General features: G+C 73.4%; 56 protein-coding genes and 2 pseudogenes (1 of these 58 running past the window's edge). 23 read left to right on the top strand and 35 right to left on the bottom strand.

Annotated elements, in window-relative coordinates:
* The 3 genes in view from pcaB to ACFWP2_RS14875 are tightly spaced (at most 39 nt apart) and all read left to right on the top strand, a layout consistent with a single transcriptional unit that may run on beyond the window.
* Positions 1-448 carry the end of a 3-carboxy-cis,cis-muconate cycloisomerase gene (gene pcaB / locus ACFWP2_RS14885; protein ID WP_380450965.1) on the top strand. The gene continues 923 nt to the left of window position 1, outside the view, so the window shows 448 of its 1,371 coding nt (coding positions 924-1,371); the start codon falls outside the window, past its left edge; its stop codon occupies positions 446-448.
* A complete protein-coding gene (pcaD, locus tag ACFWP2_RS14880; RefSeq protein ID WP_380450963.1) occupies positions 445-1,632 on the top strand; it encodes a 3-oxoadipate enol-lactonase in 1,188 nt (395 codons plus the stop codon). The genes pcaB and pcaD overlap by 4 nt, the downstream gene beginning before the upstream one ends.
* Positions 1,633-1,671: 39 nt before the next feature.
* Positions 1,672-2,847 (top strand): 4-hydroxybenzoate 3-monooxygenase, encoded by a 1,176-nt coding sequence (locus tag ACFWP2_RS14875; RefSeq protein ID WP_380450961.1) that lies wholly within the window; start codon positions 1,672-1,674, stop codon positions 2,845-2,847.
* 63 nt (positions 2,848-2,910) lie between these two features.
* Here the strand turns inward: ACFWP2_RS14875 and ACFWP2_RS14870 are convergent, their stop codons facing one another.
* The 4 genes from ACFWP2_RS14870 to ACFWP2_RS14855 are packed head-to-tail and all read right to left on the bottom strand — an operon-like array spanning position 2,911 to position 6,727.
* Positions 2,911-3,369: a MaoC family dehydratase gene (locus tag ACFWP2_RS14870; protein WP_380450959.1), complete on the bottom strand. Its 459-nt coding sequence runs from the start codon at positions 3,367-3,369 to the stop codon at positions 2,911-2,913.
* A 35-nt stretch (positions 3,370-3,404) separates the two neighbouring features.
* Entirely contained in the window at positions 3,405-4,913 is a 1,509-nt protein-coding gene (locus tag ACFWP2_RS14865; protein ID WP_380450957.1) for a long-chain fatty acid--CoA ligase, read from the bottom strand.
* Positions 4,914-4,922: 9 nt separating this feature from the next.
* Entirely contained in the window at positions 4,923-5,804 is an 882-nt protein-coding gene (locus ACFWP2_RS14860) for an amidohydrolase family protein (RefSeq protein ID WP_380451176.1), read from the bottom strand.
* Positions 5,805-5,815: 11 nt separating this feature from the next.
* Complete coding sequence (locus tag ACFWP2_RS14855; protein WP_380450955.1) at positions 5,816-6,727, bottom strand: SDR family NAD(P)-dependent oxidoreductase; 912 nt, start codon at positions 6,725-6,727, stop codon at positions 5,816-5,818.
* Positions 6,728-7,030: 303 nt separating this feature from the next.
* Here ACFWP2_RS14855 and ACFWP2_RS14850 point away from each other — a divergent pair, with 303 nt between their 5' ends.
* The 4 genes from ACFWP2_RS14850 to ACFWP2_RS14835 all read left to right on the top strand — a co-directional run bounded on the left by ACFWP2_RS14850 (position 7,031) and on the right by ACFWP2_RS14835 (position 10,675).
* Entirely contained in the window at positions 7,031-7,834 is an 804-nt protein-coding gene (locus ACFWP2_RS14850; RefSeq protein ID WP_380451174.1) for a PaaX family transcriptional regulator C-terminal domain-containing protein, read from the top strand.
* A 109-nt stretch (positions 7,835-7,943) separates the two neighbouring features.
* Positions 7,944-9,341, top strand: coding sequence for an NAD(P)/FAD-dependent oxidoreductase (locus ACFWP2_RS14845; RefSeq protein ID WP_380450953.1), 1,398 nt, complete (start codon positions 7,944-7,946; stop codon positions 9,339-9,341).
* Positions 9,342-9,414: 73 nt separating this feature from the next.
* Positions 9,415-10,011: a universal stress protein gene (locus ACFWP2_RS14840; protein ID WP_380450951.1), complete on the top strand. Its 597-nt coding sequence runs from the start codon at positions 9,415-9,417 to the stop codon at positions 10,009-10,011.
* 31 nt (positions 10,012-10,042) lie between these two features.
* Positions 10,043-10,675 carry a class I SAM-dependent methyltransferase gene (locus tag ACFWP2_RS14835; RefSeq protein ID WP_380450949.1) on the top strand — a complete coding sequence of 211 codons (633 nt, stop codon included), beginning with the start codon at positions 10,043-10,045 and terminating at the stop codon, positions 10,673-10,675.
* A 29-nt stretch (positions 10,676-10,704) separates the two neighbouring features.
* On the opposite strand, the gene ACFWP2_RS14830 is transcribed toward ACFWP2_RS14835, so the two are convergent.
* Both ACFWP2_RS14830 and ACFWP2_RS14825 read right to left on the bottom strand, forming a co-directional pair.
* The gene (locus tag ACFWP2_RS14830) at positions 10,705-11,358 is read right to left on the bottom strand and encodes a pyridoxamine 5'-phosphate oxidase family protein (RefSeq protein WP_380450947.1); all 654 of its coding nucleotides are present in this window, start codon (positions 11,356-11,358) and stop codon (positions 10,705-10,707) included.
* A 26-nt stretch (positions 11,359-11,384) separates the two neighbouring features.
* Positions 11,385-11,657, bottom strand: a pseudogene (locus ACFWP2_RS14825) (alcohol dehydrogenase); the annotation flags it as partial.
* Between the two features lie 232 nt (positions 11,658-11,889).
* Between ACFWP2_RS14825 and ACFWP2_RS14820 the strand changes: the two are divergent.
* A complete protein-coding gene (locus ACFWP2_RS14820) occupies positions 11,890-13,614 on the top strand; it encodes a GAF domain-containing protein (protein WP_380450945.1) in 1,725 nt (574 codons plus the stop codon).
* Positions 13,615-13,617: 3 nt separating this feature from the next.
* On the opposite strand, the gene ACFWP2_RS14815 is transcribed toward ACFWP2_RS14820, so the two are convergent.
* The 3 genes from ACFWP2_RS14815 to ACFWP2_RS14805 all read right to left on the bottom strand — a co-directional run bounded on the left by ACFWP2_RS14815 (position 13,618) and on the right by ACFWP2_RS14805 (position 15,730).
* A complete protein-coding gene (locus ACFWP2_RS14815) occupies positions 13,618-14,598 on the bottom strand; it encodes an Acg family FMN-binding oxidoreductase (RefSeq protein ID WP_380450943.1) in 981 nt (326 codons plus the stop codon).
* Positions 14,599-14,619: 21 nt separating this feature from the next.
* On the bottom strand, positions 14,620-14,919 hold the full coding sequence (locus tag ACFWP2_RS14810; RefSeq protein WP_380450941.1) for an SHOCT domain-containing protein: 300 nt from the start codon (positions 14,917-14,919) through the stop codon (positions 14,620-14,622).
* A 127-nt stretch (positions 14,920-15,046) separates the two neighbouring features.
* Positions 15,047-15,730 carry a response regulator gene (locus tag ACFWP2_RS14805; RefSeq protein WP_380450939.1) on the bottom strand — a complete coding sequence of 228 codons (684 nt, stop codon included), beginning with the start codon at positions 15,728-15,730 and terminating at the stop codon, positions 15,047-15,049.
* Positions 15,731-15,967: 237 nt separating this feature from the next.
* On the opposite strand from ACFWP2_RS14805, the gene ACFWP2_RS14800 reads away from it, so the two are divergent.
* The 8 genes from ACFWP2_RS14800 (at position 15,968) to ACFWP2_RS14765 (ending at position 26,646) form a co-directional block, all read left to right on the top strand.
* Positions 15,968-18,364, top strand: coding sequence for a glycoside hydrolase family 65 protein (locus tag ACFWP2_RS14800; protein ID WP_380450937.1), 2,397 nt, complete (start codon positions 15,968-15,970; stop codon positions 18,362-18,364).
* Positions 18,365-18,492: 128 nt separating this feature from the next.
* Complete coding sequence (locus tag ACFWP2_RS14795; RefSeq protein WP_380450935.1) at positions 18,493-18,735, top strand: DUF1918 domain-containing protein; 243 nt, start codon at positions 18,493-18,495, stop codon at positions 18,733-18,735.
* Between the two features lie 154 nt (positions 18,736-18,889).
* Complete coding sequence (locus tag ACFWP2_RS14790; RefSeq protein WP_380450933.1) at positions 18,890-19,768, top strand: universal stress protein; 879 nt, start codon at positions 18,890-18,892, stop codon at positions 19,766-19,768.
* 122 nt (positions 19,769-19,890) lie between these two features.
* Positions 19,891-20,424: a flavodoxin family protein gene (locus ACFWP2_RS14785; RefSeq protein WP_380450931.1), complete on the top strand. Its 534-nt coding sequence runs from the start codon at positions 19,891-19,893 to the stop codon at positions 20,422-20,424.
* A 146-nt stretch (positions 20,425-20,570) separates the two neighbouring features.
* Positions 20,571-21,185 carry a hypothetical protein gene (locus ACFWP2_RS14780; protein WP_380450929.1) on the top strand — a complete coding sequence of 205 codons (615 nt, stop codon included), beginning with the start codon at positions 20,571-20,573 and terminating at the stop codon, positions 21,183-21,185.
* A gap of 181 nt (positions 21,186-21,366) precedes the next feature.
* Positions 21,367-24,930 carry a hydantoinase B/oxoprolinase family protein gene (locus tag ACFWP2_RS14775; protein ID WP_380450927.1) on the top strand — a complete coding sequence of 1,188 codons (3,564 nt, stop codon included), beginning with the start codon at positions 21,367-21,369 and terminating at the stop codon, positions 24,928-24,930.
* Between the two features lie 87 nt (positions 24,931-25,017).
* Positions 25,018-25,491, top strand: coding sequence for a nucleoside deaminase (locus tag ACFWP2_RS14770; protein ID WP_380450924.1), 474 nt, complete (start codon positions 25,018-25,020; stop codon positions 25,489-25,491).
* Positions 25,492-25,605: 114 nt separating this feature from the next.
* On the top strand, positions 25,606-26,646 hold the full coding sequence (locus ACFWP2_RS14765; protein WP_380450922.1) for a zinc-binding alcohol dehydrogenase family protein: 1,041 nt from the start codon (positions 25,606-25,608) through the stop codon (positions 26,644-26,646).
* A 72-nt stretch (positions 26,647-26,718) separates the two neighbouring features.
* Here ACFWP2_RS14765 and ACFWP2_RS14760 read toward each other — a convergent pair whose 3' ends face one another.
* Positions 26,719-28,509 carry a S8 family serine peptidase gene (locus tag ACFWP2_RS14760; RefSeq protein ID WP_380451172.1) on the bottom strand — a complete coding sequence of 597 codons (1,791 nt, stop codon included), beginning with the start codon at positions 28,507-28,509 and terminating at the stop codon, positions 26,719-26,721.
* Between the two features lie 470 nt (positions 28,510-28,979).
* Here ACFWP2_RS14760 and ACFWP2_RS14755 point away from each other — a divergent pair, with 470 nt between their 5' ends.
* Positions 28,980-29,456, top strand: coding sequence for a DUF6623 family protein (locus ACFWP2_RS14755; RefSeq protein WP_380450920.1), 477 nt, complete (start codon positions 28,980-28,982; stop codon positions 29,454-29,456).
* 70 nt (positions 29,457-29,526) lie between these two features.
* Here the strand turns inward: ACFWP2_RS14755 and ACFWP2_RS14750 are convergent, their stop codons facing one another.
* The 10 genes and pseudogenes from ACFWP2_RS14750 to ACFWP2_RS14705 all read right to left on the bottom strand — a co-directional run bounded on the left by ACFWP2_RS14750 (position 29,527) and on the right by ACFWP2_RS14705 (position 37,318).
* Entirely contained in the window at positions 29,527-30,462 is a 936-nt protein-coding gene (locus tag ACFWP2_RS14750) for a S8 family serine peptidase (protein WP_380450918.1), read from the bottom strand.
* A gap of 630 nt (positions 30,463-31,092) precedes the next feature.
* Positions 31,093-32,130 carry a hypothetical protein gene (locus ACFWP2_RS14745; RefSeq protein ID WP_380450916.1) on the bottom strand — a complete coding sequence of 346 codons (1,038 nt, stop codon included), beginning with the start codon at positions 32,128-32,130 and terminating at the stop codon, positions 31,093-31,095.
* Between the two features lie 18 nt (positions 32,131-32,148).
* Positions 32,149-32,379: a hypothetical protein gene (locus ACFWP2_RS14740; protein WP_380450914.1), complete on the bottom strand. Its 231-nt coding sequence runs from the start codon at positions 32,377-32,379 to the stop codon at positions 32,149-32,151.
* A gap of 234 nt (positions 32,380-32,613) precedes the next feature.
* Entirely contained in the window at positions 32,614-33,609 is a 996-nt protein-coding gene (locus tag ACFWP2_RS14735; protein WP_380450912.1) for an iron-containing redox enzyme family protein, read from the bottom strand.
* Positions 33,606-33,911, bottom strand: coding sequence for a hypothetical protein (locus ACFWP2_RS14730; RefSeq protein ID WP_380450910.1), 306 nt, complete (start codon positions 33,909-33,911; stop codon positions 33,606-33,608). The genes ACFWP2_RS14735 and ACFWP2_RS14730 overlap by 4 nt, the downstream gene beginning before the upstream one ends.
* A gap of 224 nt (positions 33,912-34,135) precedes the next feature.
* Entirely contained in the window at positions 34,136-34,696 is a 561-nt protein-coding gene (locus ACFWP2_RS14725) for a hemerythrin domain-containing protein (protein ID WP_380450908.1), read from the bottom strand.
* A gap of 139 nt (positions 34,697-34,835) precedes the next feature.
* Positions 34,836-35,408: a type 1 glutamine amidotransferase domain-containing protein gene (locus ACFWP2_RS14720; RefSeq protein ID WP_380450906.1), complete on the bottom strand. Its 573-nt coding sequence runs from the start codon at positions 35,406-35,408 to the stop codon at positions 34,836-34,838.
* A gap of 179 nt (positions 35,409-35,587) precedes the next feature.
* Positions 35,588-36,046 (bottom strand): SRPBCC family protein, encoded by a 459-nt coding sequence (locus ACFWP2_RS14715; protein WP_380450904.1) that lies wholly within the window; start codon positions 36,044-36,046, stop codon positions 35,588-35,590.
* A 132-nt stretch (positions 36,047-36,178) separates the two neighbouring features.
* Positions 36,179-36,367 (bottom strand): annotated as a pseudogene (locus ACFWP2_RS14710) (hypothetical protein); the annotation flags it as partial.
* Positions 36,368-36,409: 42 nt separating this feature from the next.
* Entirely contained in the window at positions 36,410-37,318 is a 909-nt protein-coding gene (locus tag ACFWP2_RS14705; RefSeq protein WP_380450902.1) for a SigB/SigF/SigG family RNA polymerase sigma factor, read from the bottom strand.
* Between the two features lie 709 nt (positions 37,319-38,027).
* Here ACFWP2_RS14705 and ACFWP2_RS14700 point away from each other — a divergent pair.
* Positions 38,028-38,324: an SDR family NAD(P)-dependent oxidoreductase gene (locus ACFWP2_RS14700; protein WP_380450900.1), complete on the top strand. Its 297-nt coding sequence runs from the start codon at positions 38,028-38,030 to the stop codon at positions 38,322-38,324.
* Between the two features lie 34 nt (positions 38,325-38,358).
* Entirely contained in the window at positions 38,359-38,532 is a 174-nt protein-coding gene (locus tag ACFWP2_RS14695) for a hypothetical protein (RefSeq protein ID WP_380450898.1), read from the top strand.
* Positions 38,533-38,553: 21 nt separating this feature from the next.
* On the opposite strand, the gene ACFWP2_RS14690 is transcribed toward ACFWP2_RS14695, so the two are convergent.
* Both ACFWP2_RS14690 and ACFWP2_RS14685 read right to left on the bottom strand, forming a co-directional pair.
* Positions 38,554-38,769, bottom strand: a complete 216-nt coding sequence (locus tag ACFWP2_RS14690) for a CDGSH iron-sulfur domain-containing protein (RefSeq protein WP_380451170.1) — start codon at positions 38,767-38,769, stop codon at positions 38,554-38,556.
* 25 nt (positions 38,770-38,794) lie between these two features.
* Positions 38,795-39,451, bottom strand: a complete 657-nt coding sequence (locus tag ACFWP2_RS14685; protein ID WP_380450896.1) for a HemK2/MTQ2 family protein methyltransferase — start codon at positions 39,449-39,451, stop codon at positions 38,795-38,797.
* A gap of 137 nt (positions 39,452-39,588) precedes the next feature.
* Between ACFWP2_RS14685 and ACFWP2_RS14680 the strand changes: the two genes are divergently transcribed.
* Entirely contained in the window at positions 39,589-41,730 is a 2,142-nt protein-coding gene (locus tag ACFWP2_RS14680; RefSeq protein ID WP_380450894.1) for a YbdK family carboxylate-amine ligase, read from the top strand.
* A 203-nt stretch (positions 41,731-41,933) separates the two neighbouring features.
* Here ACFWP2_RS14680 and ACFWP2_RS14675 read toward each other — a convergent pair whose 3' ends face one another.
* Positions 41,934-42,167, bottom strand: coding sequence for a DUF6296 family protein (locus tag ACFWP2_RS14675; RefSeq protein ID WP_380450892.1), 234 nt, complete (start codon positions 42,165-42,167; stop codon positions 41,934-41,936).
* 469 nt (positions 42,168-42,636) lie between these two features.
* On the opposite strand from ACFWP2_RS14675, the gene ACFWP2_RS14670 reads away from it, so the two are divergent.
* On the top strand, positions 42,637-43,008 hold the full coding sequence (locus ACFWP2_RS14670; protein WP_380450890.1) for a low affinity iron permease family protein: 372 nt from the start codon (positions 42,637-42,639) through the stop codon (positions 43,006-43,008).
* Positions 43,009-43,022: 14 nt separating this feature from the next.
* Here ACFWP2_RS14670 and ACFWP2_RS14665 read toward each other — a convergent pair whose 3' ends face one another.
* The 9 genes from ACFWP2_RS14665 to ACFWP2_RS14625 form a co-directional block, all read right to left on the bottom strand.
* A complete protein-coding gene (locus ACFWP2_RS14665; protein ID WP_380450888.1) occupies positions 43,023-44,831 on the bottom strand; it encodes a complex I subunit 5 family protein in 1,809 nt (602 codons plus the stop codon).
* A gap of 2 nt (positions 44,832-44,833) precedes the next feature.
* A complete protein-coding gene (locus ACFWP2_RS14660; protein ID WP_380450885.1) occupies positions 44,834-45,181 on the bottom strand; it encodes a sodium:proton antiporter in 348 nt (115 codons plus the stop codon).
* Positions 45,181-45,933 (bottom strand): MnhB domain-containing protein, encoded by a 753-nt coding sequence (locus tag ACFWP2_RS14655; protein ID WP_380450883.1) that lies wholly within the window; start codon positions 45,931-45,933, stop codon positions 45,181-45,183. Before ACFWP2_RS14655 ends, ACFWP2_RS14660 begins: the two co-directional genes overlap by 1 nt.
* Entirely contained in the window at positions 45,930-46,220 is a 291-nt protein-coding gene (locus tag ACFWP2_RS14650; protein WP_380450881.1) for a Na(+)/H(+) antiporter subunit B, read from the bottom strand. Before ACFWP2_RS14650 ends, ACFWP2_RS14655 begins: the two co-directional genes overlap by 4 nt.
* Positions 46,217-46,498, bottom strand: coding sequence for a monovalent cation/H(+) antiporter subunit G (locus ACFWP2_RS14645; RefSeq protein ID WP_380450879.1), 282 nt, complete (start codon positions 46,496-46,498; stop codon positions 46,217-46,219). The genes ACFWP2_RS14650 and ACFWP2_RS14645 overlap by 4 nt, the downstream gene beginning before the upstream one ends.
* Before the next feature lie 70 nt (positions 46,499-46,568).
* Complete coding sequence (locus ACFWP2_RS14640; protein ID WP_380450877.1) at positions 46,569-46,859, bottom strand: monovalent cation/H+ antiporter complex subunit F; 291 nt, start codon at positions 46,857-46,859, stop codon at positions 46,569-46,571.
* A complete protein-coding gene (locus ACFWP2_RS14635) occupies positions 46,856-47,311 on the bottom strand; it encodes a hypothetical protein (protein ID WP_380450875.1) in 456 nt (151 codons plus the stop codon). The genes ACFWP2_RS14640 and ACFWP2_RS14635 overlap by 4 nt, the downstream gene beginning before the upstream one ends.
* Positions 47,312-47,676: 365 nt before the next feature.
* Positions 47,677-48,000: a plasmid stabilization protein gene (locus ACFWP2_RS14630; protein WP_380450873.1), complete on the bottom strand. Its 324-nt coding sequence runs from the start codon at positions 47,998-48,000 to the stop codon at positions 47,677-47,679.
* Positions 48,001-48,002: 2 nt separating this feature from the next.
* Positions 48,003-49,070, bottom strand: coding sequence for an SDR family oxidoreductase (locus ACFWP2_RS14625; RefSeq protein WP_380450871.1), 1,068 nt, complete (start codon positions 49,068-49,070; stop codon positions 48,003-48,005).
* Between the two features lie 120 nt (positions 49,071-49,190).
* Between ACFWP2_RS14625 and ACFWP2_RS14620 the strand changes: the two genes are divergently transcribed.
* Both ACFWP2_RS14620 and ACFWP2_RS14615 read left to right on the top strand, forming a co-directional pair.
* Positions 49,191-49,877 carry an HAD family hydrolase gene (locus ACFWP2_RS14620; RefSeq protein WP_380450869.1) on the top strand — a complete coding sequence of 229 codons (687 nt, stop codon included), beginning with the start codon at positions 49,191-49,193 and terminating at the stop codon, positions 49,875-49,877.
* Positions 49,878-49,887: 10 nt separating this feature from the next.
* Positions 49,888-50,622: a class I SAM-dependent methyltransferase gene (locus ACFWP2_RS14615; protein ID WP_380450867.1), complete on the top strand. Its 735-nt coding sequence runs from the start codon at positions 49,888-49,890 to the stop codon at positions 50,620-50,622.
* Between the two features lie 111 nt (positions 50,623-50,733).
* Here the strand turns inward: ACFWP2_RS14615 and ACFWP2_RS14610 are convergent, their stop codons facing one another.
* The 3 genes from ACFWP2_RS14610 to ACFWP2_RS14600 all read right to left on the bottom strand — a co-directional run bounded on the left by ACFWP2_RS14610 (position 50,734) and on the right by ACFWP2_RS14600 (position 55,125).
* Positions 50,734-51,459 (bottom strand): ribonuclease BN, encoded by a 726-nt coding sequence (locus ACFWP2_RS14610; protein WP_380450865.1) that lies wholly within the window; start codon positions 51,457-51,459, stop codon positions 50,734-50,736.
* A gap of 250 nt (positions 51,460-51,709) precedes the next feature.
* Positions 51,710-52,666, bottom strand: a complete 957-nt coding sequence (locus ACFWP2_RS14605; RefSeq protein ID WP_380450862.1) for a TIGR03557 family F420-dependent LLM class oxidoreductase — start codon at positions 52,664-52,666, stop codon at positions 51,710-51,712.
* Between the two features lie 293 nt (positions 52,667-52,959).
* Positions 52,960-55,125: a catalase gene (locus ACFWP2_RS14600; RefSeq protein WP_380450860.1), complete on the bottom strand. Its 2,166-nt coding sequence runs from the start codon at positions 55,123-55,125 to the stop codon at positions 52,960-52,962.
* Positions 55,126-55,307 lie beyond the last annotated feature (182 nt).

Genomic DNA, 55,307 nt, shown 5'->3' with positions numbered 1-55,307 from the left:
CGCGCTCGCCGCCGAGGACGAGCGCCCGGCCGGCGCCTGGCACGCCGAGTGGCAGCCGCTGCGCGAACTGCTCCGGCTGGCCGGCGCGGCCGCCGCCCACGCCGTCCGGCTCGGCGAGGGCCTGCGGGTCTTCCCCGACCGGATGACCGACAACCTGCGCCTCACCCGCGGGCTGGTGGCCAGCGAGCGGGTGGTCGGCGAACTCGCCGCGCTGATCGGCCGGGGCCCGGCCCGGCGGCTGGTGGAACGCGCCGCCGGCCGGGCCTCCGAGAAGGAGTCCGGCCTCGCCGAGGTGCTCGCGAACGAACCCGCCCTGCACGGGCTGATCGACGCGCGGCGCCTGCACGACCTCACCGACCCCGCCCGGTACCTCGGCGCCGCCGGATCGCTCGTCGACCGGGCCCTGCTGCGCCGGCCCGCTCCCCCCGTCCAGGAGAACCCCTCGTGACCGTACGTCTGCACCACCGCACCGAGGGGCCCACGGGCGCACCGGTGCTGTTCCTCGGCCCCTCGCTCGGTACCTCCCTCGCCGTCTGGGACGCCCAGGTGCCCGCCCTCGCCCGCCACCACCGGGTGGTCCGCTTCGACCTTCCCGGCCACGGCGGCACCCCGGCGGACGTGCTGCCCGCCGACGGCACCGCCACCGTCGCGGACCTCGCCGGCCTCGTCCTCGACCTCGCCGACCGGCTCGGCATCCGGCGCTTCGGCTACGCGGGCGTCTCGCTCGGCGGAGCGGTCGGCGCCCATCTGGCCGCGCACCACCCCGACCGGGTCACCGCGCTCGCCCTGGTCTGCTCGTCGGCCCGCTTCGGTCCGGCCGCCGGCTGGCGCGAACGCGCCGCACTCGTCCGGGCCGAGGGCACCGAGGCCCTCGCCGCGACCGCACCGGCCCGGTGGTTCACCCCCGCCCTCGCCGATTCCCCGGCCGCCGCCGCACTGGTGGCGGACCTGCGCCGCACCTCCCGCGACGGCTACGCCGCCTGCTGCGACGCCCTCGCCGGGTACGACCTGCGGGCCGAGCTGCCCCGGATCAGCGCGCCGACCCTGGTGGTCGCCGGCCGCCGGGACCCGGCCACACCGCCGGCGCACGCCAGGGAACTCGCCGACGGCATCCCCGACGCCGGCCTGCTGGAGCTCCCCGACGCCGCCCACCTCGCCCCCGTCGAACAGCCGCAGGCCGTCCTCACCGCCCTGCTGGGCCACTTCAGCGCCGCCGACGACGACCGCTCCCGCCACCGCGCGGGCACCGCCGTACGCCGCCAGGTGCTGGGCGACGACCACGTGGACCGGGCCGTCGCCCGGACCACCGACTTCACCGCCGGGTTCCAGGACTTCATCACCCGCTACGCCTGGGGCGAGATCTGGACCCGCCCCGGCCTCGACCGGCGCACCCGCAGCTGCGTCACCCTCACCGCCCTCACCGCCCGCGGCCACCTGGAGGAGCTGGCGCTGCACGTGCGCGCCGCCGTCCGCAACGGCCTCACCCCCGAGGAGATCGGCGAGGTGCTGCTGCAGACCGCCGTCTACTGCGGGGTACCGGCCGCCAACGCGGCCTTCGCCACCGCCCAGCGCGTCCTCGCGGACCCGGCCGGACCCGGCCCGGACGCCGAGCCACCGTCCGCTCACCGCTGAGAACCCACCACTCGCCCCTGACCACCGGAAGGCACCCCCATGCGCACCAGCGTCGGCATCATCGGCGCCGGCCCGGCCGGACTCCTGCTCTCCCACCTGCTCCACACCCAGGGCGTCGACACCGTCGTCCTGGAACTGCGCGACCGCGGCTACGTCGAGCGCCGCCAGCGCGCCGGCATCCTCGAACAGGCCACCGTCGACGTGCTGCGCGCCTCCGGCGCCGGTGAGCGGATGGACCGCCAGGGCCTGCCGCACCACGGCGTCGAGCTGCGCTTCGACCGCCGCTCGCACCGGATCGACTTCCCCTCGCTGACGGACGGCCGGTCCGTGACGGTCTACGCCCAGACGGAGGTGGTCAAGGACCTCATCGCGCTGCGCGAGGCGGCCGGCGGCACCGTGCTGTTCGAGGCCGAGGCGCTGTCGGTGGACGGCGTCGACACCGCCGCCCCGAGCATCCGCTACCGGCACGACGGCGCCGAGCACACCCTGGACTGCGACCTGGTGGTCGCCTGCGACGGCTTCCACGGCATCGGCCGCCGGGCGGTACCCGAGGGCGTGCTGACCGTCAGCGAGCGGACCTACCCGTTCTCCTGGCTGGGCGTCCTGGCCGACGTCCCGCCCTCCTGCGAGGAGCTGATCTACGCCCACCACGAGCGCGGCTTCGCCCTGCACAGCATGCGCTCCCCGCAGGTCAGCCGGCTCTACCTCCAGGTCGACCCGGACGACACGGTGGAGAACTGGCCCGACGAGCGGATCTGGGACGAGCTGGACACCCGCTTCGCGGTGGACGCCGACTGGCGCCTCGCCCGCGGGCCGATCACCGAGAAGTCCATCACCCCGATGCGCAGCTTCGTCGCCGAACCCATGCGCCACGGACGGCTGTTCCTGGCCGGGGACGCCGCCCACATCGTGCCGCCCACCGGTGCCAAGGGCCTCAACCTGGCGGTCGCCGACGTCACGCTGCTCGCCCGGGCGATCGGCCGTTGGGCCGCCGACCGGGACGAGTCGCTGCTGGACGCCTACTCGGAGACGGCGCTGCGCCGGGTCTGGCGGGCCGAGCACTTCTCGTACACCATGACCACCCTGCTCCACCCGGCGCCGGGCGAGGGCGAGTTCGACCGCCGGCTGCGACTCTCCCACCTGCGCTACCTGGCTTCCTCCCCGGCCGGCTCCGCCACGCTGGCGGAGAACTACGTCGGGCTGCCGGTGGTCTGACCCGCACACCCCGAAGGGGGCGGCCGCTTCGGGAAGCGGCCGCCCCCTTCGGGGTTCCGGGGCTCAGGCGTAGAAGCGGTAGACCGCCTGGGCGACGCAGGCGGGCTTGGCGGAGCCGTCGAGCTCCACCGTGAGGTCGACCACGACCTCCACGCCGCCGCCCCTGACGTCCTCGACCGAGAGGATCGCGCCATGGGCGCGGATCTTGGCCCCGACCGGCACCGGGGCGGGGAAACGGACCTTGTTGAGGCCGTAGTTGACGGCCATCGACACGCCCTCCACCACCAGCAGTTCGCTCCAGAGCGGGATGAGCAGCGAGAGGGTGAGGTAGCCGTGCGCGATGGTGCCGCCGTACGGGCCCGCCTTGGCGCGCTCGACGTCGGTGTGGATCCACTGGTGGTCGTCGGTGGCGTCGGCGAAGAGGTCGACGCGGGGCTGGGCGATCTCCCGCCAGGCGGTGTGGCCGAGGTCGGCTCCGGCCTGGGCCCTGATCTCGTCGAGGCCGTTGACGGTGGTGGACATGGTGGTGCTCCTTGTCGGAGGTGGGGGAACGAGGATCAGTCGGAGAACCGCGCCCGGATCGGGCCCTTGAGCAGCTTTCCGGTCGCGTTGCGCGGAAGGTCGGGCACGAGGACGACGGACTTGGGGATCTTGTAGCGGGCCAGCCGCCCGTCCAGGTGGGCGAGCAGGTCGGCGGGCTCGGCGGCGGCGCCCTCGCGCAGGACCACCACCGCCCGACCCACCTCGCCCCAGACCGGGTGGGCGACCCCGATGACGGCGCACTCGGCGACGGCCGGGTGCTCCAGCAGGGCGTCCTCGACCTCGGCCGGGTAGATGTTCTCCCCGCCCGAGATGATCATGTCCTTGACGCGGTCGACCAGGCGGACGTACCCCTGCTCGTCGGCCACCGCGATGTCGCCGGAGCGGAACCAGCCGCCCTCCCGGAAGGCCTCCGCGGTGGCCTCGGGCAGGTTCCAGTACCCGGGGGTGACATTGGGCCCGGCGACCAGCACCTCGCCCTCCGCGCCCGGGCCGGCCTCCTCGCCCAGCGGGTCCACCACCCGGACGTCGGTGAAGAAGTGCGGCACCCCTGCCGAACCGGCGCGGTCGTGGGCATCGGCGCGGTGGAGGATCAGCACACCGGGCGAGGCCTCCGTCATGCCGTAGCCCTGCACGAAGGCGAGGCCCCGGTCGAGGTAGGCGCGTGCCGTGCGGGCGGGCACCGGCGCGCCGCCGCACAGCAGGTTCCGCAGGCTGGACAGGTCGGCCCGGGCCCAGCCCGGAGCCGCGGCCACCGCGTCGTACATGGTCGGAACGCCGAACATGCAGGTGACGCGGTGGTGTCGGATCAGCTCCAGGGTCCGGGCGGCGTCGAAGGAGGACTCCAGGACGACCGTGCCGCCCTTGAGCAGAACCGGAAGACAGCTCATGTTCAGCGCGCCGGTGTGGAACAGCGGTGCGCTGACCAGGGCCACCTCCTCGCTGGTGAGGTCGGTGTCCACCAGCACGTTGAGGCTGTTCCACAGGACGTTGCCGTGGGTGAGGACGGCGCCCTTGGCCCGCCCGGTGGTGCCCGAGGTGTACATGATCAGGCAGGGGTCGTCCGGGCCGACCTCCTCGTCGATCGGCTCGCAGGGCGCGGCGGCCAGCAGTTCCTCGTACGCCTCCCCTTCCGCCCGCCAGCACTCCACGACGTGGGCCGGCAGCCGTGCGGCGCCGCCGTCCGGGCCGGCCGTCAGCAGCAGCGAACTGCCCGAGTCGGCCAGCTGGTAGCGGAGTTCGGGCACGGCGAGGCGGGTGTTGAGCGGGACGAACACGGCGCCCAGCAGGCCGGCCGCGAACAGGGTCTCCAGGTAGGCGGGGTGGTTCGGGCCGAGGAACGCCACCCGGTCTCCGCGCCGGACACCCGCCCGGCGCAGCGCGTGCGCCAGCCGGGTGCAGCGCTCGGACAGCCGGGCGTAGTCCACGGCCGTCCCCTCGTGGACCAGCGCGGTGCGCCGGGGGGTGCGGCGGGCCCGGCGGGCGGGCCAGGAGCCGATGCCCTGGTTCCGTACGGGTGTGCGCATGGGCTCGCCTCACCTCCCGTCGTCGGCCGGCGACAGGCCGAGCAGCCGGGCCGCGTTCTCCTTGAGGATCTTCGGGCGGACCTCGTCCTTGATCGGCAGCCCGGCGAAGTCGGCGAGCCAGCGGTCCGGGGAGATCAGCGGGTAGTCCGAGCCGAACAGCACCTTGTCCTGGAGCAGGCTGTTGGCGTACCGGACGAGCTGCGGCGGGAAGTACCTGGGCGACCAGCCGGAGAGGTCGATGTACACCTGCGGCTTGTGGGTGGCCACCGCCAGAGCCTCGTCCTGCCAGGGGAAGGAGGGGTGGGCGAGAACGATCCGCATCCCGGGGAAGTCGGCGGCGACGTCGTCCACGTCCATCGGGTTGGAGTACTTCAGCCGGATGCCGCCGCCCCCGGGGGCACCCGCGCCGATCCCGGTCTGCCCGGTGTGGAAGACGGCGATCGCGCCGGCCTCCTCGATCGCCTCGTACAGCGGGTAGGCGAGCCGGTCGTTGGGGTGGAAGGCCTGGATGTTCGGGTGGAACTTGAAGCCCTTGACGCCGAACTCCCCGACCAGGCGGCGGATCTGGCGCACCGCGGCCCTCCCCTTGTACGGGTCCACCCCGGCGAAGGGGATGATCACGTCGGGGTGCTCCAGCGCCGCCTCGGCGATCTCCTCGTTCGGGACCGGCGGGGTGCCGGTGGCGGACTCGGCGTCGACGGTGAAGACGACGCAGGCCATCCTCCGCTCGCGGTAGTGGGCGGCGATCTGCGCCAGGGTGGGCTGGCGGTGCCCGGCCTTGAAGTACGCGCCGGCGGCGGCGTCCAGTTCGGCCGAGAGCGAGGCCCCGCCCTTGGCGGAGACCTCGGCGTGGGTGTGCACGTCGATCGCGAGGAGTTCGTCCGGGTTCATCGTCGGCGCGCTCACAGCCGCGGCGCCGGGATGCCGTAGGTCTGCGGCACGCGCCCGACCGAGACCGGCCAGGCGGCGGCGATCGCCTCCGCGCTCCAGCCGCCGTCGGCGTAGGCGACCGCGACCTCCTCCGGGTGCGACCACAGGGCGAGTTTGTCGCCACCGAGGCCGATGCACTGACCGGTGATCCCGGCGGAGGACTCGGAAGCGAGGAAGGCGACCAGCCCGGCCACGTCCTCGGCGGTGCCGAAGCCCTCCCCCTTGCGCAGCGCGTCCGGGAACGGGGTGCCGTGCTGCTCCAGCGCCTCGATGTGCGGGGCGAAGACGGGGACGGTCTTGGTCATGGCGGTCGCGGCGACCGGGATGACGGCGTTGGCCGTGATGCCGGCCCGGGCCAGCTCCATCGCCCAGGTCCGCACCATGGCGGCGATCCCGGCCTTGGCGGCGGCGTAGTTGGTCTGACCGAAGTTGCCGCGCTGCCCGGCGGGGGACCCGGCCACGATGATCCGGCCGCCCTCGCCCTGCTCGCGCATCCGCTCGACGGCGGCGCGGACGCAGGTGAAGGTGCCGCGCAGGTGCACCCGGACGACGGTGTCGAAGTCCTCGTCGGTCATCTTCCAGAGCACCTTGTCGCGCAGCACCCCGGCGTTGGTGACCATCGCGTCCAGCCGCCCGAAGTGCTCCACCGCGCAGGCGACCAGTGCCTCGGCGGCCTCGGCGGTGCCGACCGGGACGGCCAGCGAAGCGGCCCGGCCGCCGTCGTCGGCGATCAGCTCGACGGCGTCGGCGGCGGCCTGCGGGTCCACGTCGTTGACGACCACCGAGGCGCCGGCGGCGGCCAGCGTCCTGGCGTAGGCGAGACCGAGGCCGCGTCCGCTGCCGGTGACGACGGCCACCTTGCCGGAGAGATCGATGCGATCCATGGGGGGAGTCCTTTCGCCCGGCCGGGGCGGAGGCGCGTGTTCGCGACCAGGCATCGCCACCGGCGGCTGCTGAAGAAACTAGGCAGAATTCTGTCGACGGTCAACAGAGTGCCGAATATTGATCCTGGCTACGCTGTTGCCCCGACCCGCCCCGCACCACCCCCGACCCGCCCGCACCACCGCGGCCGGCCCGCACCACCGCGAACGACCGGGGCCGCCCGCGCCACCGGGCCCCGCCCGCACACCAGGAGGAAGACCGTGCCCGCCGACCAGGACACCGCCGCGCCGCGACCGCAGTCCCTGATGCTGAGCTTCTTCGGCATCCACGTGCTCGGCCGGGACGTCGCCCTGTCCTCCGGAGGCGTGATCGACGCCTTCGCCCGGGTCGGGGTCAGCGAGGAGGCCGTCCGCTCGACCCTCACCCGCATGGTGGGCCGGGGGCTCCTGGAACGTCACCGCAGGGGACGGAAAACGTACTTCGGACTCACCGAGCGCGCCAGGACCGTGCTCGCCGACGGCCAGGACCGGATCTGGCGCACCGGAGCCGTCAACCGGAAGTGGGACGGCAGCTGGACGATCGTCGGCTTCTCCCTGCCCGACGCCTGGCGCCGGGAGCGCCACGACCTGCGCTCCCGCCTGACCTGGGGCGGATTCGCCCCGCTGCAGAGCGGCCTGTGGACGGCGCCCGGCCGGGTCGACGTGGCCGCACTCGTCGACGGGCTCGCACTGGAGGGCCACCTGCGGGTCTTCCACGGCCGGGCCGCCGCCCCCACCGACGCCGGCGACCTGCTCACCGCCTTCGACGTCCCGGCGATCGCCCGGGGGTACCGAGGGTTCCTGGACCGCTGGAGCGGCGCCGCCAGCAGCGAGACCGGCGACCCCTCCACCACCCACGGCCCGGACGACCTCGCCCGCCAACTGCTGCTGCACACCGACTGGTTGGACCTGGTCCGCAGCGATCCGCACCTGCCGGCCGAGCACCTGCCCGCCGACTGGCCCGCCGAGACGGCCGAGCGGCTGTTCCACACCCTGGCGCACCGCTACCAGCCGGGCGCCGAGGCGATCGCCGCCGAGGTCCTGGACCGGATCGAGCTCCCGACCCCCTGAGGCTTATGTCAACACCATTGACGTTGAACCCGGCACGACGGTCTGATGGCGGCACACGGAGGCCCCGACCCTCCCCGCACCGAAGCCATGCACCGAAGGAGCCACCGCCATGGCCGACCCCGTCCACGCCCTCCGGGACGCCCAGCCCGTACCGTTCTGGCTCGACGACCCCACCCGGCCCGCGCCCGCCTCCGCCCTGGTGAGCGACGTCCGCTGCGACCTGCTCGTGGTCGGCGGCGGCTACAGCGGGCTGTGGACCGCGCTCATCGCCAAGGAGCGCGACCCCTCGCTCGACGTCGTCCTCATCGAAGCCCAGGAGGTCGGCTGGGCCGCCTCCGGCCGCAACGGCGGCTTCTGCGAGGCCAGCCTCACCCACGGCCTCGCCAACGGCCACCAGCGCTGGCCCCACCAGCTCGGCACCCTGGAACGGCTCGGCGCCGCCAACCTCCAGGCCATGCAGGACAGCATCGAGCGCCACGGCATCGACTGCGACTGGGAGCGCACCGGCTCCCTCGTCGTCGCCACCGAGCCCCACCAGGTCGACGAGCTGCGCGAGTTCGCCGAACTCGCCGCCCGCTACGGCAGCCGGCTCGACGTCCTCGACCGCGAGGCCGTCCGCGCCGAGATCGACTCCCCCACCTTCCTCGGCGCCCTCTGGGACCGCGAGGGCGTCGCCATGCTCAACCCCGCCCGGCTCGCCTGGGGCCTCAAGCGGGCCTGCCTCGACCAGGGCGTGCGGATCTTCGAGCACACCCGCGCGACCGGCCTGGCCTCCTCCGCGAGCGGCATCACCGTCCGCACCCCGTACGGCCGCGTCGGCGCCCACCGCGTCGCGCTCGCCACCAACGCCTTCCCCTCGCTGCTGCGCCGCCACCGCCCGTACACCGTGCCGGTCTACGACTACGCGCTGATGACCGAGCCGCTGAGCGCGGAGCAGCTCGCCTCGGTCGGCTGGCGGGGCCGCCAGGGCTTCTCCGACAGCGCCAACCACTTCCACTACGTGCGGCTCTCCGCCGACAACCGCATTCTGTTCGGCGGCTACGACGTGGTCCACCAGTACCGCAGCCGGATACGGGCCGAGCGCGACCAGCGGCCGGAGACCTTCGCCACCCTCGCCCGGCACTTCTTCCGGACCTTCCCCCAGCTGGAGGGCCTGCGGTTCAGCCACGCCTGGGGCGGCGCCATCGACACCTGCACCCGGTTCAGCGCCTTCTTCGACCTCTCCCACGACGGCCGGGTCGCCTACGCCGCCGGATACACCGGCCTGGGCGTCGGCGCGACCCGCTTCGGCGCCGAGGTGATGCTCGACCTCCTGGCCGGCGCCCGCACCGAGCGCACCGCCCTGGACCTGGTCCGCCGCAAGCCCCTGCCCTTCCCGCCCGAGCCGGCCCGCTCGGTCGGCATCGGCATCACCCAGTGGGCCCTCACCCGCGCCGACGCCAACGCCGGCCACCGCAACCTCTGGCTGCGCACCCTGGACCGGTTCGGCCTCGGTTTCGACAGCTGACCGCCGGGCGCGGCGGGGCGTCCGGGCAGGTCGCACGAGGACGGACGTGCCGCCGCGCCTCTCCCGGAGGATCATGAAAGGCAGTGGGCCGACCCGCAGCACTCCTCCCCCGAACCCGCCGAACCCGGCGGGCCGCGGTCGGGTCGCAGCCGGGCCGCCCGTCCTGGAGGTTCCCGTGAACACCACTCCCGCAACAGGTCCCACCGGTCCGATCGTCGTCGGCACGGACGGTTCGGAGCCCGCCCGTAGGGCTGTGGCCTTCGCTCTTCACGAGGCGCAGCTGCGCGGGGTCGGCGTGCGGGCCGTCTGTGCCTACGGTGGCCGCCACGCCGAACCACCGGACCGGGCCATGACGGGCTGGGGCGCGGGCGGCGGACCGTCGCCGCACCTGCACGACGCCGTCGAACGCGAGGTGGCGGACTCGGTCGAGGAACTCCGGCAGCAGGTCGGCGAGCCGTACGTGGAGGTCGAGGTGCGCTGCGAGCACGGCCGCCCCGCCCAGGTCCTGCTGGAGGAGAGCCAGGACGCCAGCCTGCTGGTGGTGGGCACCCGCGGCGCCGGCCTCTGGGGCCGGCTCGCGCTCGGCTCGACCAGCACCGAGATCGTCCACCACGCCCACGTCCCCGTGGTCGTGGTGCCGCCCGGCCCCAAGGGCACGACCGCCCGCTGACCGGCGGCGCCCCCGCCGTAGGATGCGGGACATGGACAGGATCACGCTGCCGCACGGAGAACTCGCACCGATGACGACGCGGCGGACCCGCTGGCGGGAGGCCGGACAGAGCGGCAACTACGGAAGGCGGTTCGCCGACCTCATCTCCGCCGGCGAGGACGTCGACGGCGAGGCCCGGCTCGCCGACACGCTCCTGCCGCGCGGAGCCCGGGTGCTCGACGCCGGTGCGGGCATGGGCCGGGTGGCCGCGGCGCTCCTGCGGCGAGGGCACGACGTGGTGGCGATCGAGCCCGACGAGGCCCTCGTCCGGCAGGCCCGGCAGACCTACCCCGGGCTGCCGATCGAGGAACGCGACATCCTCGACCTGGGCCCCGGCGACGGCCCGTTCGACCTGGTCGTCTGCGTGGGCAACGTCCTCGTCTACCTGGCCGACGGCACCGAGCGCGGGGCGCTGGGCGCGCTGCGCGACGTGCTCGGCGAGAACGGCCGGATCCTGGTCGGCTTCCACCTGCGGGACGCGCCGCCGCACGCCCGGGCCTACCCGGCGGCGGAGTTCGAGGCGGACCTGGCCGCCGTCGGGCTGCGCGTCGACCTGCGGGCGGGCAGCTACGAGTTGCACCCCGCGAACGACGCCTACGGCGTCTGGGTCCTGAGCCGCGCCTAGGGCTCCGGCGGACCGCCCCGCGGTGGCCGTCACCCCTCGTCGATGCGACGCCCGGTGACGGCCACCGGACGGACGCGCACCCAGAGTGGCCGGGAGCCGCGTGCCCAGGGGGTGGAGCCGGGGAGTGCCGCGAGGTGCCGTTCCTCGTCCTCGGTGTCGACCAGGTGGACCTGGCCGAGGACCAGGACGCTCCAGCCCACACTCCGGTGCTCGTCGATCCGGTCCACCTCGAACGAGACCGGGGAGCCGTCCGCCGGGGCGGCGGCGCCCCGGGGGGCCGTGCGGTAGGCGATCGTCCTGGCGTCCACCACGTAGTTGACCGGGAGCACGACGGGCGCCGAGGAGCCGGGCAGGCCGACCCGGCCGATGCCGCGGGTGCCGAGCAGTTCCCAGCACCGCGGTTCGGTGAGCCGCAGCAGCTGCCCGCGCCGGCTGGTGTCGGTCTGCCCCGGCGGGGCGTCCGGGCGGCGTCCGGACAGCAGCTCCGGCCAGGTCATCCCGAGCACAGCGGTGATCCGGACGAACCCCGGCGGGTCGAACTCCGGTCCCGAACAGAGGAGTTGCCGCAGGTAGGCGGGCGACATGGCGGCCCGGTGGGCCAGCATCCCTTCGCTCAGGCCGAGCTGGTCGCGCCGCTGGAGGATCCGGCGGGCGATGTCGTCGCAGTCGGGTTGGACGCTCATGATGGTGGCTCCTGCGTACACGGCGGTCACGTCCGGAACAGCGCGACCTTGAGGGCGCCGGTGCCGGCCGCGTCGGCGAAGACGTCGTAGGCCTCCTGCATCTCGTCGAGACCGAAACGGTGGGTGACCAGTCCGCCGGTGTCGAGTCGCCCGACGGCCAGCATGTCGAGCAGCATCGGGGTACTGGCGGTGTCGACCAGGCCGGTGGTGAGGGTGACGTTCCGAATCCAGAGGTCCTCCAGGTGCAGCACCGCCGGTCTGCCGTGCACGCCGACGTTGGCGACCCGGCCGCCGGGGCGTGCGGCGGCCGGGTCCGTGGTAGGTGAGCGCCTTCATGCCGCGATCACTCCTCTCGGAGGGCGGAGCCGGGGCGGTTCCGCCCGCTCTTCCACCGTTCTCCCCGACCGCTCCCGCCGCCAGGGGCCGCGGGGGTGCTCCCGGTGGGCCGATGGACCCCCTTGCACCAGCCGGGGCGGCGCGGGCGCGCCTACGCTGGTCAGGGGGCACAGGGGGCGAACCACGGAGGATTCCTTGGGCGACGCTTCGGAGACCAGCGCATCGGAGACGGGCGCCCCCGTACCGAAGCTGCGGCTGGACGAACTCCTGGAGGAGCTCCAGTCCCGCCTGGACGCCGCCCGCGGCACCCGGGACCGGGTGCACAGCCTGCTGGAGGCCGTGCTGGCGGTCGGACGCGACCTGGAGCTGCCCCAGGCACTCCGGCACATCGTGGAGGCCGCGGTCACCCTGGTGGACGCCGAGTACGGCGCGCTCGGCGTGATCGGCGAGGACCAGCGGCTGTCCCGGTTCATCCCGGTCGGGGTCACGGACGAGCAGGTCAAGCTGATCGGCGAGCTGCCCTCCGGGCACGGGATCCTCGGCGAGCTGATCCGCCACCCGGTGCCGCTGCGACTCACCCGGCTCTCCGATCACCCGGCCTCCTACGGCTTCCCCGCCCACCACCCGCCGATGCGCAGCTTCCTGGGGGTGCCGATCCGGATCCGGGACAAGGTGTTCGGCAACCTCTACCTGACCGAGAAGCGGGGCGGGGGCGACTTCGACGCCGAGGACGAGTCGGTGCTCGCGACCCTCGCCGTCGCCGCCGGGGTGGCCATCGACAACGCCCGGCTGTACGCCCGGGCCCGCCAGCGGCAGCGCTGGATGGAGGCCAGTGCGGAGGTGACCAGCAGTCTGCTGTCGGGGGCCGCGGAAGGCGAAGTGCTGGACCTGCTGCTCGCCCGGGCGACCGAGATCGCCGGCGCGGACCTCGCCGCCGTCGCCGTCCCGCTGCCGGAGACCGGCGAGCTGGAGGTGCGGATCGCCATCGGACTCGGCGCGCAGCAGCACCGGGGTCTGGTGCTGCCGGTCGAGGGCTCGTTCATGGGAGCGGCCGTCCGCACCGGGGGGCTCGTGGTGAGTCCCGACGTCCGGAAGGATCCCCGGATCACGGCCGGCCCCCCGCGCTGGCAGGGGCTGGGACCGGCGGTCGCGGTACCCGTCGGCACCGCGGAACGCGGCATCCGGGGTGTGCTGCTGCTGGCCCGGGCCGCGGGTTCGCCGCTGTTCGAGGAGGGCGAGTCCGGTCCTCTGCTGGGTTTCGCCGGGCAGGCGGCGGTGGCGATGGAGCTGGCCGAGCGCCGCCGGGACTCCGAGCAGGTGGCACTGCTGCGGGAGCGCGACCGGATCGCCCGCGACCTGCACGACCTGGCCATCCAGCGGCTCTTCGCCACCGGCATGACCCTCCAGGGCGCCACCCGCTTCATCGAGCACCCCGAGGCGACCGATCGCGTCCTGCGGGCGATCGACGACCTCGACGAGACCGCCAGGACCATCCGCGCCACCATCTTCGGCCTGCGCCTGCGCGAGAGCGGTCCGGCGGCGGGCGGCCTGCGCGCCCGCGTCGTCGAGGTGGTCGACCGGGCCGCCCGCTCGCTCGGCTTCGCCCCGGCCCTGCGGATGGCCGGCCTGCTGGACGTCACAGTGCCCGCCGGGGTCGCGGACGCGGCGGTCGCCGTCCTGGAGGAGGCCCTGTCCAACGCCGCCCGCCATGCCGGGGCCGACGCGGTCACGGTGACGGTCACCGCCGACTCGGAGCTGACGCTCACCGTCACGGACGACGGGGTCGGTCTCCCCGAGGGCGGCAGGCGCGGCGGCCTGGCCAACCTCGCCGACCGCGCCGCCGCCCTGGGCGGCACCTTCACCGCCCGCGCCCGCCCCGAGGGCGGCACCGAGCTGGTCTGGCGGGTGCCGCTGCGGTAGGCGTCAGCCCTGCTCCAGCACCTCGCCGGGCGAGAGGCGGGGCGTCGGGGCGCCCTCGGGGCCGTAGCCGAGGCGGATCAGCATCTGGACGTGGCCGGGGCGGTCGTGCGGGTCGCGGGCCTCCCACCGCAGGTAGGGCCACTCCACGGCCTGGTGCAGCAGGGAGGCGCGGACACCGTGGACGGTCGCGGCGAGCAGGACGTGCTCCAGCGCGAGGCCGGCGCGCAGCCAGTCCTCGGGGTTGTCGCGACGGGTGGTGAGGACGGCGATGCGGGGCTCGTGCTCGAAGCGGGCGGGCGCCCGGTGCTCGGTGGCGCGGATGGCGGAGAAGTCGCGCATCGGCAGGCGGCCGGCCGCGTCCTGGGGGCCGAGCGCATCGGCCGGGATGCCGTAGGGCGGCACGTCGCCGGTGCGGATCCAGCTGCGGCTCTCGGTGCGCTGGGCCTCGTCGGTGGTGTTGCGGCGCTCGGCCTCGGCGGTGAGGTGGAGCAGCCGGGCGGTCTCCGCGTGGTCGGGCAGGTGGAGTTCGGCGTCCTCGGAGCGGGCCGCGTCGGTCAGCTCGTCGAGCACGGCTTTCGGGACCGGTAGGTCGGTGAACGGCGTGCGGATGGAGTGCCGGTGCCAGATCGCCTCGTAGAGCTTCTCCGTGCCGGGCGCCGGTGCGGCGGCCGGGGTGTCGAGTCGTACGGCGGCGAGCAGGTCGGGCTCGGCCGGGTCGGGCAGCAGACGGACTTCGGGCGCCCAGCCGAGGTATCGGGCGGCGACCCGCAGGTTGAGCACGGCCGCGCCGACGGAGATGTGCAGGGCCTGGCCCCGGGGGTCGGCGGCCGGAACGGCCCGGCTGCGGTCGGCCCCGACCTCCACGGTCGAGGTGTCCGGCTGGAGCCGGAAGCGCCAGGGCTGGCTGTTGTGGATCGAGGGCGCCGCGACCGCCGCGGAGACGAGCTTCTCCAGCGCGGCGGCGTCGAGGGCGAGGGTGGACATGACCGCCTCCAGGGTGCGTCGTCAGCCGGAGCGGGGTGGGTCGCCCGTGCCGCCGCGCAGGGTGGACAGTCGGGCCCGGTACTCGTCGGCGTCGATCTCGCCGCGGGCGAGGCGCTCGGCGAGCAGCTCTTCCGGGGTGGGCCGGGCCGGCGGCGCGGCCGGGGGCGGCACCGGGGCGGACGGGCCGTGCGGGGCCGGTCGGCCGAGGTACCGGACCAGGGCGATCACCCCGAGGGCCACCAGTGCCCAGAAGAGCAGCATGCTCACGGTCATCAGGCCGACGCCCCAGCCGTTCATGCCGCCGTCGTTCCAGTACATCATCGCCGTCTCCTCGGGCCGTGACGGGAGGTGGACCACCTCCAGCGTGCGGCCGGGGCGCGGCGTGCCGCTTGGGCCGTTCGGCTCCTCCTCCGGGCCCGCCCGGCCCCCGCCCGGCCCCTGCCGGGACTCAGTGGGGGCGCTGGTGGTGCTGCTCGGGCTCGGCGTGGGCGGCGATGACGGCGGCCTGGAGGCGTCGTTCGACACCCAGCTTGGCGAGCAGGCGCGAGACGTGGTTCTTCACGGTCTTCTCCGCGAGGAAGAGCTCCTGGCCGATCTGGCGGTTCGTCCTGCCCTCCCCCACCAGGGCGAGGATCTCCCGCTCGCGCGGAGTGAGCGCGGCGAGCGCGGCCTCGGGCCCGCTCTCCTCGTGGTGGCGCAGGCTCTCCATCAGCTTGCGGGTGGTGGCCGGGTCGAGCATCGACTGACCGGAGGCCACCGTCCGCACCGCGCCGACCAGTTCGGCGCCCTTGACCTGCTTGAGGACGTAGCCGGCCGCACCCGCCATGATCGCGTCGAGCAGCGCGTCGTCGTCGTCGAAGGAGGTCAGCATCAGGCAGGCCAGCCCGGGCATCCGGTCGCGCAGGTCCCGGCAGACGGACACCCCGTCGCCGTCCGGGAGCCGTACGTCGAGGACGGCGACGTCCGGGCGCAGCGCGGGCACCCGGGCCAGTGCCTGGGCGCAGGTGCCCGCCTCGCCGACGACCTCCATGTCGGGTTCGGCCTCCAGGAGGTCGCGCACACCCCGGCGTACCACCTCGTGGTCGTCCAGCAGGAACACCCGTACGGGCTGCTCTGGCCGGGGGTCGCCCATGGTCTGCTCCCTGGGGGTCCGTGGGGCTTTCACACTCGATTCTCCGCGCGCGCCCCTGCCCGCGCAGCGCGCCGGCCGCTCGGGACGACGTCGACGGGGCACGGCGGAGCATCGCCCGGGCAGCCTCGTTGAGCGGGCTGCCGGCGTGCACGGTGACGGCCGGCACGCGGCGGTGAGGCGGCCCGGCGCCACCGTGCGCAGACTGGAAGGCGGGCCCGACGGCACGGAGGTCAGGTCGTGGCAGCAGACCCGCCCGCGGGGTATCCCGACATGCCGGACGCGTGGACCCTCCGCTACCGGGGCTTCGACCCGGCCGAGGAGGGCCTGCGGGAGGTGCTGTGCGCGGTCGGCAACGGCTACCTGGTCAGCCGGGGCGCCGCGCCGGAGGCGGTCGCCGACGGGGTGCACTACCCGGGGACGTACCTGGCCGGCTGCTACGACCGCGCGGAGTCGATCGTCACCGGTCGCGTGGTCGGCAACGAGGACCTGGTCAACTGCCCGAACTGGCTGCCGCTGACCTTCCGCCCGGCCGGCGGATCGTGGTTCTCCGGCCCGCCCGCCGAGCAGACGCTGGAACTCGACCTGCGCCGGGGGCTGCTGACCCGCACCGCGCTGGTGGTCGACGCTCGGGGCCGGCGGACCCGGCTGCGGCAGCGCCGCCTGGCCAGCCAGGCCCGGCCGCACCTGCTGGCGCTGGAGAGCACCTTCACCCCGGAGAACTGGTCGGGCCCGCTGGAGGTCCGTTCCGGGCTGGACGGCCGCGTCGCCAACACGGGGGTCGCCCGCTACCGGGGCCTGGCCGAGCGCCACCTCGTCCCGGCCGGGCAGGGCGTGGACGGGTCCGGGCTGCTCCGGCTCGAAGCCGATGCGGCCACGTCACCGCTGCGGATCGCCCTCTGCGCCCGGACCGAGGCCGACCGGGAGCACACCGCGACGACCGAGTGCCGCCAGGGGTGGGTGGCCCACCTCCTCGCCCTGGAGGCCTCGCCCGACCGGCCCGTCACCGTGACCAAGACGGTCGCCGTGCACACCTCCCGCGACCCGGCGATCGAGACCCCGCTGCTCGCGTCCCGGCGGCTCGCCGTCGAGGCCGCGGACTTCGACCGACTGCTCGCCGAACACGCCCTGCGCTGGGCGGAGTTGTGGCGGCGATGCCGGATCGAGGCGGACTTCGACGGGGCCGGCCCGCTGCACCTGAACCTGTTCCACCTGCTCCAGACCTACTCGGAGCACTCCGTCGACCTGGATGTCGGCGTCCCTGCCCGGGGGCTGCACGGGGAGGCATACCGGGGCCACGTCTTCTGGGACGAGCTGTTCGTGCTCCGGCTGCTCAACCTCCGGTTCCCGGAGCTGGCCCGGGCCGTGCTGCGCTACCGCCACCGGCGCCTGGACGCCGCCCGCCGCGAGGCCCGGGCGCTCGGACTGCGCGGCGCGGTCTACCCGTGGCAGAGCGCCCGCGACGGCCGCGAGGAGTCCCAGCAACTGCACCTCAACCCGCTGTCCGGCCGCTGGCTGCCCGACCACAGCCACCTCCAGCGGCACGTCGGCTCGGCCGTCGCCTACAACATCTGGCAGTACTACCAGTCCACCGGGGACCGGGACTTCCTCGCCACCGCCGGCGCCGAGACGCTGCTGGAGATCGCGCGGTTCTGGTCCTCCGCCGCCGTCCACGACCCGGCCCTGGGCCGCTGGTCCGTCCGCGGGGTGCTCGGCCCCGACGAGTACCACGACGCCTACCCCTGGGAGACCAGGCCGGGCCTGGACGACAACGCGTACACCAACGTGCTGGCCTCCTGGGTGCTGGCCCGCGCCCAGGAAGCCCTGGACGTCCTGCCCGGCTACCGCCGCGACGAGCTGCGCGAGCGCCTGGCGCTCGACGCCGCGGAACTCGACCGCTGGCAGGAGGTCGGCCGGCGCCTGCACGTCCCCTTCCACGAGGGCGTCCTCAGCCAGTTCGCCGGCTACGAACGCCTCGCCGAACTCGACTGGCCGCGGTACCGGCGCCGCTACCCGGACCTACGGCGGCTCGACCGGATCCTGGAGGCCGAGGGGGACACCGTCAACCGCTACAAGGCCTCCAAACAGGCCGACGCGCTGATGCTCTGGTACCTGTTCTCCGCCCGCGAGGTCCGCGACCTGCTGCGCCGCCTCGGCCACCCGGCCGGCCACGAACTGCTGCGCCGCACCACCGACTACTACCTGCGACGCACCGTCCACGGCTCGACGCTCAGCTCGGTCGTGCACGCCTGGGTGCTCACCCGCTGCGACCGGCGCGCGTCCTGGCACCACTTCCGCGACGCCCTGGTGGCCGACCTGCGGGACAGCCAGCACGGCACCACGGCCGAGGGCGTCCACCTGGGCGCCATGGCGGGTGCGGTGGACTTGCTGCAACGCTGCTACACCGGACTGGAGGTCCGCGAGGACGCCCTCTGGCTGGACCCGCACCTGCCCTCCGCGCTCGGCCGGCTGGAGCTGGACCTGCGCTACCGGGGCCACTGGGGCCTCACGGTCGCCGTCGACCGCCGCACCGTCACGGTGAGCCTCCAACACGACCGGCAGGAGCCGGTCCGCATCCGCGTGCGCGGCGCCACGGCGACGGTCCGGCCCGGCGAGACGCGGCTGTTCCACCTCTGACGCACCGGGCCGGCCGGCCCGGGACCGGGGACCGTCCGGCCCCTGCCGCGGCCCGCGTTCGGTGGTGCCATGGAAGGGGAGGACGGCCTGGCCACGGCCAGGCCCCGCACCGATCCGAGGAGGCCGACGTGAAAGCCGCCGTGGGAGACCGCATCATCGTCCAGGGCACCCGGCCGGGCGCGGCCCGCCGGGACGGCGAGATCGTCGGGCTGCACCATCCGGACGGCAGCCCGCCGTACGACGTCCGCTGGTCCGACGACGACCGGGTGACCGAGTACTTCCCCGGCCCGGACGCCCGGATCCACCACTTCGGCCGGGAGCCCGCGGCCTCGGAGTCCCTCCCGCCGCACCCGCATCTGTTCGCCGGCTGACGGGCCGCCGCCGTGACCGTCTCCGCCGACCCGCGCGCCCATGGGAGGCCGGTCGGCCCTCGCGGCGACAGTGGGGGCTGCCTAGCGTGGGAGCAGGGTCCAGCTCATCGACATCACCGAAGTCATCGGGATCACCGGACCGAGGAGGACCACCATGACGTCCGCAAGCTCCGAGGGCCCCGGCCGTCCCGTCGTCCTCGGCGTCGACGCCCTCGACACCGGCTCGATGCCCACCGCCTGGGCCGCCGACGAAGCCGCCCGCAGGCGCCTGCCGCTGCGGCTGGTGCACGCCGTCCCGTCGCTGTACCACGAGTTCCGGCACTTCGAGGCGGGCCGCTACCAGGACGCCCTGCGGGAGCAGGGCGAAAGGGAGCTCGGCCGGGCCGCCACCATGGCCCGGGAGCGCCACCCCGGGCTGGAGGTGACCACCCTGGTCGCGAAGGCCGCTCCGGCGCCCGCACTGTGCCGGGCGTCCCGCGACGCCGCACTCGTCGTCCTCGGCTCCCGTCGGCTGGGCCGGGTGGAGGAGGCGCTGAGCGCCTACTCGGTGGCCGTGCCGGTCAGCGCCCAGGCGCACTGCCCGGTGGTCGTCGTCCGCGAGCCCGAGCACACCACCCAGGACCCGCCGTACGTGGTGCTCGGTGTGGACGGCAGCCCGTCCTCGGGACCCGCCGTCGACTTCGCCTTCCAGTACGCGGACGAGCGCCGGGCCGCGCTGCGGGTCCTGTGGGTCCGGCAGCGCCCGCAGGTCGGCGACCCGGACGATCCCGCCACCGGGCAGCTGCTGCGCCGGATGCTCTCCGAGTCCACCGCGGGCCGACCCGAACACCACCCGGACGTGACCGTGACCCACGAACTCGTGCACGGCCACCCGGTCGAGGAGCTGGCCCGGGCCGCCGAGCACGCCCTCGCCGTGGTCGTCGGCCGGCGCGGCAACGGCGGCTTCACCGGCATGCGCCTCGGCTCCGTGCCCCACGGCCTGCTGCGCCGCTCCCACTGCCCCGTGGTGACGGTGCCCGCTCCCCCGCGGTGACCCGGACCGCCAGCGGCCGGCGCACCGGCCGACGTGCCCGTATGGCGCCCCGATCGGGCCGAACGGCCCACCTCCGCGACGGAGTTCCCGAGCGAGCCTGGAGATGACGAAAGGTGGAGACCATGCACACCGTGATCGTGTACGAGAGCATGTACGGCAACACCCGGCAGGTCGCCGAGGCGATCGCCGAGGGTGTTCGCCAGAGCGACCCCGGAGCGGCCGTCGACTGCCTCCCGGTGTCCGAGGCGAACGCGGACACCACCCGGTCCGCGGACCTGCTGGTGGTCGGCGGCCCGACCCACATGCACGGCATGTCCTCCGGCCTCAGCCGCCGGATGGCCGCCACTGCCGAGAAGCACAAGGAGGGCCACGAGGAGGCCGCCGCCGAGGCTCGGAAGACCGCCGAGGGTCCGGGTCTGAGGGCCTGGTTCCACGGCCTTCCGACGACCGACTCCGGCACCCACGCCGCCGCGTTCGACACCCGGGGCGACATGCCGCGGGCCGGCGGCGCGGCCGACGGCATCGCCCACCGGCTCGCCCGCCACCACTACGACGTGGTCGCCGAACCCGAGGGCTTCATCGTCGAGGGCAGCGACGGGCCGCTGCGCGACGGCGAACTCGACCGGGCCCGCGCGTGGGGCGCGCGCCTGGTCTGATCCCCGCCCGGACAACCTCGGGCCACCACGCGTCGGGCCGCGTGCGACCCGCGGTGCCCGAGCGCCGTGGGTCGCACGCTGCCCGAGGCGTCCCCGTCGGATCGGGGCGAGACTGGTCGGGGGGCCGGAGGACGGGAGTGAACGGGATGCCTGACGGAGCAGACGGCGGGTACCGCGCCCTGGTCGGCGAGCTGGCCGCTCTGGTGCGGCTCGCGCACACCGCGCTGTCCGGCGTGACGGCGGTACTGACGGACCCGGCCGACGACGGGGACGGGATCCCGGCCGCGGAGAAGGCCCTGGCGGAGCTGCTCGTCCGGATCGAGGAGGACGCCGCCGCGACGCCCGGCGGACCGGCCGGGGTCGTGGTGGGTGTCCACGTGGGGTGCGAGGTGGAGGCGCTCGAACAGCTGGCGCGACGGCTGCTGGAGGCGGCCTGGGCTCGCCAGGAGCGGGAGCCGCTCGACGACCGGCTGCGGGCCCCGCTGCACGGGATCGCGAACGCCGCCCTGGACCTGGTCGCCCGCTCCGCCGACGCCCTGGAGTCGGGGGCGGCCGAGGGTGTCGCGGACGTGCTGGCGGAGCTGCCAGAGATCGGGCGGCGGCAGCGGCTGCTGTACGAGCTGTTGCTCCGCGAGCCGGGGACGGATCCGGTCGACGGCACCGATCTCGTGCTGCTGTCCTGCTGCTACCAGCAGTGCGCCGACCGGGCCGGGGCGATCGCCCGGCACGCCGTGCTCTTCTCGCACACCGGCCTGCCGTAGGGATTCCTGAACCCCCACGCCCGGTTCGTTCCGTTTGCCCCGCCCGTTCGCCCGGTCGGATACTCGTGCGCGGGGCCGCTCACGCACGGACACGCACGAACGCACGGAACGCCTGCGAGGAACCCGCGCGGAGAAACACGCGGGCCGGGAACGCCACGCGGCACGGCGGAGGGAGCCGGTCATGGCAGCCAGGGGCTGGCAGTTCTGGGTCGACCGTGGCGGGACCTTCACCGACGTGGTCGCGCTGGCCCCGGACGGCCGACTGCTCACCCACAAGCTGCTCTCGCACGACCCGGCCCGCTACCGGGACCCGGCCGTGGCCGGCATCCGGGCCCTGCTGCCGCCCGACGCGGACCTCGAAGCGGACGTCGACTCGGTCCGGATGGGCACCACGGTGGCCACCAACGCCCTGCTGGAACGGACCGGCGAGCCGACCGCCCTGGTCATCACGCGCGGCTTCGCGGACGCGCTGCGGATCGGCTACCAGAACCGGCCACGGATCTTCGCCCGCGCGATCGTGCTGCCCGAGCCGCTGTACACCCGGGTCGTCGAGGTGGACGAGCGGATCACCGCCGACGGCGAGGTGCTGCGACCGCCCGACCTCGACCGGCTCGCCGAGGACCTGCGCGCCTGTCTGCGCGACGGCGTCCGCTCCGTCGCGGTGGTCTGCCTGCACAGCTACCTGCACCCCGAGCACGAGCGGGAGATCGGGCGCCTCGCCGAGCGGCTGGGCTTCGACCAGGTCTCGCTGTCCAGCGAGGCCAGCCCGCTGATGAAGCTGGTGCCGCGCGGGGACACCGCCGTGGTGGACGCCTACCTCGACCCCGGTCTGCGCCGCTACGTCCGGCGGGTGTCGGACGAACTCGCGGGTGTCCGGCTGATGTTCATGCAGTCCAACGGCGGCCTCGCGGCGGCCGGGCACTTCCGGGGCAAGGACGCGATCCTCTCCGGCCCGGCCGGCGGGATCGTCGGCATGGTGCGGATGTCCGCGCTGGCCGGCCACGAGCGGGTGATCGGCTTCGACATGGGCGGCACCTCCACGGACGTCTCGCACTTCGCGGGCGAGTACGAGCGGGTGGTCACCACCCAGGTCGCGGGGGTACGGCTGCGGGCACCGATGCTGGCCATCCACACCGTCGCGGCCGGCGGCGGCTCGGTGCTGCGCTTCGACGGCGAACGCCTGCGCGTCGGACCTGACTCGGCCGGCGCCGACCCGGGCCCGGCCTGCTACCGGGGCGGCGGACCGCTGACCGTCACCGACGCCAACCTGCTGCTCGGCCGCATCCAGGCCGAGCACTTCCCGCACGTCTTCGGGCCGGACGGCGACCAGCCGCTCGACACCGGGCTGACCCGACGCCGGTTCGCCGAACTCGCCGACGGGATCGGCGGACTCTCGGTCGAGGAGGCGGCCGAGGGCTTCCTGCGGATCGCCGTGGGCAACATCGCCAACGCGGTCAAGCGGATCTCCGTCCAGCAGGGCCACGACGTCACCCGCTACGCCCTGACCACCTTCGGCGGCGCGGGCGGCCAGGTCGCCTGCCCGGTGGCGGAGGCGCTGGGCATCCGCACCGTCCTCGTCCCGCCGATGGCCGGGGTGCTGTCCGCCCTCGGCATCGGGCTGGCCGACACGACCGTCCTGCGCGAGCACGCCGTCGAACGCCCGCTGGCCGAGGAGGAGATGGGCGCCGTACGGGCGCTCGCCGACGACCTGGCGCGGGCGGTCACGGGAGAGCTGCTGGACCAGGGCGTCCCGCGGGAGCGGATCCGGCTGGCCCACCGGGCCCGGCTGGGCTACCGGGGAACCGACACCACGATCGCCGTCCCGCTCGGCGAACCGGCCGGGATGCGGGCCGAGTTCGAGGAACGGCACCGGTCCACCTACTCCTTCCTGATGGACCGCCCGCTGGTGATCGAGGCCCTCACGGTCGAGGGCACCGGCCTCACCGAACAGCCGGAACTCGGCGGCGCCCTCGCCCCCGCGACCACACCGGCCGAGCCGGTGACCGTCCGGATGTACACCGGCGGGGAGTGGCGGCGGGTCCCGCTGCTGGAACGCGAGTCGCTGCGCGCGGACGACACCGTCCCGGGCCCGGCCGTGATCGCCGAGGCCAACGCCACCACGGTGGTGGACACCGGCTGGCGGGCCACCGTCACCGCCGCCGGGCACCTGCGGGTCGAACGGGTCCGGGACACCGCCCAGGAAGCCGTCCCGACCGCCGCCGACCCGGTGCTGCTGGAGGTCTTCAACAACCTCTTCATGGCGATCGCCCAGCAGATGGGCGCCCGGCTGGAGTCCACCGCCCAGTCCGTCAACATCAAGGAGCGGCTCGACTTCTCCTGCGCACTCTTCGACCCGGACGGCAACCTGGTCGCCAACGCCCCGCACATCCCCGTCCACCTCGGCTCGATGGGCACCACCGTCAAGGAGGTGCTGCGCCGGCAGGGTCCACGGCTCCGCCCCGGGGACGCCTACGCCGTCAACGACCCGTACCACGGCGGCACCCACCTGCCCGACGTCACCGTGGTGACCCCGGTCTTCGCCCCGGACGGCGACCAGGTCCTGTTCTTCGTCGCCTCGCGCGGCCACCACGCCGAGATCGGCGGCACCTCCCCCGGCTCGATGCCCGCCGACAGCCGGGAGATCCACCAGGAGGGTGTGCTCTTCGACAACTGGCCGCTGGTGGCGGACGGACGGCTGCGCGAGGAGGAGACCGTGCGGCTGCTCACCGGGGCGCCGCACCCCTCCCGCGACCCGGACACCAACCTCGCCGACCTGCGCGCCCAGATCGCCGCCAACCGCAAGGGCGTCGACGAGGTCAACGCGATGATCGAGCACTTCGGCCTCGACGTCGTCCACGCCTACATGCGGCACGTCCAGGACAACGCCGAGCAGGCGGTGCGCCGGGCCGTCGACGGGCTGTCCGACGGCTCGTACCGCTACGAGACCGACTCCGGCGCCGTGATCGCCGTCTCCGTGCGCGTCGACCGCCGGGACCGCAGCGCCACCATCGACTTCACCGGCACCTCGCCCCAGCTCGACAGCAACCTCAACGCCCCCTCCGCCGTCGTCACCGCCGCCGTCCTGTACGTCTTCCGCACCCTCGTCGCCGACGACATCCCGCTCAACGACGGCTGCCTGCGCCCGCTGCGGATCGTCGTGCCGCCCGGCTCGATGCTCGCGCCGCGGTACCCGGCCGCCGTCGCCGCCGGGAACGTCGAGACCTCGCAGGCCATCGTCGGCGCGCTCTACGCGGCGCTCGGCGTGCAGGCGGAGGGGTCCGGCACGATGAACAACCTCAGCTTCGGCAACGCGGAACACCAGTACTACGAGACCATCGCCTCCGGCTCCGGCGCCGGCCCGGGCTTCGACGGGGCGGACGCCGTCCAGACCCACATGACCAACTCCCACCTCACCGACCCGGAGGTGTTGGAGTGGCGCCTGCCGGTCCTGGTCGAGGAGTTCGCCGTCCGCCCGGACAGCGGCGGCGACGGGCGCCACCACGGCGGCAACGGCGTCCTGCGCCGGCTGCGCTTCCGCGAACCCATGACCGTCAGCCTGCTCACCGGCCACCGCCGCGTCCCGCCGTACGGCCTCGCCGGCGGCTCCCCGGGCGCGCTCGGCGCCAACCGTCTCCTGCGCGCCGACGGCACCGTCGAGGAGCTGCCCGGGTACGGCAGCGCCGAGGTCGCGGCCGGTGACGCGTTGGAGATCCGCACACCGGGCGGCGGCGGCTACGGTGGCTGACACCACCCACCGTCCGCGCCGACGTCCCCTGTCCTCCCGTCCGACGTCCCTGTCCTCCCGTCCGGTCCACCCCCGAGGAGCACGCCGATGACCGACCTCACCCGCCCCCACCTGCTCGCGGCCATCGAGCTCGCCGCCTCCGCCCGCGCCCACGGCAACCACCCCTTCGGCGCGCTGCTGACCGACGCGTCCGGAAGCGTCCTGCTCACGGCCGAGAACACCGTGCTGACCGACCACGACGTCACGGCGCACGCGGAGACCAACCTGGTCCGACAGGCCTCCCGCGCCCTGTCCCCGCACCAGCTCACCGCGGCCGTCCTGTACAGCAGCACCGAGCCGTGCGCGATGTGCGCCGGCGCGATCCACTGGAGCGGCATCCGGCGGGTCGTCTACGCGCTCGCCGCCACCGAGCTGAACACCATCGCCGGAGTGGACCCGGACGAACCGGTGCTCGACCTGCCCTGCCGCCAGGTCTTCGCGGCCGGCGGCGGCGCCGTGGAGGTCTCCGGCCCGCACCTCTTCGAGGAGGCCACCGCCGTGCACACGGGGTACTGGGGCTGACCCGCTCTCCGTCACCCTGGAGCGACGCGGCACCGTCGAGCAGCAGACTTGAACCCGGACCCACCGACCCACCGACCCGGCGACCCGGCCGGCCGAGCGGCAGAGGAGACGGCGATGAACGCGACGGAACCCCCACCCGCCGAGACCTGGGCCTGGGCGGTGGAGCGTCCCGGACCGGTCGGCGGGCCGGGGCCGGGCCCGCTGGTGTGGGAGCGGCGCACACTCGACGCGCCCGGGCCGCGGGAGGTCCTGGTCGAGGTGGAGGCCTGCGGGGTCTGCCGCACCGACCTGCACCTCGCGGAGGGCGACCTCGCCCCCAGGCTGGCCCGGTGCACGCCCGGGCACGAGGTGGTCGGGCGGGTGCTGGCGGCGGGGGCCGAGGTCGAGGGGTTCGCCGTCGGGGACCGGGCCGGGGTGGCCTGGCTGGCCCGGACCTGCGGCCGGTGCCGCTACTGCCGCGGTGGCCGCGAGAACCTCTGCCCCGACTCCCGCTACACCGGCTGGGACCGGCACGGCGGCTACGCCGGGCGCGTCACCGCGGACGCCCGCTACGCCTACCGGCTCCCCGAGGGCCCGCCCGCCGAGGAGCTGGCCCCGCTGCTGTGCGCCGGGATCATCGGCTACCGGGCCCTGGAACGCGCCGACCTTCCGGCCGGCGGGCTGCTCGGCGTCTACGGCTTCGGCGCCTCCGCGCACCTGACCGCCCAGATCGCCCTCGCCCGGGGCGCCCGGGTGGCCGTGTTCACCCGGGCCGCGGCCGCCCGGCGGCTGGCGCTGGAGCTCGGCGCCGTCTTCGCCGGCGACTCCTACGACCCGCCCCCGGAACCGCTGGACGCCGCCGTCCTGTTCGCCCCGGTCGGCGCACTCGTGCCCGTCGCCCTCGCCGCGCTGGACCGCGGCGGCACGCTCGCGGTGGCCGGCATCCACCTCACCGACATCCCGGTGCTGAACTACCGGCGGCACCTCTTCCAGGAGCGCACCCTGCGCAGCGTCACCGCCAACACCCGGGCCGACGGCCTGGCCTTCCTCGCGGAGGCGGCCCGTGCCCGCCCGGCGGTCCACGTCACCCGCTATCCCCTGCGCCGGGCGGACGCGGCGCTCGCGGACCTCGCCGCGGACCGGGTGACGGGCGTCGCGGTGCTCGTCCCGGAGTAGCACGGGCGTCCTGCTCGCGGCCCGGCCGCCCGACGCGGTGGGGCGTCGGGCGGCCGGTCGGAACCGCGGGGATCAGAAGGTGAGGTTCCAGGCGTCGATCGTGCCGGTGTCGCCGGAGGCGCCGTCCTTCACCCGGAGCTTCCAGGTGCCGTTCGCCGTGCTCGCGGCGGCGTTGACGGTGTAGGTCTTGGCGACGTTGTCGGTGCTGTCGCTGTTCGGGAAGTCCTCCAGGAGGTAGACCGTGCCGTCGGGCGCGACCAGGGAGAGGACGAGGTCGCCGCGGTAGGTGTGCTTGATGTCCACGCCGACCTTGAGCGTCGCCGGGGCGTTGCCGCTGACGCCGGTGACGGTGATCGGGCTCTCCATCGTGGTGTTGTCGGGGATCGCCACGTCGGCGGTGTTCTCGAAGTACGTGCCGGTGGGCGGGGTGGCGCCGCCGACCGCCTTCAGCGCGTCGACCTGGCCCTCGCCGAAGAAGCCGTTGTTGGCGGTGGTGCCGGTGCAGCGGCTGTCGGAGGCGGGGCAGGCCAGGTCGTTGGCCTGGGTCGCCAGCCGGGCCCGGATGTCGGCGGGGGTGAGCGAGGAGTCGGTGCTCGCGATCAGCGCGGCCACCCCGGTGACGTGCGGGGAGGCCATCGAGGTGCCGCTCTTGGTCCCGTACTTGCCGCCGGGCAGGGTCGAGTAGACGCCGGTGGCGCCGTCGCCGCCGGGCGCCGCGACGTCGATGACGCCCCGGCCGAAGTTGGAGTAGGAGGCCTTGCCGCTGCCGCTGCCCGTGGCCGCGACGGTCACCACGCCGGGGAGTTCGGTGGGGATGTCGATGCAGGCGTTGGTGATGGTCCGGGTGACCTTGGTGGAGTCGTTCGGGCTCTCGGTGTCGGTGGTCTTGTTGGCCAGGTCGTAGTTGGCGTTGCCGGCCGCCGCGACCTGCAGCGAGCCCTTGCCCTCGGCGTACTCCTGGGCGCGCTTGACGCCCTCGATGATGGCCGCCTGGTCGAGGTCGTTCGGGCAGTTGAACTGCCAGGGGTCGGTGTAGTAGCTGTTGTTGGTGACCTTGAAGCCGTGGTCGCCGGCCCAGACGAAGCCGCAGACGGTGTTCTCGGCGTAGAAGAGGGTGCTGGTGGGCTCGGCGATCCGGACCGAGGCGATCTTCACGCCCGGTGCGACGCCGATGACGCCCTTGCCGTTCTTCGCGGCCGCGATGGTGCCGGCGACGTGGGTGCCGTGGGTGTCCACGTCCCGCCAGGCGCCGCTGCGGGTGTCGGGCTTGCCGTAGGCGCAGGAGACCGAGTCGGCGGCGTCGAAGTTCGGCGCGAGGTCCTGGTGCTGGTCGTCCACGCCGGTGTCGAGCACGCCGACCTTGACGGACGGCGAGCCGGTGGTGACGCCCCAGGCCTGGTCGGCCTTGATCTGGGTCATGTCCCAGCGGCTGGACTCGGTCAGCGTGGTGGCCGCCTGGGCGGGGTTGGCGGGCAGGGCCGGACTGTAGGCGTCGGCCGGCACGTCGGAGGTGCGGGTCGCGCCGACCTGCTGGATGCCGGTGACGGTCCGCAGCGCGGCGGCGAAGCCGGCGCTGGTGGAGTGGGCGACGAGGACGCCGATCTGGTCGTAACTCGCGAAGACCGTACCGCCCTTGGCCGCGACGGCGGTCTTGGCGGCGGCGATGTCGGCGGGGGCGCTGATCACCAGGTAGGCACGGGTTCCGGCGGCCCAGCCGGCCGCGGTGCCCGCGACGGCGGGGGCCTGCGCGGCGGGGGCCTGCGCGGCGGGCGCGGAGACGGCGCCGGGGACGGTGGGGGTGGTGGTCGAGGATGCGGCGGTCGCGAACGCGGTGGGGGTGGCGAGCGCCATGGCCGAGAGCACGGCGAGGGCTGCGGCCGGGCGGCCGAGCCGCCGGGATATCAGGGGTGACACGTGTCCTCCGATTCGGCCCGTGCGTGAGGGGGAGGGGGATCGCACGGGAATTGAAGGAAACATGCCAGATTGGACAGGAGTTGGGGAAGACTTTACGCCTGACGACTTCTCGCGGAGACGTTACGTTTTGATGTCGCGGGGTCCACGGCACCCCGGGCGGACCGGCCGACCCGCCCCGGACGGCCGGTCACCAGCCGGCCCTGGTCCAACGGGCACCAACCGGGACTGACCGGCCATCACCGGGCCGCGGTCGGCCCGGAACCAGACCTCGCACCGGTTGCCGACCAGCACGAACCGTTCACCATGACTGTACGAATCGGTAATGGCGCCGTGATAGCGGAAAGTATGCGGGGCTCGACCCTTGAAAGCCGCGACTTCGGAGTGTGAGACTACAAGAAAAGGAATAACCTGCCTAGGAGGTGGGTCTTGTGGCCTTGCAAGCGAGTTGGGTCCACGGAAACGCCATGGTGGTGGAGAACCCCGAGAATCTCAGCCGCAACGGGCACTTCGGGTGGGGCTCCGATGTGGACATCACCCCGGGGAAGTCCAGCTGGTTCCACATCGCCGTACCGACGCCGGTGATCGTCAACGACGTCCGGACGAACCTGGTCAGGGTCTTCGTCCTGTTCAAGACCGACGTCGGGTTCGGCCGGCTCTCCCGGGTCCACGTCTGGGACGCCTCCGGCGGGCCGATCCAGCAATTCGAGAACCTCGCCGCCGAGGGCGAACACCGCACCGGGCTGGACGGTCAGAACACGTTCAATCTCGACCAGCCGCATTCGGTGGCCTTCGGCATCGGAATCTCCTTCTTCGTCGTCGCCGCGATCGGATTCGACACGCCGATCGCCCCCTCGCGACTGATCCTCGGAACGGCGGGCGGTGATTTCACGACCTGACCGGAGGCCGGAATCCCGGCCGCCGAATTCCCCATGGCGCCGGGCGACGACGTCGTCGGTCGAACGACCGTCAGAGGTCAGCCCGCAGGCGCTCGTACGCGGCCCACGCATCCAACAGCGGTGGCACCACCGAGCGCCGCGCGGATGCGCGGGCGGTGCCGCGGAGCACGGCCGCGCGGACCTCGGCCGGGGCGGCCCCCGGGAAGCAGGACAGCAGCAGGGCGAGGGTTCCGGTGACGAAGGGGACGGCCACGCTGGTGCCCGAGAGCACGAGCGGGCGCTCGCCGGGGTCCAGCTGCACCACGGCCTGTCCCGGTGCGCCGACACCCCGGGCGCCGATCGAGCCGCCCAGGTTGGACAGGCCCATCGGGCGGCCCCGGCCGTCGTACCCGACGACCGGGATGGTCCAGGGGTGCCGGGTCAGCACGGAGCTGCCCAGTCGGCCCTGGTTTCCGGCCGCGACGACGGTGAGCACCCCGCGCGCCGCCGCGTGGTCCAGGGCCGCCGTCAGCTCGCGGTGCCCGCTGCTGGACGGCCGTTCGGGCGCGACGCTCAGGTTGAGCACCCGGGCCCCGGCATCGACGGCCTCCACGACGGCCGCGGCCAGCTCCTCGGCCGAGGCGCCCAGCGGGGTGGGACAACCGGCCGGCACGGAACCCGAATCGGCGCGGTGGCCGGCGAAGATGGGCCGGATCAGCAGTGTGCAGTCGGGGCAGATGCCCGGCGACGGCGAGGCGCGGTCGGCGCACAGGACGCCGGCGACGAAGCTGCCGTGCACGCAGGGACCGTCGCCGGCGGTCGCACAGACCGACCCTGCTTCAGCCGGCCCGCCGGCGGCGTCCGGCCGGCCGGGCAGCAGGCGCAACCGCCGTCCGGCGAAAGCGGGTTGTCCGACGGCGACCAGGCCGTCCAGCAACCCGACGGCAACCTCCGGCCGCCCGGCACTGCGCGCCATCAGCGGCGCCAGCCCGACCAGGTCGAGCGGCCGCGCATCGAGCGGCCTCACACGCCCGGGTACGGCGGGCAGAGGGCGTAGCAGTCGCTGATGCACGCACGGCACTTTCGGCTGAGTGGATCACGCACGCAGTACGGGAAACAGGCCCCGCGGCACTCGGGGATGCAGATCGGGTCGACCGGAGGCCGCGAGCCCCTGCCCGCCCGTGCGGACGGTACCAGGGCGTTCGCACGCGCCGACCCACCCCGGGACGGCTCCGGGCGGTAGTGCCTCCGGCTCCGGTAGACCGCCGTGTCGGCGGTGAAGCCCGGCATCCTCATCGGTACACACCTCGTCTCAGAACGGACCCACATCTCGTCTCAGATCGGACCCACATCGTCGATGGGTCCCGTACAGGCATCGAAGCAGGGGGAGTAGCACACGTCGCACCCCTCACTGAGCGGGTTGTGGCAGAACGGTCGGCACCTGTTTTCGCACAGCCGGGCACACCTCTCCAGCTGCCAGAAGTCGCCACCGGCCCGTCGGGCGACTCGCCCCTGTGGCACCACGCCCGGCCTCCCCCGTGCCGGGGCGCCGCGCCCCGTCCGGTACCCACCACTGCCCCGGTAGGACACCGTGTCCGCGGTGAAACCCGGAATGCTCATCGTCGCTCACCTCACATCACTTCGGCCTGGCGGCCGGTCAGTGGTCGTAGTAGGGCGCCAGCTTCGTCACCACGAAGGGGAACATCTCGCTGCAGTCGAGCCGCACGAAGAACTTCTCGGTGACGTCGCTGTGGCGGTGCGTGTAGGAGAGCACCACGTCGAGGATCCGGCGGGCGCCGCTCAGTCTCGAGTCGCACACCTCGACGGCACTGAGCGCGGAGTCGGCCGCGAAGGCCTCCACGGTCTTGTGGTAGATCCCCTGGTACCGAACGGCCAGGTAGTTGAGCGCGCGGTGCTCGTCGGTGTCGCCGGCGTTGTCACCCAGATGCAGGATCCGACCGAGGAGTTCGTAGGAGGCGGACTCGAACCGGTCGGCCGGGATCTGTTCGGGCCGCTCGATCGCGCTGATCAGCTCCGCGCTGTCGAAGGAGTAGAGCTGGTCGAAGAAGACCATCGGGAGCGTCAGGCCGTTGCAGAGCGACGGCGGCGCCAACGGCCCCCGGAGGCCGATCACCACGTCCAGGTCCGTGGGACGCGGCTCGGGCCGGACGGCGTCCACCAGCAGTGCGACGTCGGCCGGATCGCGGGGGCGGATCAGGTAGGTGTCGATGCCCTGGATGTTCAGTACGTAGCACAACTGCCGTGCGAGGTAGCGGTTCTCGGGCTGGGAGATGACCGAGTGCACGGTCTGGCGGTCGCTCAGCCCCGAGGTCTCCACCCGACCGACGGCCTGTGCCAGTTCCTTCTCGACCCCCAGGCTCGGGAAACGGAAGTCGATCTGGCCGATCGCGTAGACGAAGGCGGGCTGGTCCGGTGCCGAACCGGAACCCGCCGCCTGTCGCCCTTCAGCCGTGCCGGTGCCCGGACCGCCGCACCCGCAGGCCGGGGCGACCGGCGCGGACGCGGGCTCGAGGCGGCCGGGCGGATCCGCCCAGGCTCCGCCGTAGGCGGGCTCCGGTGCTGACTGCCGTCCGTCCGACGGCGGTTCGGGCGCCGTCCGCCCCGCTCCCGGCGGCTCCGCCGCTCCCGTCACGCCGGCCTGCACCGGCCCCCGGACGTCCTGGTCCTGTTCCATCGCTGGCTCCTCGGAGGCTCAGTTCCGCTGCCGACGGCTCGGCCCGCCGGACACGACCAGCCAGCGGTTCAGCGCGGCGGCACGCCGCTCGCACCCGCCGCAGGGCCGGATGCCCAGCGTCGAGGTGACCCGCTTGACGGCGTCACCGAGCCCGATGTCCTGGTCCGTGACGAATCCCGGCAGCCGCACCCGCCGCGGCGTGCTCCCGGCGGCCTGTTCGCGGCGATCACGCTGTTCGCCCGTCGTCATGTTCGGATACTCCTCACCTGGTGCGGGCGCGGGCCGGAACCCGCACGCCGGGACCGTTCCGGAGACCGCGGCCCGCGCACCGCACGAGCGCGCACCCGCGACGTCCCGCACTTCCAGGCTGCGTCCGCGCCGCCGCCCGCGCACCTCGGCGGGGCCGGTGCCATAGCCTGGAAGGTGAGGGTGCCGGGCCGCCGTGGACGCGCCGGCGCGCACGAGGTCCCTGGCGGGCCCGGATCAGCCCGTACCGTCCGGCAGCGGGAAGCGCAGCGAGCTGCGTCCGGCCCGCCAGTGGCCGAGCAGGTGGTCCGCGAAGCGTCCGTCGACCACCCCGGCCGCAGCGACACCGAACGCCACGTCCCTGGCCAACTCGGGCTCGACCGCGACCAGTTCCTCGATGACCCCGCGGCGCACGAGTTGCTCGTGGACGGCGTCCGCCTCGACGTGTTCCCGGTAGAAGAGCGTGCCGTCCGGGCCGCCGCCGAGCCGTTCCAATGCCGCCGCCAAGCGGGCGGAGCCGGGCGATGAGGTCACCTCCACGGTGGCGAAGTGCCCGACGGCGGCGCCGCGCAGCGCCCGGTGCAGGCCGAAGAGCGTCATCAGGTTGACCACGGCCAGGGTCGGCGCCGGCACGAGGTCCAGGTAGCGCCCGTAGCCGGGGTCGAGGCCGAAGGCCGCCATCATCCGGGCGAACAACAGGGCGTGGGCCCGCTCCGGCCGTCCGGCGCCGTACTCGTCGTAGAGGATCGTCGTCAGCACGGCCTGCGCGGGACCATGGATCCTCGGCAGCATCCACAGCTGCGGGTCCGCCTCCTTGAGGTGGTAGACCGACCGGTGCACCAGGTACTCACGAGCGTGCCGGCGCTCCCCCTCGGCGAGCAGGAAGTGCGAGGGCCCGGTACCGTCGGACGGCTCCGCGAGCAGTGTTTCCAGCGCCTCCCGCAAGGGCGGCACAGGCTCCGCCTCCGCGCGCACAACGGCCAGGAACGAGTGCTCCAACTCTCCTCGGAATCGCAGGAGTTCACTATCCCACTCCCAGCCGTCCGATACCCCGGGCAGCCCCCGGCCGTGGAGTTCGTAGCAGAGGTGCAGGGCCAGCTGATGGTCCTCGCCCCACGGCTCGTCGAACGGGCCGGGCGACGTGAGCTGACGGCCGGCACCGGGCGGTCCGGAGGTGAGCAGGGCGAGCACCGCCGCCGAAAGCGGACCGCGCGGCGCGGGCAGCACGCTCATTCTTCCTCCCGGCGGCCGTCGGCACAGGCACAGAGCACCGCGAAAGCGATGGTCAGGGTCAGGGCCCAGCAGCCTGTGAAGATCCACAGAAACGGTGCCTCGGACGCTCCCAGGCCTGCCGCGAGCAGGCCCGACGACAGCAGCGCAAGTGCCAGGACGATCCGCGGCCGCACGCCGCGCAACACGTCCCAAGCCCGGCCACGCAGACGGAGCCCGAGGAGGCGCAGCCGCAGCTCCAACACGTGGTCACCACGCGGCACCCGCTCGATCCCGCGCAGCTCCACCGGCTCACTCCCGTCCATCCGTCCGCCTCCTCACAACGCCGTCCCCCGAGATCCGCCGCTGCGGCTACCCCGGATCGGCGACCGCTAACGCCCCGGCCCCACCCCGGCCCCGACGGCCGGCAGGCAGCTGTCGGCCGGATTGCGCCCGCCGGGGCAGCCGCCCGGGGTCCTTGCGGTGGAGGAGGCGGTGGAGGAGGGCGCGTGCGGCCTTCGCGGTGTCCTCAGGCCCTGCAAAGGGTCAGTCAGTGCGGACCACCCGAACTCAGGAAGTCCCGCATCCGCTCGGAGGCCGAGCGCTCGGGGGGCGGCAGGCGGTCCGCCGGACGTGCGGTGGGCGGCTGGTGACGGGGCCGGCCGGTCGAGGACTCCTTGGTCTCCCGTGCCCTGACCGCGAGGTCGCAGAGTTCGGCCTCGCTCGCGACTGCCCTCACGGCCGGGAAGAGCCGCGCCTCCTCCTCGCCGGCGTGCCGGGTGACCTCCTCGACCAGCCGGGCGACCAGCCGGTCGAAGCGGGGCGAGGTGACGTGGGTCGGGCGGAGCTCCTCCAACAACGCTTCTACCGCCCGGTGGTCGGCGAGTTCGCGTTCCACCACGACCGGCCCGTCGGGCAGCCGGTCGCGGGCGAGCGGATAGAGGTGCTGCTCCTCCGCCCGGGTGTGGCGAACCAGTTGATCGATCACGAGGTCGGCCAGGTCCTTGCGCTGCGGGTCCCCACTGGGTATGCCGCTGAGTTCGCTGAAGTGGACCAGCACGGACCGGTGGTCGGCGGTCAACTGCTCCAGCAGGTCTTCGTCGTGGTACACGGCGGATGCTCCGTTCTGTGTCCTTGCCGGGTAACGGCGGCCGGCTCGCCGCCGGTGCGGCGAAGGCCCGTCTCCATGGCGGACTTCCGCCGCCCCTGCGTGTCCCCGGGATCCCCGGAGCCAAACGGCCGTCCGTGACTCAGTGCACGTCGGCCGCCCCTACCTGGGTGCGCAGCGCGGTGTCGATGCCCCGGAGGAATTGTTCGAGGTCGCCGGGGTTGCGTGAAGTCACCAGCCGCCAGTTGTCGGCGTCGTCCGTGACCAGCGGTTCGTCGGTCCAGGTAGCGCCGGCGTTGGCCAGGTCGGTACGCAGGGACGGGTAGGACGTGAGCCGCTTGCCGTAGGCCACGCCCGCTTCGGCCAGCAGCCACGGGCCGTGGCAGATGGCGGCGACGGGCCGTCCGGCGGTGGTGAAGGCGAGCACCGTGTCGACGGCCGCCTGATGACGTCTGAGGGTGTCCGCGTTGATGGTGCCGCCCGGGATGAGCAGCAGGTCGTAGCCGGCGGCGTCGACCTCGTCGAAGGTGAGCGCCGGTTGGACCGTCTCGCCTGGATCCTTGTCCCCGACCAGGGTGCGGATCTCGTTCCGTTCGGGGGCGGCGATGTCGACGTGGACGCCGTTCTCGCGCAGGTGCCGTACGGGCACGAGCAGTTCGTCCTGTTCGACGCCGTAGTTCGTCACGATCGCCAGGACCTTGCCGTGCTGGGTCATGTCTCCTCCTGGTCGGCGGGATTCCTCGGGGTGCGCGAACGCGGACCCCGAGCACGGCGGGTACCCACCGCACGCCGGCCGTACCGGGCCGATCGTTCCTGATCCGGCATGGCCACGGACGTCGACCGGCCGCCGAGGGGTGTCCCTGGCGGCCGGTGGCGCGGGGGTCGACAGCGGATTCAGCCCGGACTGATCCGGCCGCGCCAACCGCCTTCCTCCCTGCCGCGTTCCTCGATGTACTCCTTGAACCGCTTCAGGTCCCCCTTCACGCGGCGGTCGACCATTCCCGTGACGTCGGCGGTCTTCTCCGCGATGCCCTCGGGCCGGAAGTCGATGGCCATGGCGACCCGGGTGTGCCCCTGGTCGATCTGCTGGAAGCTCACCACGCCCTTCTGGTCCACCTCGCCGTCCACGGTCCGCCAGGCGATCCGCTCGTCGGGCTTCTGGTCGACGATCTCGGTGTCGAACTCACGGGTGACACCACCGATGCTGGTCCGCCAGTGGTTGTGACGGTCGTCCAGTTGGGTCACCGAGTCGACGCCCTCCATGAAGCGCGGGAACTCCTCGAACAGCGTCCACTGGTTGTAGGCGGTGTGCAGAGGCACCGCCACGTCCACGGACTCCTTCACCATGCTCATCCGAAGCTCCTCTCACGGTTACGGCCAGGGCCGTCCCGGCCGTACCGTGCGCCTGCCCCTTCGGAAGCGGCCCAACCATGTGTCCCGGTGGCCGCCCGTCGGAACGCGGGCACGGACGGCGAGGGACAGTGGTCACCGCAGGGCGGGGTGCGCCGTGTGCGGCGGTCGGTGCCGGAGGGCGTCCTCGACGGTGGCGTGGACGTCGAACAGCCCGGCGGTGTCGGTGAGTTCCAGGACCCGCAGCGTCCGCCTGGACGGAGTGACGAGCACCAGCCGGACGTCGTCCGCCAACGCGCGCCGACGGGCACCGAGGAGCAGGTTGAGGCCGCTGCAGGGGGCCGGAAACGCCCCACGGCGGGAAAGTCAGTCCGGTTCCTCCGGTGCGTCGGTCCAGCCGGGGGCGTCCCGGTCCTCCAGTTCGTCCCGCAGCCGGACGAGCGTGGCGGCGAGCAGCCGGGAGACGTGCATCTGGGAGACGCCGATCCGCTCCGCTATCCGCGACTGCGTCCAGCCGTCCCAGAACCTCAGCTTGAGGACGGTCTGTTCGCGCTCCGGCAACCGGGCCAGGAGCGGGCGCACCGAGATCCGGAAGTCGGCGAGCTCGATGCCCTGGTCGCAGCCGCCGAGCCGGTCGAGCAGGGCGCTGCCGCTCTCGTCGGTGTCCTGGTCGCGCAGGGCGTCCAGCGAGTTGGGGCGGTAGACGCGGCCCGCCGCGATCCCCTCGGTGGCCTGTTCGACGGTGAGGTGCAGGTCCTCGGCGATCTCCTCGGGCTGCGGGAGGCGGCCGAGTTCCTGTTCCAGGCGGTCGGAGCCGCGGGCGACGGAGAGGTAGAGCTCCTGGGTGCTGCGCGGGACCCGCACCGGCCAGGAGGTGTCGCGGAAGAACCGTTTGATCTCCCCGGTGATGGTGGGGATGGCGTAGGTGACGAACACGACCCCTCGCTTCGGGTCGTAGCCGTCGACGGCCTTGATCAGGCCGATCGTGCCGACCTGGAGGATGTCGTCCATGTCCTCGGCACGGTGACGGAAGCGGGCGGCGATGAACCGCACCAGTGGCATGTTCAACTCGATGATCGTGCCGCGCACGTAACTGTAGGCGTAGGTCTCCCGGGCCAGCCCGGCCAGCCGCTCGAACAACGCGTCGCTCAGTTCCCGCGCCTCGTACTTCCCCATCGCCCGGCACTCGGCCGGAGTCGGTCTCGCCGGCAGATCGAGTGACGGGTCCGGGGTCGCGTCGGCGGCGTGGTGGGGCTTTCCCAAGCAGATGGACACTGGACTTCTCCTGGCATCGGGTGGACCCCCTGGACCCGTGCGTGCGAATCCTCGCACGTCGCGGGTTTGTTCCCCAGCGGCGTGCCCGGCATCTTCAGGCACGGGCCCTGGTGGCATCCGTCGGGTGCCGGAGCGGCCTGGATCGGTCGGCAGCCGCTGCACGAGTCTCCTACCCCACACACGACACCGAATTCGTGTTTCACCGGTCTTTCTACCGTTTTCTCCATATTCGTTCAGGATTCGTTCAGGTAGCCGTCCCGGCTCCTCCTGCTGACGCTGACCATCAGCTGGGCCCTGCTGCTCCTGCTGCGGGTTGCCACCGGATCGGCACTGGCCGGCTGGATCACCGTGGCCCTCATCCACCAGAGCCACAGCCGGCATCGGCCGGGCCTGTGCCCGGGCTTTCGCCGGCCCGGGGCGACCGCCTCGTCCTGGTCGCCCGCGGCACCGCCGGGCTGCGCGCCGTGGCCGCCGAGGCAGAGGCAGCGGGCTCCCCGGTTCGCACCGTGTCGGCCGACGTCGCCGACCCGGAGGCCTGCGAGGCCGTCGCCGCCCGCGCCGGAGGCCGAATTCGGGTCGATCGACGTCTGGGTCAACGACGCCTTCGCCTCCGTCTTCGCACCCTTCACCGAGATCAGCCCGGCCGAGTTCCGCCGAGTCACCGACGTCACCTACCTCGGGTACGTCAACGCCACCCGCGCCGCGCCGGATGCTGCCACGTGACCACGGCGCGATCGTGCAGGTCGGCTCGGCGGTCGCCTACTGGGGCATCCCACTGCAGACCGCCTACAGCGGCGCCAAGCACACCCACCAGGGCTGGCACAAGGCCCTGCGCGGCGAACTGCTCGCCAGTGGAACGGCGGTCCGCGTGACGATGGTCCAGATGCCGGCCGTCAATACCCCGCGGTTCGACTGGGTGCTCAACCGACTGCACGGCCACGCTCGCACCCAGCCTTCTCGACCGCTACCTCGCCTGCACCGGCATCGACGCCCAGCAGGAGGATGACCGGCCCCGCCGCGGCGACGAACAAAACAACCTCTTGTCCCCGGGCGACTCCGAGACGAACCACGGCGCGGAAGGCCGCTTCGACGCCGAGGCCCGCGACCACGGCGCCCAGCTGTGGGCCTCCCAGCACCACCGTCTGCTCGCTGCCGGCGGTGCGGCACTGCTCGGCGCCGCGCCCGGTGCGGCACGCGCGCGGCGGCCGCGGTGAGCACTGCGGACGTCCGTCCGCTTACCTTTCACCGGCCGCACCGTCCGACGTGCCCGGGCCCCGCTCCCGAGCCACCGGCGGCCGCCCGTGCCGCCGGTGGCTGGTGTCACAGAACGGGTACGTGCGGCTGCGCCGGCAAGCGCACAAAGCCACCACCGGACGGTCGGACAGGCGCCGGGTGCCGTCCGGCAGGATCACCTCCACCGGGCCCTCGACCAGCAACGGGCCGCCCGGCACGACGACCACCCGGGTGGCGTAGCGCTCAGCGCTCGCGGACACCGCGCACCACCACCAGTTCCTCCTCGCGCTCGCCCGGCCGGATCAGTCCCAGCCGCTCGAACAGAGCAGCCCGAGCCGTCATGACGGGCCCGAAGGGCTGCCGCCGTCGCGCCGCCACCTCCGTACGCAGTTCGGCTGCGTGCAGGAGCGCCAGGGTGGCCGGCACGTCCGCGAGTGCGGACTGCACGACCAGCAGCACGCCGCCCTCGGCCAGCGCCCCGGGAACGGTCCGGCAGATCCGGTCCAGGACCAGCCGTCCGTCCGGTCCGGCGTCCCAGGCCAGCGCGGCGCCCCGGCCGGGAGCCGCCCGTTCGGGATCGGTGGGGACGTACGGAGGGTTGGCGGTCACCAGGTCGAAGCGTTCACCGGGCAGCGGGGCCAGAAGGTCTCCCCGGCGCAGCCGGACCGGGTCGCGGTGCAGCCGGGTGTTGCACCAGGCGGCGGCCACCGCCCTGGCGGACAGGTCCACCGCCGTCACCAGGGCCCCGCTGCGCGCCGCCGTGATCGCGACGGCCCCGGTCCCGGTGCATAGGTCGAGCACTCGGCTGGAGCCGTCCAGCGGCTCCCGGCGCACACAGGCGGCCAGCAGTTCGGTGTCGCCCTGGGGCGCGTAGACCCCGGGCGGGCGGATCAACAGCATGCCGAGCGGTTGCCCGGCCCGGCACGGTTCACACCTGCCTCACGGCGGCTCGTACCGGGACGTGCCCCGAGCGCCTGCTCGGGTTCACTGCCCCGAGCGTTCGTCTTCGGGCCGGTCCCCGGATCCGTGATGCCGACGTGGCCGGGGGAAGGGACTCTGGTCAGGTGGACGGCAGCAGCGCCCCGGGCGCGCAAGGAGCCCGGCAGCCCGTGGCAGGCGGTGCGGGCCACGGCCGGGGGCCGACGCCGACGGTGGGCGTGGAAGAGGAGCACTTCGTCGTGGACCCCGTGTCCCGGGCCGTGGTTCCCGCAGGCCCGCGGCTGGCCGCCCGCGCCGCGGGCGTGCTCGGGGACCTGGTGTCCGGTGAGTTCACGGACCTCCAGGTCGAGGTGCGGACGCCGCCGTGCGCCACCATGCGCGAGCTGTCCGCCCAGCTGGCCCGGTTGCGCCGCGAGCTCGCCGCGTGCGCCGAGGCCGAGGGCCTGGCGGTGTGCCCCAGCGCGACGCCCGTGATCGGGGGCGGCGGCGCGGTGCCGGTAGGCGACCACCCCCGGTACCTGGACGGGGTGCAGCTGTTCCGTAGCCTGATGGACGACTTCGCCGTCTGCGCCCTGCACGTCCACGTGTGCCTGCCCGACCGCGAGGTGGCGGCCCTGGTCGGCAACCATCTGCGCCCGTGGCTGCCACTGCTGGTGGAGATGAGCGCCAACTCACCGTTCCACGCTGGACGGGACACCCGGTACGCGAGCTGGCGCTCGGTGCTGCGGCTGCGCTTCCCCTCCCTCGGACCGCCACCGTGGGTCGAGTCCTTCGACGACTACCGGCGCGTCGCCGCCTCGATGGCGGCGGTCGGCGGGAGTTCCTTCGCCGAGCTGCCGTTCTGGGACACCCGCCCGCACCCGCGCCTGCCGACGCTGGAAGTACGGTGCATGGACGTTCCGGCCGAGTCCGCCGACTCAGTGGCCCTGGCGGCCGTCGTGCGCGGTCTGGTGGTGACCTCCGCCCGCCTGGCGGAGCACGGCGACACGGGCCCCCGGCTGCGCGGCGAGCTGTTGCGCGGCGCGTACTGGTACGCGACCCGCGACGGCTGGCCGGGGCCGGGAGCGGACGCGCTGACCGGGCACGTTTTGCCCGCTCCGGAACGCGCACGGAGGCTCGTCGAGCACATCGGCCCCGCGCTGGAGGACCTGGGGGATCTGGAGCGGGTCACCGCCTTCGTCAACCGGCTGGCCGCCCGGGGCAGCGGCGTCCACCGCCAGCGCGCCGCGCACCGGGCCGGCGGCCTGCCCGCGGTCGTGGACGACCTCGCGAACTGCATGACCACCTCGCCCGCCGTCCCGCCCCGGTCATCCGCACGGCGGCCCCCCCGGGGGCGCGGCGCCGGCCCGCGTGCCAGCGTGGAGGAAGCCAAAAGCGCATGTGGCGGCCCCCTACCCACGGACGCCCGCGAACTCCTGGAGAAGCCGATGGTCGACACCCCGGAGCAAAACGGACGCCCGCCCGAGCACGGTGGACAGGTGCGCCGCGACGGGTACGCCCGCCTGGACGCCGCCGACCTGGGCATCGACACCACGGCGCTGGCCGCGGACTTCACCCGGCTCGCCGACGCCTACCAGGACCTGCCGCCGGATCCGTACGCGCGCGAGACCCACCGCTTCCGCCGCTACTCGCACGCCGTCCACCTGCCCTGGACCGGCGAGCTCTCCTACATCCCCGGTGCCCCCGACGAGGAGTTCGGCACCGTCACGGAGTACTGGCAGGACGAGCACAACCCCGAGTACCCCCGCGTACGGCGCCGGCTCCCCGACATCCCGAAAGCCCTGCACACCAACCGGCTGCTCGACGCCCTCGTCCGCGCCGACCTCCACCGCGCCCTGTGGCTGGAGGACCTGCACCGCGTTCCCGTCTACGTCGGCGTCCACCTGATCTCGCTCGGCGTCCACAACCGGGCGCAAGAAGCGGTGTCCTCACCGAACTGCCTGCACCAGGACGGCGGTTCACCGGCCACCTTCACCTTCGCCCACCTGATCGGCCGCCGGAACGTCCAGGGCGGCGAGAACGTCATCGCCACCCCGGAGAGCGCCGGCCGGCAACCCGACGCGCTGCCGCCCGAGGAGATCCACGACCGCTTCGTGCTGACCAAGCCGCTGGACGGCTACGGCGTGCACGACCGGCGCGTCAGCCACTACGTCGGCCCGGTCCGCCTCGGCGACGACGGGAACGAAGGGCGCCGCGACATCCTCATCATCGGAATTGCCCCCTACGCCCCGGGGCTTTAACCCGGGGGATCCAGTGCCTGAAGTCGCTGTGGCGCTTCCTTCCGGAACGTCGGGACGCGGACCGGAAAGTGCCGGTGGAGCCGGACGGAACCGCCCGGGCTCCTTCCGTGTTTCTGCTCGGATGCGCCACAACTGTTTCCTGGACGACGACAGTACGACTCCGAACCGGAGATGCCGATCACACCTGGCCAGCATTACTGCGGTCAGGGCAGCAGGGTGGCGCGCAAGCAGGTGTGCTGGCCAGGCCCTGTAGCGACGTCCAGGAGCCTGGCCACACCGGCTTGGATCTCCGCCCGGAAGGTTCCGGTGTCGTCGGCGTAGATCGGGATACCGTCGGGCGTCCTGTCACCGGTGGCGTGAACAACGACGATCTCGGGCGGACGGTGCGTGCCTGGTGGGCCCGGCAGGGTGATCGCGTAGCGCTCGGGGGTGTCCATGCCTCATTCTGCAGGGGGGGGGCACCGGTGTCGGTGAGGGGGCACGGACGGTGTCGCGGACGGTGAAGACCTCGTCTACGCCTGTGATCTGCCGCAGGCGCCGGGCCTGAGCGAACGGAGGGGCCTCCTCGCGCGAGGAGAGCTGTCCGCTGACGATCCTGCCCCGCCGATGAGCTCGGAATCCACCGGCCGGGGCGACCGGAGCCGCCAGCTCGACCGGCCTCGACGACAGCCTTAAGGATCACCGCGCCAGTCTGGGGTAACCCACCAACCGCATGCTCGTTGCCCAGAGTCCTCCCCGCCCCGGCTTTCCCAAGGCAACGCCGTGGGCGACGGCGACGGGTTGATGGCGATCGCCGCCTGCGGAGGGCACCGTGTGGCGTGTTGCCGCGCCCGCGGTCCACCGGGGACGGTGTCGGTGGACAGTGGAGGCGGCTGTCTTTGCGCATTGGACGGAGAGGGCGTCGGCATGACGTTTCAGCATCCTGCTCGTAAGCATGGGAACGGTCGGCGCGGGCAGTTCGAGGAGTTCGCGGAACTGGCGTCGAATTTCACCAGCTCGCCGCTGTTCGCGGTGCTGTGTCTGTGCCTGGTGGGCGCGGTCGTCGCGGTGCACGTGGCCGGGCTGCCGATCGGGTGGCAGCTTCTGGTGGGCGATGCGATGGGCGCGGTGACGCTGTTGCTGCTGGCGATGCTGAAGAACTCCGAGCGACGGGCCGAGCATGCCGTCCAGCGCAAGCTGGATGCGATCGTCCGGGCGATGCTGGAGCAGCATGAAGGCAAGCGCGGTCAGGCTTACGACGATCTGAAGGCAGCCATCGGGATGGAGGAGCGGCTGTAGGGGCCTGGGAGGATTCAGGTCTGGGCGGCGATCGCGACGCACAGCACGGCGACGCCGAGGGCGAGCCACGCGAGGTAGTCGCCGACGTGTCCGGAGTGCAGGCGGCGCAGCGCCCGTACGGCTCGGGCAGCCGCGTGCCGGTCGGCGGCGGGCCGGTAAAGGGCGGCCGTGGCCAGGGCGAGAGCGACGGCTGCGGACAGCAGGCCCAGCAGCACCCCGGTCGCGGTCCAGTCCGCGGCCGGCACGGGTCCGGGCGGCATGTTGGCGTGGGTGAGGACGACAGCGGTGTAGCCGTCGGGGTCGGTGAAGACGGCCGCCCCACGGGCGAGGGCGGCGGGGATGGCGGGCAGGGAACCGACGAGGACGGCGAGGCCGATCAGACCGGCCGGGACGATCGTCATGGTGTGCGGCAAGGCGCGCTTCGGAGAGCGGATTTCGGGTTCCTCGCCCTCGCCGGTGGTCTCGTCCTCGTCCGGTCGGCTGTGTGGGGCCGGGCCGGCGCCGAAGAAGATCCGCAAGGCCGCGCGGAGAGCGGCTGCGCCGGTGGCGGCCGAGGCCGCGACGAACACGGCGGGCAGCCACGGCTGCCAGTGGGCGGCGGCGTCCTCGCTCAGGGTCTTGCCAAGGCCGGTACCGAACGGCGGCATGCCGGCCAGGGCCAGGGCGCCGGCCACGAACAGCACGCCGACGGTGCGCAGGTCGCGCGCCTTGCCGTGCAGGCCGTGTTCATCGACGGAGCCATAGCGGTCCAGAAGTACACCGGTGAGGGCGAACAGCGCGGCCTTCACCAGGCCGTGGGCGGCGACGTACACCGCAGTCCCGGTGGCGCCGTCGGGGGTGAGCAGGGCGACGGCGATGAGGAACAGGCCGACGTGGCTGATGGTGGAGAACGCGAGCAGGCGCTTCAGGTGGCGCTGCTGCCAGCACATCAGGGCGCCGAGGAGTGCGGTCAGCACACCGATCGCGGTGAAGGTGGTGCGGAAGGCCTGGTGGGGGATGCCGCCCGGGCCGGAGAAGACGGTCCAGTAGACGCGGGCGATGCCGTAGACGCCGAGTTCGACCATGGCGCCGGACATCAGCATGCACACCGGGGTGGGCGCCACCGCGTGCGCGTCGGGCAGCCAGAAGTGGAACGGCACGGCGGCGGCCTTGACCAGCAGGGCGGTGGCGATCAGGGCGAACGCGGCCACGGTCAGCACGTCGGTGTGGTGGCCCGCGAGCTGCCGGCCGAGGCGGGCGAGGTTGAGTTCGCCGGTGCGGGCGTAGAGGAGGCCGATGCCGAGCAGGGAACCGTAGGCGGCGAAGGAGGTGACGATGCCGAAGGTGAGCGCCCCGTGGAGGGGGCGGGGGTCTTCGATGCGGTAGCCGGTCAGGGCGTAGGCGGCGGCTCCCATGAGTTCGAAGAAGACGAAGGCGTTGAACAGGTCACCGGTGAGCGCGAAGCCGGCCATGCCGGCTTCGAACAACAGGATCAGGGCGGGGAAGGTGCCGGCGTGCTCGCCGGTGGGTTCGTCGAAGTACCGCCACGCGTAGACCACGACCGCGAGGACCAGGACGGCGACGAGAAGCGCGAGTCCTGCGCCGATGGGGTCGGCAGCGAGCACGATGCCGAGGCCGGCGGGCCAGCTGCCCAGGTCCGCGGTGACGAGGTGCCCGTCGGCGCGTGTCCAGAGCAGGGCGAGGCACACTGCCTCGGCACCGGCGCAGGTGGTGGCCAGGATGTCGCAGCCGGCCCGGGGTAGCCTGCGGCCGGCGACGGCGAGCAGGGCCGCCCCGAGCAGGGGAATGGCCACCGCGAGCGGCAGCAGGGCTGCTTCGGTCACGGTCAGCCCTTGAGTCCGGTCAGGGCCTGCGGGTCGACGGTGTGGTGGCGTTTGCGCAGTTGGATGGTGAGGGCGAGCAGCAACGCGGTGACGGTCGCGCCGACGACGACGTCGGTCAGGGCGAGGGCCTGCACGACGGGGTCGACGACGGGACGGGTGCCGGGGGCGAGGTCGGAGTAGACGGGGGCGGTCGCGCCGCGGCGGTAGCCGACGGCGAGGAGCAGGAGGTAGGTGGAGGACTGGGCGACGGCCAGGCAGCCGATGGCGTGGATGAGGTTGCGACTGGTGACCAGGCCGTACAGGGCGACGAGCAGGACCCATCCGGCGGCCAGGAAGACCCACGTTCCCATCAGGTGTCTCCGTATCTCTGCTGGTCGGGGTCGGTGAGTTCGACGGCCTGGTCGAGGAAGTGTGCGAGCAGGGCGATCAGGCCGCAGGCGACCTCGACGCCGACCGCGGCGTTGAGGACCGGGACGGTGCCGCCGGAGGTGATGGTGTTGAAGGTGCCCAGCGGCAGCACGTTCTTGAGGAACGCGCCGCCGACGATCAGACCGGCCAGGCCGACGAGGCTGTAGGAGGCGGCGGCGAGCGAGTCCGCGACATCGAGGACGGCCAGCGGGCGCAGCTTCTTCAGGGCCCGGTAGTCGGCGGCCACGTAGGCCAGGTGCAGAGCGGTGGCGAGGACGACACCGCCCTGGAAGCCGCCGCCGGGGCTGAGCTGGCCGTGCGCGACGATGTAGACGCCCACGACCAGGGTGACCGGCAACAGCAGCGCGCCGAAGAGGCGGGTCGTGGGCGTGACCCGCTCCGCTTCGGCGCGTCGGTGGCGTTCGTCGCGGGCCCGGCGCAGCAGCAGGGTCGCCCCGAGCACTGTGCCGAAGAGGATGGACTCCTCGCCGAGGGTGTCGAAGGCGCGGATGTCGAAGTTGACGGCGGAGACGACGTTGGCGGTGCGCCGGTCCAGCGCCGCCACAACCGCCCGGTCCCCATAGGGGTGGCTGTCCGTTCCGAACGGCGGGAGGTGAGTGCACGCGGCCGTGAAGAACGCGGCGATGACGGCGGCCGCTGCCAGGAACATCGTCAGCCGGGCACGGGCCGTCACTGCTGTTCCGGTCCGTTGTCGCCGGCACCGGCCCGGTCGTCGGTGCGGGTGGGGCGGCGGGTGACCTTGCGTACGGTCAACAGGATCAGCAGCGGGGTCAACGCGGTGCCCACGGCGAGCTGGGAAAGGGCCACGTCGGGCGCCTGCAGCACCGCGAACAGCACCGCCAGGCCCAGACCGAGCACGGAGAGGACGACCGCCTGGCGGGCCGGGTCACGGGTGAGGACCGCCGTGGTGGCGGCGAGGACGACGAAGGCGACGACAGCTCCGATCAGCCATGCGTTCACAGCCTGCTCACCCCTTCGGCCTCGGCTTGGCGGGTGGCACGGCCGATGGCAATCGTGGTGACCGTCCCGCCGACGGCGAAGACCAGGCCGATGAACAGCGTCTTGGCCGCCCCCCGGCCCGGTCCCTGGTCGACGGCCACGGCCGCGGCGATCAGCGGCACACCGGCCACCGACGCCGGGGCCAGGGCGTGCAGGCGCGTCAGCGCTCCGCGCAGTCGTAGCACCGCGGCCGCGGACAGCAGCACGCACCCCACTCCGGCCCACAGCAACACAAGCACGATCACATGGCGTGGCGTCAATCCGAACTCCCTCTCCCGCCCCCGGTCTGGCCGGCCGGGCGGGGTCTCGTCAGTTCTCCGGCGTGGAACCGTGCGGGCGGGCGTCGTGGGGGCGGCCGGCGACGAAGCGGGCGAAGACGAGGGTGCCGGCGGGAGCCAGGACGGCCAGCATCAGCGCGAGGTCCTGGTAGGAGGACCGGTCGTACGCCATCGGGAGCAGCAGGAACACCGCGCCGGCCACGGTCGACAGCATCGACGCCCCGATCAGGCGGCGCACCGCGCTGCCGCGCGCCGCGACCCACAGGCACGTCGGCGCCGGAATCGCGAGCAGGACCAGGGCCGCCGCTGTCCAGGCGTTCACCGCGCGTCGTCCGTGCGGGCCACGGCCTCCTCGACCGGTCCCGGGGCCGGGCGCAGGGCGTGCACGACGACCTCGTCGTCGCGGGGCACGTCGATCACGCAGGTGTCCGGGGAGGCGGCGAGCAGCGCGCCGGCCCACCCGGCTCCCGCTCCGGGGCGCAGCCGGATGCGCCGGACCCTCCCGCCTCCGTGATCGGGGGCCATCGCGGCCGTCAGCACGGCCAGACCGCGCACGACCGAGCCCGGCAGCGCGAGGAGCGCACGCACCGCGCCACGCCCTCCTCCGACGCGGACGCGTGCGGCCAGGCGCATCCTGCGGGCCGCCACGGCCCCGCCCCACGCGGCGGTAACGGCGACCAGCAGCTCGACGGGCGAGACGGAGCCGATGAACACCACCGTCAGCCCCGTCAGCACAGCACCCCACACCACGATCTCCACCAGCCGGGTGAGCACCTGACCTCCTGTAGTCCCCGGGCCGTTGTTCGGCTGCCGACCACCTGGCCACTCCGCGGCGCAGGCGGCGCCTCCACGTACGCCGTCCACCGCCCGACCGTGTCATGGTCTCCGGGTCAGTCGGGAGGCTCCGACGGGCGGGGGTGCCCGGGCTCCGGTGAGGCAGGCTCCGTGGGCCCGCCCGGGCCGGCCGGGGCCGGCGGTTCAGGGGGCGGTTCGGGCGGGCCGGGAGGCGCGGGCGGATCCGGCGGCACCGGTGGCTCCACCGGCTCCGGCGGGCTGGGCGGCTGCGGCGGGGGCGACGGCGGAACCGGGGTGACATCGGGGTCGGGCGACACGGGAACGGTACCCACGGTCACCAGCTCCTATCGGCCCAGGGCGTGTTCGAGTTCCTTCTTGTTCATCTTCGAGCGCCCGTGGATGTTGCGCTGCCTGGCCTCGTTGTAGAGCTGCTCCTTCGTCGGCCCCTGGGAGCCGCTGTGCGACCGCAGCCCACCGCGACGGGAGGAGGACATGTCCTTCACCGAGCTGCGGCTGGCGGTCTTCGACTCCCCGTGCCGGGCCCGCTCCTTGTTCACGGTGCGGGCGGCGATCTCCTCGGCGCGTTTCTCGCTCTCACCGCGCTCCAGCGCACTGTCCTTGATGTGCTCGTACTGCCGCTCCCGCTTGGGACTCGATCCGCGAGGCATGGTCACACACTCCTGTCCGATGACTGCGGGGTGCGTGCTCCCCGCATCCGTGAGAGGAACCCGCTACCGGCACCGGGCAAACCGGCTTGCACCCGTCCAGCCGCGCGCCCCAGCGCGTCGGCGAGGGCGCCGAGGGCGTGCGCCACCTGCTGCTGGCGGCTGCGATCCCGGGCCCGGCCATCGAACCGGCCGTGCGCCCCGAAGTCCCGCCGGGCATCCACCGGCTCGAACAGGTTGTCCGGGTCCGTGGCGCGGCGCCGACGGTCCTCCTGCTGGGAGTCGAAGCCCGTGCGGGCCAGGTAGCGGTCCAGCAGCCCGGGCACGACGGCGTTCGCCACCAGGGTCGCCACCGTGCTGCCGCCGACCCAGTACTCCCGCTTCCCCGGGTGGTCGGCGGCGAACAGCACGGCGCGGGCAGCGACCTCGGGCTGGTAGATCGGCGGAACCGGCTGCGCCCGACGGGGCAGGCGGGACCGGACCCAGTCGAACTGCGGGGTGTTGACGGCCGGCATCTGCACCATCGTGGTCCGCACGCGAGTACCGGAGGCGAGCAGTTCGCAGCGCAGCGCCTCGTTGAAGCCCTGGATGGCGTGCTTGGCGCCGCTGTAGGCGCTCTGCAGCGGGATGCCGCGGTAGGCGATCGCCGAACCGACCTGCACGATCACCCCGGCATCGCGGGGCAGCATCCGGGCCAGGGCGGCCCGGGTGGCGTAGACGTAGCCGAGGTACGCGACCTCGGTGACGCGCCGGAACTCCTCCGGGGAGACCTCGGTGAACGGGGCGAAGACGGAGGCGAACGCGTCGTTGACCCACACGTCGACCGGCCCGAGTTCTTCCTCGGCCCGTTCGGCGGCGGCCTCCACCGCGTGTGCGTCGGCGACGTCGGCCTCGATGGCGATGACCTTGGCAGCGCCGACCCGCTCGGCCTCGCGCACCGCCGCTTCGAGGCCGGCCCGGCCGCGGGCGATCAACGCGAGCCGGTCCCCGCGGGCGGCGAACGCCTCGGCGGTCGCGCGGCCGATGCCGCCGCTGGCCCCGGTGATGACGATGGTCCGGCAGGCAGTTTCCATACCGCTTCGGGTTTCCCGGAAACAGCGGGGCAAACGGCCCGCTGCCGCGTGCGTGGCCGGTCGTCGGGCCGTAGCGTCGACAGGGTGGACATGCCGGGGGTGTGAGTGAGGGAGGCCTCGATGCCGGCCGCAGCACTGTTCGATGTCGACGGCACACTGCTCGACACCAGTTACTGGCACACCGTCGCCTGGACCGAGGCGCTCGCCCGATTCGGCCACACCCCGGCGACGGCCCGCGTCCACGGGGCGATCGGCATGGGCGGCGACCAGCTCCTCGACCACCTGCTGGGCGACGGCCGCGACCACGGCCGGGACGAGGCGAACAGCACGGCGCACCAGGCGCTCTTCGCCCGGTTCCGGCCGCGCCTGCGGCCGTTCGACGGCGCCGGCGGACTACTGCGGGAACTGAGACGGCGCGGCTGGACGATCACCCTCGCCTCCTCCGCCTCGGGGCGCGGCCTGGAGGCGATGCGCAGGGTGCTGGCCGCCGACGACGCGATCGATCACGCCACCTGTGCGGACGACGTCGAGGCCGGCAAGCCCGCCCCCGACCTCGTCCACGCTGCTCTGGCCACGTCCGGCGCCAGGCCGGGCGAGGCGCTGTTCGTCGGCGACACCCCGTGGGACGTCCAGGCCGCCGCCGGGGCCCAGGTCACCTGCGTGGCGGTGCTCTCCGGTGGCTTCGGCGAGCGGGCCCTGCGCTCGGCCAAAGCCCTCGAGGTCCACACCGATGTCGGCGAACTCCTCGCCCACCTCGATTCCAGCGCCCTCGCGGACCCGACGCACTTCCAGCCCGTACGCGGCTGAGCGCGCGGCCGTGGACGACTCCCCCGACGGCGGGTACTCGGTCTCCGCAGAGTTCTACGATCTCCTGCAGGCCGAGACCGACCGCCGTCTGGCCGAGCGGCGCTTCGCCGCGGCCGCCACGCGGGCCCGCCACGCGGTCCTCGATGTCGGCGCCGGCACCGGCACTGCCACCGAGGTCCTGCTGCGCGCCTCCAGTGTGCCCGTCCACGCCGTCGAACCGGCCCCGGCCATGCGCGCCGCCCTGCTGTCGCGCCTGGCCCACCTCGGGGCGGACCAGCGCGCTCGTGTCACCGTGCACCCCGAGCCCCTCGCGGCGGCAGGCCTGACGGCCGTGGCGGACTTGGCCGTCGCTTCCAACGTGATCGCCTGTCTGGACCCCCCGACCAGGCGGGCCACCTGGAAGGCGATCGCGGCAGCCCTCCTGCCCGGTGGCCTGCTCCTGTTCGACCCGCCGCCCGCCGGCCTGCCTGGCGGGTGCGAGGAGGTGGGACGGCTCGGTCCGGTGCGGGTCGGCCCCGACCAGTACAGCGCCGACGTCACCCGCCGGCCCCATCGAGGCGTCCTGCGCGTGGTCTTCACCTACCGCGTAGAACGAGAGCGGGTGCTCCTCCGCGAGGCCCGCGAGGCGTTCGACATATGGCCTGCCCCGCCCGAGCGGCTCACCGAGGAGCTCGAAGCCGCAGGACTGCACGTTGTGCAGGCCCCCGGATCCGACCTCGTGGCGGCTCGCCGCCCCGTTCTCTAGACCCGACCTCGCCCGCCTGCGGGCATCACGTTCCGGGTGCCACTGCTGCTGGACGGCCCACAGCAACGAGCGTTTGACCGGAACTCGGATGAACCACAAGCCCGGCTACGGTCACTCACCACCGTCATCGGCGGCTGACTGGTCGCCGCCGGACAGTGCCCACCCCACAATGCTTCCGCCGTACACGGTGAAGCCCACCCCGATCAGCCAGGACTGGACCACCAGGACCGCGCCGACCGTGCCGTAGGAGACGGCGTTGGAGACCAGCAGCGGAGCGAAGACCAGCCGGGAGAACAGCCGGAGGCCGGCCAGGGCGACCATCGTGGCCACCGCCCCGGGCACCAGTCCCCGCCGCGGGGCTCGCGCCCCGAGCAGAAAGCGCGGAAGCCACCAGAACAGCAGCAGACCGCCCAGCACCGTGGCGAGGATCCGCAGGGTCGGTTGAACGGCAGCATGCCGCCACGGCACACCGCTCCACGCCGCGAGGACGAGATAGCCGGTCAGCCCGGCCAGCGCGACGACTTGGCGCCACACCCGGTGCCACGGTCCTCGCGGCAGGCCCCAGATCCGCTCGTAGGCGCCCTGCATCGCACCCATCAGCGAAACGCCGAAGAAGGCCAGCGCGGCGAGGCTGAACCCGGTGGTCGTGCTGAGGACCTGCCCGCGTGAACTGAACAGCGTCTCGACGGCCTGGCCGCCGCGTGGCGACAGCCCCAGGCCGTCGGTGATCCACTGGGCGATCCCGTTGCCGCGGGCAGGGGAAGCCGCCGCAATGACCACGAGCAACGGCACCAGGGTCACGAAGAACAGCGCGGCGAAGGCCAGCGAACGCTGCATCAGCTCGATCTCCTGCCCGCGCCCCCACGCGCGCCCGCACACAGAGCGCAACCGGTGCCAGGCCGCGCTCACAGGGCACGCCTTCGCACGCCGGTCAAGCGCCGGAACCTGAGGCGTCCGGCCGGCGCCGAACGCCTCGGCGCCATGAAGTACCTTGCTGTGCCACCGCAACCACCTCTGCCTCCCGAAGGCGTCTGCTCCCGAAAGGGGCACCTGCCGGGGCCGGACGCCATGGATCGGACGGCCCCGGTCAGCGGTTCAGGGCGGGCAGGACCAGCTCACGGTAGGCGTCGAAGAAGACCTCCTGATCGGGGCCGATCTGTCCGACGTAGACCTCGTCGAACCCGGCACGCGCATATGCCCGCGCTGTCTCCACGTGCTGCTCCGCATCGTCGCCGCAGGTGACCGCGTCGGCGACCATGTCGCGGGTGACGAGCTGACTTGCCTGCTCGAAATGCGCCGGGGTGGGCAGGAGCTGGGCGAGTTCGCCGGGCAGCAGCTCGGTCGGCCACAGCCGGTGCACCACGTCCACGGCCGCTTCCCGGTTGCTGCTCCAGCACACCTTCACGCCGCCCACCACCTTCTTGCCCTGGCCCCCGGCCTCCCGGAACGCACCCACGAGGTCGGCGTCCGGGGTCATGGTGACGAATCCGTCCCCGATCCGGCCGGCCAGTTCGGCGGCCTTCGGCCCGAAGGCGGAAACGTACACCGGTGGCTGCTGGTCGGGGGCGGTGTAGAGGCGGGCGTTGTCGACGGTGTAGTGCCGGCCGCTGTGGCTGACCGGTTCACCGGTGAACAACTTGCGCATCACCTCGACGGCCTCCTCCAGCATCTCGGCCCGCACCTCGAACGACGGCCACGCATCCCCGTGGACGTGCTCGTTCAACGCCTCCCCCGTCCCGACACCGAGAGCGAAGCGCCCATCCAGCAGAACGCTGGAGGTGGCGGCGGCCTGCGCGGTCACCGCCGGATGCAGCCGAACCGTCGGACAGGTCACCAGCGTGGTGACCGGCAGCGAGACGGCCTGCGACAACGCCCCGATCACCGACCACACGAACGCGCTGTTGCCCTGCGCGTCGTTCCACGGATGGAAGTGATCGGAGATCGCCAATCGGGTGAACCCGGCCTGCTGCGCACGGCGGGCCTGGTCGATCAGCTCCGCTGGGGAGAACTCCTCACACGACAGGAAGTAGCCGTACTCGGTCAATCGGAATCCGCTCCTTCGTGAACGTCCTCCCCCGTTCGGGTGGCGGCGGCCACCCGGGCACTGCCGCCACCACGCTAGGCCGAAGGTCCTTCGAGTGGTCCCCGACAGCGCCGCACGGCCAACGGACTCGACCGCGAACGGGTTAAGCCGGCGAACGGGCAGAGCCCACCGGCCTCGCCCTGCCGAGTACGGACGGCCAGTTGGCGCCATGCGTCCAGGCCTGCGGCCTGCCCGCACAGCGGGACCGGGACTCCTCCAGGACGGGCGGGTCTCCCGGGCGATTCGGCTCGGGTTCAGCGCTGTGGGAACCGGTGCTGTTCGATCAGGCGGACGAAGTCCACCCAGTACGAGGGGCCGGGCTGCCGGTCCGGGCCACCGAGGGCAACTCCGGCGATGTGCTCCGCGCCGGGGGCCCCTGCGGCCCGCACGAGCGCCGCGCCGGTGCCGAGCGCGGCCACCGGCTTGCCGTGCCGCAGTGCCTCGTTGACGAACCGGACGGCGTCCGGATCCACGACGAGCGCGTCCTCTGTGCCGTCCGGGACGACCACGGCGTCGTACAGCACCGAGGCGGTGGTCACCAACGCCCGGTCGACCTCCACGTCTTGGCCGTCGCCGCCGCCCACGCTCCCGCCGTACCGGGCCAGAGTCTCCACCGTGGCACCCTCGGCCTGGAGGGCGGTGCGCGCGGCACGCACCTGGGCGGCGTCCACGCCCTGCGCCACCAGGACGGCAACCTTGCGGGTTCGGATGCCGTGGCCGCGCAGGTTCTCCAGGCTCAGCGCGGGCGAGACCCGCTCCCCCGCTGCTCCGGCCTCGCGGTTGCCGGTGGGCCGGTCCGGTGCGGGCTCGGGTTCGGGTTCGCCGATGCGGCGGGCGACCTCCACAGCCAGTTCCCGGTCCACGCGGGTCAGGTTGGCGACCATCCGGCGCCGCACGGCCTGGTCCCCGACCTTGCCGAGCTCGAAGGAGAACGCGGCGACGATGTGCTCCTGCTCCCAGGCGGCCAGGCTGCGCCAGAACAGCGCGGCCTGGCCGTAGTGGTCGGCGAAGCTCGGACTGCGCCGACGGATCGCCTGCCCGTCGACACGCTCCTGGTAGTGCTCGAACACCCCCTCGGCAAGGCGCCCGCCGCCCAGGGTGGCCGGGCATCCGCCTCCGACCGAGTTCGGCGCGTAGCTCGTCCCGGAGTGGATCACCTGCTGGCCGTAGCCGTCGCGCTGGTTGGTGCGCACCTCGGTCAGCGGCCGGTTGACCGGCAGCTGGGAGAAGTTGGGGCCGCCGAGGCGGATCAGCTGGGTGTCCAGGTAGGAGAAGTTGCGGCCCTGCAGCAGCGGATCGTTGGTGAAGTCGATCCCGGGAACGATGTTGGCAGTGTGGAAGGCGACCTGCTCGGTCTCGGCGAAGAAGTTCTCCGGGTTTCGGTTCAGCACCATCCGGCCGACCGGCCGCACCGGCACGAGCTCCTCCGGCACCAGCTTCGTCGGGTCCAGCAGGTCGAACGGGAACGAGAACTCGTCCTTCTCCGGGATCAGCTGGACGCCGAGCTCCCACTCCGGGAACTCGCCGGCCTCGATCGCCTCCCACAGGTCGCGGCGGTGGAAGTCGGGGTCGCGCCCGGCGGTGATCTGGGCCTCGTCCCAGACCTGGCACGCGACGCCGAGCCTCGGCCTCCAGTGGAACTTGACGAAGGTGGCGCGCCCGTCGGCGGTCACGAGGCGGAAGGTGTGCACGCCGAAGCCCTGCATCATCCGGAAGCTGCGCGGGATCGCCCGATCCGACATCACCCACATCAGCATGTGGGTGGACTCGGGCTGGAGCGAGCAGAAGTCCCAGAACGTGTCGTGTGCGGAGGCGCCGGTGGGGATCTCGTTCGGCGGCTCCATCTTCACCGCGTGCACGAAGTCGGGGAACTTGATCGCGTCCTGGATGAAGAACACCGGCATGTTGTTGCCGACCAGGTCGTAGTTGCCGTGCCGGGTGTAGAACTTCGTGGCGAAGCCCCGTACATCACGCACCGTGTCGGCGGAGCCGCGCGGGCCCTGGACCGTCGAGAAGCGCACGAACACCGGAGTCCGGCGCCCGGCCTCCTGCAGGAAGTCGGCGCAGGTGAACTCGGCGAGGGACTCGTACGGTTCGAAGAAGCCGTACGCACCGGCACCGCGAGCGTGCACCACCCGCTCGGGAATGCGCTCGTGGTCGAAACGGGTGAGCTTCTCCCGCAGGTGGAAGTCCTCCAGCAGCGTCGGGCCACGCTCGCCCACGGTCAGGGAATTGTCGGTGTCATCGACCCGAACCCCCTGATCAGTGGTGAGCGCACCATCCGACTCCGGGGCCCGGAAGGCGTCCAGCGTGATGTCCTTGGCATCGCGCTCGCCCCGCGAGGGAGGGCCTGGATCGGGAGCCTCCGTGACCAGGGGCGCCTGGGGACGCCCTTCCGGCGGTCCGGGATTGATGGTCATCTCAACGCTCTCCGTCCTGGGACCGGTGCGAGGCAGCTCGTGGCCGCCCGCCGGACAGCGGCTCACACCGGCGTGCCCAGCTCGGAGCCTAGACCCGTCCTTCGCACATAACGAGTTCGGATGATGTGGTGATGCGACCGGTATCCCGATGGGGTGCCGGTCGTTGAGCCTGGCGTGCCGAT

Origin of the sequence: Kitasatospora sp. NPDC058444 (assembly GCF_042721415.1) — a bacterium.
Taxonomy (GTDB): domain Bacteria; phylum Actinomycetota; class Actinomycetes; order Streptomycetales; family Streptomycetaceae; genus Kitasatospora.
This window is presented reverse-complemented; position numbering and strand designations above follow the sequence as displayed.

Coding starts and splice junctions, on each gene's coding strand:
- ACFWP2_RS14875 (WP_380450961.1), top strand. CDS start 1,672: ATGCGCACCAGCGTCGGCATCATCGGCGCCGGCCCGGCCGGACTCCTG.
- ACFWP2_RS14870 (WP_380450959.1), bottom strand. CDS start 3,369: ATGTCCACCACCGTCAACGGCCTCGACGAGATCAGGGCCCAGGCCGGA.
- ACFWP2_RS14865 (WP_380450957.1), bottom strand. CDS start 4,913: ATGCGCACACCCGTACGGAACCAGGGCATCGGCTCCTGGCCCGCCCGC.
- ACFWP2_RS14860 (WP_380451176.1), bottom strand. CDS start 5,804: ATGAACCCGGACGAACTCCTCGCGATCGACGTGCACACCCACGCCGAG.
- ACFWP2_RS14855 (WP_380450955.1), bottom strand. CDS start 6,727: ATGGATCGCATCGATCTCTCCGGCAAGGTGGCCGTCGTCACCGGCAGC.
- ACFWP2_RS14850 (WP_380451174.1), top strand. CDS start 7,031: ATGCTGAGCTTCTTCGGCATCCACGTGCTCGGCCGGGACGTCGCCCTG.
- ACFWP2_RS14845 (WP_380450953.1), top strand. CDS start 7,944: ATGGCCGACCCCGTCCACGCCCTCCGGGACGCCCAGCCCGTACCGTTC.
- ACFWP2_RS14840 (WP_380450951.1), top strand. CDS start 9,415: ATGAAAGGCAGTGGGCCGACCCGCAGCACTCCTCCCCCGAACCCGCCG.
- ACFWP2_RS14835 (WP_380450949.1), top strand. CDS start 10,043: ATGGACAGGATCACGCTGCCGCACGGAGAACTCGCACCGATGACGACG.
- ACFWP2_RS14830 (WP_380450947.1), bottom strand. CDS start 11,358: ATGAGCGTCCAACCCGACTGCGACGACATCGCCCGCCGGATCCTCCAG.
- ACFWP2_RS14815 (WP_380450943.1), bottom strand. CDS start 14,598: ATGTCCACCCTCGCCCTCGACGCCGCCGCGCTGGAGAAGCTCGTCTCC.
- ACFWP2_RS14810 (WP_380450941.1), bottom strand. CDS start 14,919: ATGATGTACTGGAACGACGGCGGCATGAACGGCTGGGGCGTCGGCCTG.
- ACFWP2_RS14805 (WP_380450939.1), bottom strand. CDS start 15,730: ATGGGCGACCCCCGGCCAGAGCAGCCCGTACGGGTGTTCCTGCTGGAC.
- ACFWP2_RS14790 (WP_380450933.1), top strand. CDS start 18,890: ATGACGTCCGCAAGCTCCGAGGGCCCCGGCCGTCCCGTCGTCCTCGGC.
- ACFWP2_RS14785 (WP_380450931.1), top strand. CDS start 19,891: ATGCACACCGTGATCGTGTACGAGAGCATGTACGGCAACACCCGGCAG.
- ACFWP2_RS14780 (WP_380450929.1), top strand. CDS start 20,571: ATGCCTGACGGAGCAGACGGCGGGTACCGCGCCCTGGTCGGCGAGCTG.
- ACFWP2_RS14775 (WP_380450927.1), top strand. CDS start 21,367: ATGGCAGCCAGGGGCTGGCAGTTCTGGGTCGACCGTGGCGGGACCTTC.
- ACFWP2_RS14770 (WP_380450924.1), top strand. CDS start 25,018: ATGACCGACCTCACCCGCCCCCACCTGCTCGCGGCCATCGAGCTCGCC.
- ACFWP2_RS14765 (WP_380450922.1), top strand. CDS start 25,606: ATGAACGCGACGGAACCCCCACCCGCCGAGACCTGGGCCTGGGCGGTG.
- ACFWP2_RS14745 (WP_380450916.1), bottom strand. CDS start 32,130: ATGGAACAGGACCAGGACGTCCGGGGGCCGGTGCAGGCCGGCGTGACG.
- ACFWP2_RS14740 (WP_380450914.1), bottom strand. CDS start 32,379: ATGACGACGGGCGAACAGCGTGATCGCCGCGAACAGGCCGCCGGGAGC.
- ACFWP2_RS14735 (WP_380450912.1), bottom strand. CDS start 33,609: ATGAGCGTGCTGCCCGCGCCGCGCGGTCCGCTTTCGGCGGCGGTGCTC.
- ACFWP2_RS14730 (WP_380450910.1), bottom strand. CDS start 33,911: ATGGACGGGAGTGAGCCGGTGGAGCTGCGCGGGATCGAGCGGGTGCCG.
- ACFWP2_RS14720 (WP_380450906.1), bottom strand. CDS start 35,408: ATGACCCAGCACGGCAAGGTCCTGGCGATCGTGACGAACTACGGCGTC.
- ACFWP2_RS14715 (WP_380450904.1), bottom strand. CDS start 36,046: ATGAGCATGGTGAAGGAGTCCGTGGACGTGGCGGTGCCTCTGCACACC.
- ACFWP2_RS14700 (WP_380450900.1), top strand. CDS start 38,028: ATGCTGCCACGTGACCACGGCGCGATCGTGCAGGTCGGCTCGGCGGTC.
- ACFWP2_RS14685 (WP_380450896.1), bottom strand. CDS start 39,451: ATGCTGTTGATCCGCCCGCCCGGGGTCTACGCGCCCCAGGGCGACACC.
- ACFWP2_RS14675 (WP_380450892.1), bottom strand. CDS start 42,167: ATGGACACCCCCGAGCGCTACGCGATCACCCTGCCGGGCCCACCAGGC.
- ACFWP2_RS14670 (WP_380450890.1), top strand. CDS start 42,637: ATGACGTTTCAGCATCCTGCTCGTAAGCATGGGAACGGTCGGCGCGGG.
- ACFWP2_RS14660 (WP_380450885.1), bottom strand. CDS start 45,181: ATGGGAACGTGGGTCTTCCTGGCCGCCGGATGGGTCCTGCTCGTCGCC.
- ACFWP2_RS14630 (WP_380450873.1), bottom strand. CDS start 48,000: ATGCCTCGCGGATCGAGTCCCAAGCGGGAGCGGCAGTACGAGCACATC.
- ACFWP2_RS14625 (WP_380450871.1), bottom strand. CDS start 49,070: ATGGAAACTGCCTGCCGGACCATCGTCATCACCGGGGCCAGCGGCGGC.
- ACFWP2_RS14620 (WP_380450869.1), top strand. CDS start 49,191: ATGCCGGCCGCAGCACTGTTCGATGTCGACGGCACACTGCTCGACACC.
- ACFWP2_RS14610 (WP_380450865.1), bottom strand. CDS start 51,459: ATGCAGCGTTCGCTGGCCTTCGCCGCGCTGTTCTTCGTGACCCTGGTG.
- ACFWP2_RS14600 (WP_380450860.1), bottom strand. CDS start 55,125: ATGACCATCAATCCCGGACCGCCGGAAGGGCGTCCCCAGGCGCCCCTG.